At 44.6% G+C, this 57,671-nt stretch carries 42 protein-coding genes (1 of these 42 running past the window's edge); 17 read left to right on the plus strand and 25 right to left on the minus strand.

Annotated features, from left to right (window positions below):
• Nucleotides 1–321 precede the first annotated feature (321 nt).
• Nucleotides 322–1,587, minus strand: coding sequence for an O-acetylhomoserine aminocarboxypropyltransferase/cysteine synthase family protein (locus KQI32_RS01130; protein WP_177692116.1), 1,266 nt, complete (start codon nt 1,585–1,587; stop codon nt 322–324).
• A 393-nt stretch (nt 1,588–1,980) separates the two neighbouring features.
• Here KQI32_RS01130 and KQI32_RS01135 point away from each other — a divergent pair, with 393 nt between their 5' ends.
• Nucleotides 1,981–4,164, plus strand: coding sequence for a M3 family metallopeptidase (locus KQI32_RS01135; RefSeq protein WP_216423608.1), 2,184 nt, complete (start codon nt 1,981–1,983; stop codon nt 4,162–4,164).
• 93 nt (nt 4,165–4,257) lie between these two features.
• On the opposite strand, the gene KQI32_RS01140 is transcribed toward KQI32_RS01135, so the two are convergent.
• The 4 genes from KQI32_RS01140 to recJ form a co-directional block, all read right to left on the minus strand.
• The gene (locus KQI32_RS01140; RefSeq protein WP_216423609.1) at nt 4,258–4,758 is read right to left on the minus strand and encodes a GNAT family N-acetyltransferase; all 501 of its coding nucleotides are present in this window, start codon (nt 4,756–4,758) and stop codon (nt 4,258–4,260) included.
• An 87-nt stretch (nt 4,759–4,845) separates the two neighbouring features.
• Complete coding sequence (dtd, locus tag KQI32_RS01145) at nt 4,846–5,298, minus strand: D-aminoacyl-tRNA deacylase (protein WP_177692109.1); 453 nt, start codon at nt 5,296–5,298, stop codon at nt 4,846–4,848.
• Between the two features lie 11 nt (nt 5,299–5,309).
• Complete coding sequence (locus KQI32_RS01150) at nt 5,310–7,478, minus strand: bifunctional (p)ppGpp synthetase/guanosine-3',5'-bis(diphosphate) 3'-pyrophosphohydrolase (RefSeq protein WP_216423610.1); 2,169 nt, start codon at nt 7,476–7,478, stop codon at nt 5,310–5,312.
• A 25-nt stretch (nt 7,479–7,503) separates the two neighbouring features.
• The gene (recJ, locus tag KQI32_RS01155) at nt 7,504–9,201 is read right to left on the minus strand and encodes a single-stranded-DNA-specific exonuclease RecJ (RefSeq protein ID WP_216423611.1); all 1,698 of its coding nucleotides are present in this window, start codon (nt 9,199–9,201) and stop codon (nt 7,504–7,506) included.
• Nucleotides 9,202–9,655: 454 nt separating this feature from the next.
• On the opposite strand from recJ, the gene murQ reads away from it, so the two are divergent.
• The 5 genes from murQ to KQI32_RS01180 all read left to right on the plus strand — a co-directional run bounded on the left by murQ (nt 9,656) and on the right by KQI32_RS01180 (nt 16,955).
• On the plus strand, nt 9,656–10,564 hold the full coding sequence (murQ, locus tag KQI32_RS01160; RefSeq protein ID WP_216423612.1) for an N-acetylmuramic acid 6-phosphate etherase: 909 nt from the start codon (nt 9,656–9,658) through the stop codon (nt 10,562–10,564).
• Entirely contained in the window at nt 10,542–11,468 is a 927-nt protein-coding gene (locus KQI32_RS01165) for a BadF/BadG/BcrA/BcrD ATPase family protein (RefSeq protein WP_216423613.1), read from the plus strand. The genes murQ and KQI32_RS01165 overlap by 23 nt, the downstream gene beginning before the upstream one ends.
• 400 nt (nt 11,469–11,868) lie before the next feature.
• Entirely contained in the window at nt 11,869–12,444 is a 576-nt protein-coding gene (locus KQI32_RS01170; RefSeq protein WP_216423614.1) for a helix-turn-helix domain-containing protein, read from the plus strand.
• A 19-nt stretch (nt 12,445–12,463) separates the two neighbouring features.
• Entirely contained in the window at nt 12,464–14,119 is a 1,656-nt protein-coding gene (locus KQI32_RS01175) for an AMP-binding protein (protein ID WP_216423615.1), read from the plus strand.
• A 622-nt stretch (nt 14,120–14,741) separates the two neighbouring features.
• Nucleotides 14,742–16,955, plus strand: a complete 2,214-nt coding sequence (locus KQI32_RS01180; RefSeq protein ID WP_216423616.1) for an S-layer homology domain-containing protein — start codon at nt 14,742–14,744, stop codon at nt 16,953–16,955.
• A 348-nt stretch (nt 16,956–17,303) separates the two neighbouring features.
• On the opposite strand, the gene KQI32_RS01185 is transcribed toward KQI32_RS01180, so the two are convergent.
• Nucleotides 17,304–18,170 carry a LysR family transcriptional regulator gene (locus KQI32_RS01185; protein WP_216423617.1) on the minus strand — a complete coding sequence of 289 codons (867 nt, stop codon included), beginning with the start codon at nt 18,168–18,170 and terminating at the stop codon, nt 17,304–17,306.
• A 146-nt stretch (nt 18,171–18,316) separates the two neighbouring features.
• On the opposite strand from KQI32_RS01185, the gene KQI32_RS01190 reads away from it, so the two are divergent.
• The 3 genes from KQI32_RS01190 (at nt 18,317) to abc-f (ending at nt 23,570) form a co-directional block, all read left to right on the plus strand.
• Complete coding sequence (locus KQI32_RS01190; RefSeq protein ID WP_216423618.1) at nt 18,317–20,056, plus strand: ABC transporter ATP-binding protein; 1,740 nt, start codon at nt 18,317–18,319, stop codon at nt 20,054–20,056.
• Nucleotides 20,053–21,801: an ABC transporter ATP-binding protein gene (locus KQI32_RS01195; protein ID WP_216423619.1), complete on the plus strand. Its 1,749-nt coding sequence runs from the start codon at nt 20,053–20,055 to the stop codon at nt 21,799–21,801. The genes KQI32_RS01190 and KQI32_RS01195 overlap by 4 nt, the downstream gene beginning before the upstream one ends.
• 290 nt (nt 21,802–22,091) lie before the next feature.
• The gene (abc-f, locus tag KQI32_RS01200) at nt 22,092–23,570 is read left to right on the plus strand and encodes a ribosomal protection-like ABC-F family protein (protein ID WP_216423620.1); all 1,479 of its coding nucleotides are present in this window, start codon (nt 22,092–22,094) and stop codon (nt 23,568–23,570) included.
• 123 nt (nt 23,571–23,693) lie between these two features.
• On the opposite strand, the gene KQI32_RS01205 is transcribed toward abc-f, so the two are convergent.
• Nucleotides 23,694–23,927, minus strand: a complete 234-nt coding sequence (locus KQI32_RS01205) for a helix-turn-helix domain-containing protein (protein WP_177691694.1) — start codon at nt 23,925–23,927, stop codon at nt 23,694–23,696.
• 91 nt (nt 23,928–24,018) lie between these two features.
• Here KQI32_RS01205 and KQI32_RS01210 point away from each other — a divergent pair, with 91 nt between their 5' ends.
• Nucleotides 24,019–24,246 carry a helix-turn-helix domain-containing protein gene (locus tag KQI32_RS01210; RefSeq protein ID WP_216423621.1) on the plus strand — a complete coding sequence of 76 codons (228 nt, stop codon included), beginning with the start codon at nt 24,019–24,021 and terminating at the stop codon, nt 24,244–24,246.
• 320 nt (nt 24,247–24,566) lie between these two features.
• On the opposite strand, the gene KQI32_RS01215 is transcribed toward KQI32_RS01210, so the two are convergent.
• From KQI32_RS01215 to KQI32_RS01240, 6 genes are all read right to left on the minus strand, one after another.
• Nucleotides 24,567–26,288 (minus strand): ABC transporter ATP-binding protein, encoded by a 1,722-nt coding sequence (locus KQI32_RS01215; protein WP_216423622.1) that lies wholly within the window; start codon nt 26,286–26,288, stop codon nt 24,567–24,569.
• Nucleotides 26,289–26,363: 75 nt separating this feature from the next.
• On the minus strand, nt 26,364–26,993 hold the full coding sequence (upp, locus tag KQI32_RS01220) for a uracil phosphoribosyltransferase (RefSeq protein ID WP_177691697.1): 630 nt from the start codon (nt 26,991–26,993) through the stop codon (nt 26,364–26,366).
• A gap of 202 nt (nt 26,994–27,195) precedes the next feature.
• The gene (rpiB, locus tag KQI32_RS01225) at nt 27,196–27,630 is read right to left on the minus strand and encodes a ribose 5-phosphate isomerase B (protein ID WP_177691698.1); all 435 of its coding nucleotides are present in this window, start codon (nt 27,628–27,630) and stop codon (nt 27,196–27,198) included.
• A complete protein-coding gene (tsaB, locus tag KQI32_RS01230) occupies nt 27,627–28,328 on the minus strand; it encodes a tRNA (adenosine(37)-N6)-threonylcarbamoyltransferase complex dimerization subunit type 1 TsaB (protein ID WP_216423623.1) in 702 nt (233 codons plus the stop codon). Before tsaB ends, rpiB begins: the two co-directional genes overlap by 4 nt.
• 9 nt (nt 28,329–28,337) lie before the next feature.
• Nucleotides 28,338–28,763, minus strand: coding sequence for a tRNA (adenosine(37)-N6)-threonylcarbamoyltransferase complex ATPase subunit type 1 TsaE (tsaE, locus tag KQI32_RS01235; RefSeq protein WP_177691700.1), 426 nt, complete (start codon nt 28,761–28,763; stop codon nt 28,338–28,340).
• Nucleotides 28,764–30,434, minus strand: coding sequence for a formate--tetrahydrofolate ligase (locus KQI32_RS01240; protein ID WP_216423624.1), 1,671 nt, complete (start codon nt 30,432–30,434; stop codon nt 28,764–28,766).
• A gap of 934 nt (nt 30,435–31,368) precedes the next feature.
• Between KQI32_RS01240 and KQI32_RS01245 the strand changes: the two genes are divergently transcribed.
• The 3 genes from KQI32_RS01245 (at nt 31,369) to KQI32_RS01255 (ending at nt 32,750) form a co-directional block, all read left to right on the plus strand.
• Nucleotides 31,369–31,971, plus strand: coding sequence for an accessory gene regulator ArgB-like protein (locus tag KQI32_RS01245; RefSeq protein ID WP_216423625.1), 603 nt, complete (start codon nt 31,369–31,371; stop codon nt 31,969–31,971).
• Nucleotides 31,972–32,246: 275 nt separating this feature from the next.
• Complete coding sequence (locus KQI32_RS01250) at nt 32,247–32,540, plus strand: DUF6514 family protein (RefSeq protein WP_177691703.1); 294 nt, start codon at nt 32,247–32,249, stop codon at nt 32,538–32,540.
• Between the two features lie 75 nt (nt 32,541–32,615).
• Nucleotides 32,616–32,750 (plus strand): cyclic lactone autoinducer peptide, encoded by a 135-nt coding sequence (locus KQI32_RS01255; protein ID WP_177691704.1) that lies wholly within the window; start codon nt 32,616–32,618, stop codon nt 32,748–32,750.
• Between the two features lie 341 nt (nt 32,751–33,091).
• Here KQI32_RS01255 and KQI32_RS01260 read toward each other — a convergent pair whose 3' ends face one another.
• The 6 genes from KQI32_RS01260 to KQI32_RS01285 form a co-directional block, all read right to left on the minus strand.
• Complete coding sequence (locus KQI32_RS01260) at nt 33,092–33,775, minus strand: sensor histidine kinase (protein ID WP_216423626.1); 684 nt, start codon at nt 33,773–33,775, stop codon at nt 33,092–33,094.
• A 986-nt stretch (nt 33,776–34,761) separates the two neighbouring features.
• Nucleotides 34,762–35,559, minus strand: a complete 798-nt coding sequence (gene spo0A, locus KQI32_RS01265) for a sporulation transcription factor Spo0A (RefSeq protein WP_177691706.1) — start codon at nt 35,557–35,559, stop codon at nt 34,762–34,764.
• Between the two features lie 149 nt (nt 35,560–35,708).
• Nucleotides 35,709–36,650 carry a transketolase family protein gene (locus tag KQI32_RS01270; protein WP_177691707.1) on the minus strand — a complete coding sequence of 314 codons (942 nt, stop codon included), beginning with the start codon at nt 36,648–36,650 and terminating at the stop codon, nt 35,709–35,711.
• A complete protein-coding gene (locus KQI32_RS01275; RefSeq protein ID WP_177691708.1) occupies nt 36,650–37,498 on the minus strand; it encodes a transketolase in 849 nt (282 codons plus the stop codon). The genes KQI32_RS01270 and KQI32_RS01275 overlap by 1 nt, the downstream gene beginning before the upstream one ends.
• Before the next feature lie 227 nt (nt 37,499–37,725).
• Nucleotides 37,726–38,580, minus strand: a complete 855-nt coding sequence (locus KQI32_RS01280) for an AraC family transcriptional regulator (RefSeq protein ID WP_216423627.1) — start codon at nt 38,578–38,580, stop codon at nt 37,726–37,728.
• A 4-nt stretch (nt 38,581–38,584) separates the two neighbouring features.
• Nucleotides 38,585–39,406: a metallophosphoesterase gene (locus tag KQI32_RS01285; RefSeq protein WP_177691710.1), complete on the minus strand. Its 822-nt coding sequence runs from the start codon at nt 39,404–39,406 to the stop codon at nt 38,585–38,587.
• A gap of 313 nt (nt 39,407–39,719) precedes the next feature.
• On the opposite strand from KQI32_RS01285, the gene KQI32_RS01290 reads away from it, so the two are divergent.
• From KQI32_RS01290 to KQI32_RS01300, 3 genes are all read left to right on the plus strand, one after another.
• Nucleotides 39,720–40,112 carry a transcriptional repressor gene (locus tag KQI32_RS01290; RefSeq protein ID WP_177691711.1) on the plus strand — a complete coding sequence of 131 codons (393 nt, stop codon included), beginning with the start codon at nt 39,720–39,722 and terminating at the stop codon, nt 40,110–40,112.
• A 231-nt stretch (nt 40,113–40,343) separates the two neighbouring features.
• Nucleotides 40,344–40,880 carry a rubrerythrin gene (gene rbr / locus KQI32_RS01295; RefSeq protein ID WP_177691712.1) on the plus strand — a complete coding sequence of 179 codons (537 nt, stop codon included), beginning with the start codon at nt 40,344–40,346 and terminating at the stop codon, nt 40,878–40,880.
• An 83-nt stretch (nt 40,881–40,963) separates the two neighbouring features.
• Nucleotides 40,964–41,611, plus strand: coding sequence for an HAD family hydrolase (locus tag KQI32_RS01300; RefSeq protein WP_216423628.1), 648 nt, complete (start codon nt 40,964–40,966; stop codon nt 41,609–41,611).
• 40 nt (nt 41,612–41,651) lie between these two features.
• Here KQI32_RS01300 and KQI32_RS01305 read toward each other — a convergent pair whose 3' ends face one another.
• The 6 genes from KQI32_RS01305 to KQI32_RS01330 form a co-directional block, all read right to left on the minus strand.
• Nucleotides 41,652–42,287: a cysteine hydrolase family protein gene (locus KQI32_RS01305; RefSeq protein WP_216423629.1), complete on the minus strand. Its 636-nt coding sequence runs from the start codon at nt 42,285–42,287 to the stop codon at nt 41,652–41,654.
• Nucleotides 42,288–42,405: 118 nt separating this feature from the next.
• The gene (locus KQI32_RS01310) at nt 42,406–43,659 is read right to left on the minus strand and encodes a copper amine oxidase N-terminal domain-containing protein (RefSeq protein ID WP_177691715.1); all 1,254 of its coding nucleotides are present in this window, start codon (nt 43,657–43,659) and stop codon (nt 42,406–42,408) included.
• An 18-nt stretch (nt 43,660–43,677) separates the two neighbouring features.
• On the minus strand, nt 43,678–50,970 hold the full coding sequence (locus KQI32_RS01315; protein WP_216423630.1) for a hypothetical protein: 7,293 nt from the start codon (nt 50,968–50,970) through the stop codon (nt 43,678–43,680).
• A 442-nt stretch (nt 50,971–51,412) separates the two neighbouring features.
• Nucleotides 51,413–52,762: a patatin-like phospholipase family protein gene (locus tag KQI32_RS01320; protein WP_216423631.1), complete on the minus strand. Its 1,350-nt coding sequence runs from the start codon at nt 52,760–52,762 to the stop codon at nt 51,413–51,415.
• 17 nt (nt 52,763–52,779) lie between these two features.
• A complete protein-coding gene (locus KQI32_RS01325) occupies nt 52,780–53,988 on the minus strand; it encodes a polysaccharide deacetylase family protein (RefSeq protein ID WP_216423632.1) in 1,209 nt (402 codons plus the stop codon).
• A gap of 130 nt (nt 53,989–54,118) precedes the next feature.
• The gene (locus KQI32_RS01330) at nt 54,119–56,890 is read right to left on the minus strand and encodes a phosphodiester glycosidase family protein (RefSeq protein ID WP_216423633.1); all 2,772 of its coding nucleotides are present in this window, start codon (nt 56,888–56,890) and stop codon (nt 54,119–54,121) included.
• A 447-nt stretch (nt 56,891–57,337) separates the two neighbouring features.
• Between KQI32_RS01330 and KQI32_RS01335 the strand changes: the two genes are divergently transcribed.
• Nucleotides 57,338–57,671: the 5' end (the start) of a glycosyltransferase gene (locus KQI32_RS01335; RefSeq protein WP_177691720.1), read on the plus strand. 794 nt of this gene lie beyond the right edge of the window; the window shows 334 of its 1,128 coding nt (coding positions 1–334); it begins with the start codon at nt 57,338–57,340; the stop codon falls past the right edge of the window.

The following is a 57,671-nucleotide window of genomic DNA, read 5'->3' on the forward strand; positions in this document are numbered from 1 at the left end:
GCTGGCCATGTGGAAGTGGCGGGATGGGAACCATGGCACGCTGCATCGGATACTCATGTTTTTATTCCCAATAGACACAAAAACGCGTGGATTCGCTTGATGGAATCCATGCGTTTTTCGACAGGCTGAAATGTCCTCCTTAAGCAGGAGGACATTTTTTCATATTTCAATAAGGGCTTGTCCCGTCATTCAGCGTGGAAAAGGGCACTGCACAGCAGTGCCCAAAGAGGCAGAGGACACTTTGCCGCCAGTTATAACGTTTCATAAAGGGCTCACACCAGAACTTCATCGCTTTCCGAGCAGCTCGGCATAGAAACAAGACTATATTTTCTGAAATGCCTGCTCCAAATCATCTATAATATCCTGAATATTTTCCAGTCCCACGGACAGCCGTATCAGTCCCGGAGTGATGCCCGCCGCCTTCAGCTGTTCATCCGTCAGCTGCCTGTGGGTTGAGCTTGCTGGATGCAGCACACAGGTTCGTATATCGGCAACGTGAACCACGTTGGATGCAAGCTTCAGGTTGTCAAGAAACCGAACCGCATTCTCCCGGCTTCCCCTTAAAGAGAAAGAGATGACGCCGCTGCAGCCCTTAGGCACATATTTCTGATATAAAGTATGATATTTGTTATCCTTCAGAGCGGGGTAATTCACAAATTCAATTTTCTCCTGGGCAGCCAAATATTGCGCCACTTTCAGAGCATTTTCACAATGTCTCTCCATTCGAACCGCCAAAGTTTCCAGTCCAAGATTGAGCAGGAATGCGGCATTTGCAGAAGGATATGTGCCAAAATCACGCGTAAGCTGTACCCGTGCCTTGGTAATATATGCGGCTTTCCCGAAATCCCTGGTGTATATCACACCATGGTAACTCTCATCGGGTTCTGTATATTCAGGAAATTTCCCGTTTGTCCAGTCAAAATTTCCGCTGTCGACGATAACTCCGCCGACCTGAACTGCATGACCATCCATATATTTTGTGGTGGAATGAATCACAATGTCCGCACCAAATGCAATTGGGCGGCATAGAATTGGCGTCGCAAACGTATTGTCTACGATGAGAGGCACATTGTTTTTATGGGCGATTTTCGCGAATTTCTCAATATCAAAAATAGCAATTGCCGGATTTGCGATCGTTTCCCCAAACACTGCTTTGGTATTTTCACGGAATGCTTTCTGGATTTCTTCCTCGTCCGCATCCGGATCTACAAAGGTACATTCAATCCCAAATTTTTTTAAAGTGACTGCAAACAGGTTGATGGTTCCCCCGTATATCGTCGCGGCGCTGATAAAATGATCACCTGCTTTCATAATATTCAAAATGGAAAGCAGAGAGGCCGCTTGCCCTGAGGTTGTACACAAAGCCCCAACACCGCCCTCCAAAGCGGCAATTTTCTTCTCTACCGCTTCAACCGTTGGATTGGAGATTCTTGAATACATATGTCCTTCTACGGATAAGTCAAACAATTTTCCAATATGTTCTGTGGAATCATATTTGTAAGTTGTGCTCTGGTAAATAGGCAGAACTCTAGTCTCCCCGTTTTTTGGTTCATAGCCTTCATGAAGACATTGGGTTTCTATTCTCATCGTCATCGATCCCTTCTTTATTCTAAGTTATTTCATAAGAAACATTGCTCTGAAATAAAGCCATTCAGCATAAAACGCATTCCCGCTGAAAAAATGATTCCCACCGTGTGAACAGGCAGGTGAGCATCTTGCTTTTATTACCATGATACCACATATGAAATCCCAAGTCAATAAACCGACTCTTCCTGTTTTGAAACCAAACTGTAATGAAAAATCAGTTTACATTATTTATCAATTGTTGTATAATGGAATCAAGATTATCCCCGCATCAAAAAGAATGGATTTCCCCCAATATTTCCAGATGGTGCTTTTAACGCCGGAAAATTAGCTCTTTACACAGATGGAAAATCTTTTTTGTTTTGTTTTACCAATCGATGAAAAGGAGATGGATTTATGAAAAAGCAAACACTCGCTTTACTACTTTGCCTTATCCTGATACTATGCCCGTTTTCTTTTGTAAATGCGGAGACCGGCGAACAGGATTGGAGCAAATACACTTGGGATTTAACCGAGTTTTTTTCTTCTAATGAAGCGTTTCTCCAGACCTGTAGCAGTATGCAGGAAGGGATTGTATTTTTGAACAGCTGCAAAGGCAAGCTACATAATCCGGACGTTTTTATTCAATTCAACAATACGCTTGACGAAGTATACGAGAAGCTTTTAGATGTATACTACTATGCATCTCTTTCCTTCCAAAAAAATTATACTTCCAGCGAGGCCACCGCATCTTACGTAAAAGCCAATGATATATATAATAGTTTTTTTGCCGCTTACCGGATGTTCAACAATGAAATCGCGACGATGGATGATGCAAAGTTTTCCAGTCTGCTGTCCGACCGCCGTTTTGCCATGATGGCTTCCACTCTGAAATCCATTCGGGAAGATCCGGAAAATGCGGATTATAATGATGATAAAAAATTAATTTCCGAGTTAAACACAATCAGCGATTTTGAAAGCGTATACAGCACACTAAAAGATGGAGAACTAGGCGCTGCTTCCATTTTGGACGAGGAGGGAACCCTCGTTCCCTCAAGTGAAAAATATCTGTTCAGTTCAGTGGAATCCGTCCGCAGGGATGCGGTGGATGCCCTCAATTATCCCTATCTATCTAAGCAGAATACGTTTGCCTCCCTGTACGATAAACATGTGCGGCAGAGTCTGACGAACAATAAGTATGAAGGCTATGATTCTACTCTAAGCGCACAGCTTGAAAATTATCAGGTTTCCCGCAAAGCTTATGACCTGCTCATGTCAAATACAATGAATAATCTCACTGTTATCAACGAGAAATATGACATACAGCGGAAAGCTCTGGGATACGAAAAGCTGGAGTCGTACAATATGTATCAGAATTATCTCCCCTCCTCCCAAAAAATTTATACGATGGAGGAAGCCAGACGCGATATCATCGCCGCGGCACAGCCTTTGGGAGAGGAGTATATCTCCGTGCTGAACAAGGCTTTTGATGAACACTGGATCGACGCCAAGCCGGGCAACGGAAAGTACAGCGGCGGCTTTACTATGCCTACCACCAAGCATCCTTTTATTTTAGTCAACTTTACCGGAACACTGAGCGATGTAGGAGATTTAGCCCACGAGCTCGGGCATGCTGTACATATGTACCTGTCCGCCCAAAACCAGCCTCCCCAATATCAGAATGCCCCCTATGTGTCTTCGGAAATCGCCTCCACCACCAATGAGACTTTATATTATCAATATAAACTGAAACAGGCAAAGGACGACGACGAAATTTTATATTATACCGCACAGATGGAAAGTTATATGTTCGGCTATGGCATCGAAGTGATGAAACAGGCAAAGATCGAGGAAATCGCACAGGATGCTGTTTTGAACGGAGAAGTACTGACCGCTGACTTTATGAACAAAACAACAATGGATGTGTTAAAACAATTTTATGGTCCGGCTGTTAACGTAGCCGAAAGCTCCAAGATATATTGGGCGAAAATCCCCCATTATTACAGTGATTTTTATGTGTTCAACTATGCAATGTCCTATACCGCGACAAATATGGTGGTAAAGGATATCAACGCAGGCAAAGCCTCCCGGTTTCTCAGTTTCCTAAAAGCCGGCTCCTCCAAAGACGCTTTGGAGCTGATTAAAGAAATGGGAATCGATATGGAGAGCGAAACGCCATATAAAACACTGTATCAGGATTACCGCAGTTATCTGGAAAAGGAGAGAGAATTGCTTTGCAAAAACGGTCAGCAGATGAGCGATGACGGCAGCATTCAGGTCGTTTACAAAGGAAATCTGATAAATTTTGAAAACAAACCGATTTCCATCGATTATGTTACCTTGGTCGATGCGGAAGCGCTGCTCCGGCAGATAGGACTTGCCGTTTCAATGGAGAACGGTCTTACCGCGTCCGCTGATGGCACGGAGCTTCGCTTTCAGGAAGGCCAGCAGAACGCGTCAGTAAACGGCGTAAACGTACCCATGCAGCTTGCAGCGCAGACAGTAAATAACAAATTGTTTGTTCCCATTCGTTTTATCGCGGATCAGCTAGGTCTCTCGATTTCCTATAATGAACGGACAAAAACAGTGGTCTTAAAATAATTCTGAATAATGGATTGAAGAGAGAAAGCTCTTTCGCATCATTTTTATGCGGAAGAGCTTTTCTGTTTCTGTTAGACATTAGAGACTCAATTTTTAAATCTCCTGCTCCATAATATAATCATCCATAAAAAATCCATCGCCGATATCTGCTTTCACTTCGTCCACCTTGCGGAAGCCCATCTTCTCATAGACTGCAATGGAATTTTTATTGTTTTTGTTGACCGTCAAGTAAATGCTTTTTAACCCTGCCTCCTCCGCAATATCCAAAATGTCCCGCAGCATCACTGTGGCGATACCTTTCCCGCGGTGTTCCTTGTCTATATATACTTTGCTCAGAAAAATTTTGCTCTTCTCCGGTTCTTTTTTCACAGCATAGTATCCCACGGGCTTTTCATTCCATAAAGCAATTTTATAGATGGTCCCCTGCTCTATTTGCTCAGAAATTGCATCCTGGCTCTGAAACTTATTGACCATATAATGAACCTGCTTGGCCCCAATCAGCCTGTCATAATGTCTATGCCATATCTCCTTTGCCAACGCTGCAACCGTCACAATATCTTCCTGGGTTTCCGCCTGTTTTAATAAAACTGCCATTTTGAGTCCTCCTCGTTTTCCTATGAAACAATAACGCTGTATTGTTCTTTTCAATTTCCTGAGATACAAAATTTTTGGTTCCGCCATTCACATTATTTCATCAGAGTCAAGAACAATTGTAACCGGTCCATCATTGACCAGTTCAACCTTCATGTCAGCACCGAACTGTCCGGTCTGTATTTTTCCCGGAAGCAAATGTTCCAAGTACTTTATCATATTTTCATACATCTGTTCTGCAAAAGCAGGAGAACCTGCTTTGATAAAACTGGGCCTGCGGCCTTTTTTGCAGTCGGCATATAACGTAAACTGTGAAATCAGAAGGATTTCACCTCCGACATCCAAAAGAGAACGGTTCATTTTTCCGGCTTCATCCTCAAAAATTCGAAGATTTATCATCTTTTCCGCCATATATTTCAGAATCTCTTCCGTGTCCGTATCCGTAATGCCCACAAGTGCCATATAGCCTTCGCCTATCCGTCCCTTTACTCTTTCCTCAACCGTAACGCTGGCACGGCTGACCCTTTGCAATACTATCTTCACTTCATCACATCCTACAGCTTTTTATTGGTTCTGGTAACACTCAATACATCCTTGATGGTTTTCACTTTGCTGATCGCCCTGGAAAGCTGATCGGAGCTTTTGATTTCCAAAGTCAGCGTAATAAGGCACAGCGCATCCTTTGTGGTTTTTGCGTTCATTGCCCGCAGAGGGATTTTCATCTCATTAAAACAGACCGTCAAATCCACCAAAATACCTGCCCGATCATTCGCGGTTACCAAAAGTTCTGCCTGGTATACAGCTGCCTCCGAAATGGTCCACTCCACTTCGATCAGCCTGTTGGTATCTCCGTCGGCCTTCTCCACATCCCGGATGGACAGACAGTCTGCCCGGTGCACGGAAACCCCCCTTCCGCGGGTGATATAACCGATGATCTCATCCCCTGGAAGAGGGTTGCAACACTTGGCAAATTTCACAAGGCAATTGTCGATTCCCTTCACACGAATTCCTGTTTTGTCCGATTTCGCATGCTTTAATGGGGTTATCATTGCTGTGATATCGGGGGAAAGCTCTTTTTTATTTTTTTTCAGGTAATCACGAACCCGGTAAACCACTTTATCTACCGAAATACCGCCGTACCCGATGGTCGCATAGAAATCGTCCGGATGGCTGAAAGAAAATTTCTTTAACACAAATGCGTTTAGTTCTGGTTCATAGAAATCGTTCATGGTCAGATCCATTTTCTTCAGCTCTTTTTCGATCAATTCCTTCCCTTTTATAATATTAGCATCCCTGTTTTCTTTTTTAAACCAAGCGTTTATTTTGTTTTTGGCCTGGGAGGTCTTAGCGATTTTCAGCCAATCCAGACTGGGGCCGGCAGAGGTTTTTGAAGTCATAACCTCCACAATGTCCCCATTGTTCAGCTTGGTATCCAGCGTAACAATTTTACCGTTTACCTTGGCTCCAATCATCTTCCATCCCACCGCTGTGTGGATGCTAAATGCAAAATCAATCGGAGTAGAACCAAGCGGCAGACTGATAACATCTCCTTTCGGAGTGAAGACAAACACTTCATCCGAAAAAAGATCGATCTTCAAATTGCTGATGAACTCATATGGGCTTTCCGTATCCTTCTCCACCTCCAGCAGCTGCCGGATCCAGGCGAGCTTCGAATCCCAGTCGGTCGCCGCAGTCTTTCCCTCTTTGTATTTCCAGTGGGCAGCAATACCATATTCAGCCGTCTTATGCATCTCATGCGTTCTTATCTGAATCTCAAAAGGCGATCCGTTGGTACCAATTAGCGTGGAGTGCAGAGACTGATACATGTTCTTCTTTGGCATTCCGATATAGTCCTTGAACCGTCCCGGCATCGGCTTATACAGTTCATGGGCAATCCCCAAAGCGGTATAGCAGTCCTTGAGGTCATCCACAATCACTCTCACGGCAAACAAGTCATATATCTCGTCCATCGTCTTATTTTTTGAATACAGCTTCCGGTAAATACTATAGAAATGTTTTACCCTGCCTTCCACCTGTGCCTTTAAGCCGACTTCGTCAAATTTCCTTTTCAGCGTATTTTTAATCTCTTCCAATACCTCTAAACGCTCTTCCCGCTTCTGCGCAATCGCGCTGGATATCTCTTTGTACGCCACAGGATCCAGATACATCAAGGACAAGTCCTCGATCTCCCATTTAATACTGTTCATGCCCAGACGATGGGCGATGGGCGCATAAATCTCCATCGTTTCCAGCGCTTTTTCTCTTCTCTTCTCCTCCGGCATGCTCTTTATAGTGCGCAGGTTATGCAGACGGTCGGCAAGTTTGATGATGATGACGCGGATATCCTTAGCCATCGCCATAAGCATTTTGCGCAGGTTCTCCGCCTGCTGTTCTTCCTTGGAACTGTATGGAATCTGTCCCAGCTTTGTAACCCCTTCCACCAAAATGGCAACCTCTTCGCCGAATTCTTTTTTAATATCTTCAAAGGTGTACTGGGTATCCTCGATGGTGTCATGCAGCATTGCCGCCGCAATGGCAGCATCATCCATCCCCAGATCGCTCAAAATCAAGGCAACCTCGACGGGATGGGTAAAGAAGGGTTCCCCGGATTTCCGAAATTGCCCCTCATGTGCCTTTTTGGAAAAGTAAAACGCCTTCGTGATCAGCGCTTTGTTTATTTTTTTGTTATATTTTTCCATGTTGGAGAAAAGCTCATCCAGCATTTTTTTATCTTCCGAAAACCCCTCACTATGAGAGCCGGATATCCTTGATTCTGATTGAAAAATATTTCTCACCTCGAAACTCGTTGATATAGATATTTCCTGCGACCGAAACTTGATCCCCTTTTTTCAGCACGGTGCTGTATCTTCCCATAGAGAATCCGACCGCATCGATATATTTATCACGCTGACAGAGGGATAGTTTTAGATGCTTGCCCTCCTTAAACGCAAAATTCTTTACAATTTTCGCTTTCCGAACCAAAAAATTAGGCTGTGCATTTCCCATTCCAAAAGGCTCCAGCATTTTCAGTTCCTCCACCAGCTGCTGTGTCATGTCGCTGTCATGAATTTCTCCATCCAGCGGAACCTGCTGTATCAGTACTTCAGCGGAAACATGCTCTTTGCAGTAAGCCTCCAAAGCCTGCTGAAACGCTTCAAATTTTTCACTCTGAAGGGTAAGGCCCGCGGCCAGCTCGTGTCCTCCAAACCGCTCAATATAGGGACTGACCGCATAGAGTGCATCATAGATGTTAAACCCTTTCACACTCCGGGCGGATCCCTTTAAAGTGCCATTTTCCTCGGTAAACAGGATGCACGGTTTATAGTATTCCTCCGTCAGCCTGGATGCGACAATGCCGATTACTCCATGATGCCAGCCACTGTGACTCAGTATAATTATGTTGTGCGATAAAATAGATTTGTCGTCTCGAATGATAGCCTGCGCCTCTTCAAAAATCTGCTGTTCAATCTCTTTTCTAAGTTGATTCTGTTCATCCAGCATATCCGCGATATCCTTTGCTTCCTGTATATCGCCGGAGGTAAACAGTCTCACCCCCATATCGGCATTTCCTATCCTTCCCGCCGCATTGATTCTAGGCGCCAGCTGAAACCCCAGTGTCCCGGAAGTGATTTCTTTCTCCGCAAACCCGGCTACCTGCAAAAGTGCCTGAATCCCAAGATTTTTCTCCTTCTTCATATTCTTGATTCCATAGAACACCGTAACCCTGTTTTCATCTTTTAGCGGCACAATATCCGCCACTGTCCCCAAAGCTGCCAGTGCCCCATACTGTTCCATCAAAACGGGGAGATTTTCCATTCCCATAAGCGCCTGAACCAATTTAAATGCTACACCGACACCTGCCAAATCCTGAAATGGGTAGGAACAGCCTGGTTGTTTGGGATTGATTACAGCCAGCGCCGCCGGAATTTTGCCGGGACATTTATGGTGATCCGTTATGATTGTGTCAATCCCAAGTTCTTTTCCCAAGCGAACCTCGTCGATTGCCGTAATTCCGCAATCTACCGTAATAATCAAAGAAACTCCCTGCTCCCCTAATCGCCGGACTGCATCTGCATTGACCCCATATCCCTCTTTGCTCCGATCCGGGATAAAATAAATGACATCCGCTTTCATCTCTTTTAACGCCAGATATAACACGGAAACACTGGTAATGCCGTCCACATCATAATCGCCGTATACAGCCACTGTTTCTTTCTGCTCTATGGCCTTCCGAATCCGGCGCACTGCCTTATCCATATCCTTCAAAAGATAAGGATCGTGAAAACGGCAAATGTCCGGACGGATAAACGCGTTCATTTCCTCTTTCGACTTCAGTCCTCTGTTCATCATCACCTTAACGACTAACGGGTTTAAGGACAATTCTCTGGACAGATATTCAATTGTCTCTTTGTCCTGGTTTTTCAAAATCCAGCGCTTTTTGTTCATAACTGTTCCACCAAATTTATTTTCTTAATTTTATTATAACAAGATAAAAACGCTTTTGCAAGGAAAAAGCCCCCTGAAAAAGCGTTTCAACCTTGCGAAGAAGAGAATATTTTTCTTCTGTCTGCTCATAAATTGGCACCAGACCACTATATAGCAATACCAAGACGCATTGTTTCAAGGGTGTCAAGGGTTTTAGCTGGAGATTTGCATACGAATTTACTGCCCGTCCCTTGACAGGTTCTTGCGGAGGCAGGAGGACATTTCTAGCGAGGTTATAACAAAATAGAGGCACTTTTACAAGAAGTTATTTTGTAGGGCAAATAATCACGGATGGCTTGTTTTTGTTAAAACGTTGTGCTATATTAATGTCAACTGGACGATTTCTATTTTCAAATGGCATTTTGGCAAGACCAGGTGTTGCTATTAGCGGCAAACAGGCAGAAAGGAGAGTCCATTGGATATCAATCAACTGACTACCGAACAAAATAACAGGGATACCCTCGGCATTTCAGAGTCCGATACACTTGAAATGCTGCAAATGATCAACCGGGAGGATCAAAAGGTCGCTCTAGCTGTCGAGAAAGAACTTGCTTCCGTTGCGAAAGCGGTGGACAAAGCCGTGCAAAGAATGAAGCGCGGGGGCAGAATGTTCTATTTCGGTGCCGGCACCAGCGGACGGCTGGGGGTTATCGATGCCAGCGAAGTGCGCTGTACCTTTGGGGCCACATCCATAAAAGCCATCATCGCCGGCGGAGAATCGGCTGTCTTTGACGCGGCGCGCGGCGCGGAGGATGACAGAGAGGCAGGGCGACGGGAGATTACGGCGAATGATATCAGTGAAACGGATATTGTTGTGGGCATTGCGGCAAGCGGCCGAACACCTTATGTACTGGGTGCGCTGGAGGCAGGCAAAGACTGCGGAGCCTTCACTATAGGTATCTGTAACAACAAAAATAGTGAAATGTCCCGAATTGCCGATATTTGTATTGATCCACTGACTGGTCCTGAAGCCGTGGAGGGATCCACAAGAATGAAAGCGGGCACTAGCCAGAAAATGATCCTAAATATGCTGTCTACCGGCATTATGATAAAGCTGGGACGTGTTTATCAGAACCGAATGATTTATATGACTCCCAACAACGAAAAGCTGAAAATCCGCTCTGAGAGAATTGTACAGAACTGCACCGGCTGCAATAAAAAGCAAGCGATTCAGGCTTTGGAAGCATCCGGCTATTGTATCAGCCAGGCTATTGTGATGCTTCAGTTTGACTGCTGTGTGGAAAAGGCGGCGCAGCTGCTGGAGGAATTTCAGGGAAATATATCAGAAATGAGGAAAGCTCATGGACTGCTTCATCGGAATTGACGGAGGCGGAACCAAAACGCTTCTTCGAGCCGTAGATTCACAAAAAAATATGCTGTGTGAGATCGTGGGTGGAGGAACCAATATCTATTCTCTAGGAGAAGAAGCCGTCCGAATCAATGTAGATCTTCTGCTCCGGGAATGCCTTTCGAAGCTTCCACCCAACAGTATTATAAAAGGCATCTGCCTCGGTTCGGCAGGCGTGGTTGGAGAAGAAAACCGGAAAGCACTGCACCGCATGATACGAAATATAGCGCACTGTGACTGCATCATTGTCACTAATGACGCTGTTACCGCACTGTATGCTGAATTGAAGGGAATTGCCGGCATTTCTGTCACTTCCGGAACCGGCTCCATTTGCCTTGCCAAGGACAGCGAGGGTAACCTAGCACGCTGCGGAGGCTGGGGACATTTGTTCTCAGATGAGGGAAGCGCCTATTCCATTGCACTTCAAGCCCTTTCCCGGGTCTCGAAAGCTCATGACGGACGCATGCCGCCGACATCATTGACAGAACAGTTTCTATCCTATTTTCAAACTGCTTCCTTTGATGAAATGATTGAGCGAATCTATCGGAATCATCACACCAAAAAGGAGATGGCGTCTTTGGCTGTTTTGGTTGATGCCGCTGCAAGTGATGGCGATCCAGCTGCCCTATCCATTCTCTCAGACGCAGCGGAGGAACTGTATCAGATGTGTGAGACGACGGTAAAACAGCTAAAAATTGAAAATGCTCCCTTGCTTGTTATCATGAATGGCAGTACCCTGCTGAAAAATAAAATGCTGGCTGATTTCTTCATCTCAAAAATGAAAAAGACCTTTCCAAAAAGCAGGATTCAACCGGGAGGAAAGGACGCCGCCTGGGGTGCCCTATATTATCTCGACGAAAAAATTGAGGTTTTCCTGTAAATTGCTGTTTTTTTTAATTCTCAGTAAAAAATAGTCAGAAAAAAATAGAAAACGTATTGTAAATGTAAGAAAATAAGATTATAATATTTAATAATAGATAAAACACGTTTGAGGAGAGACCGGCTGCTTTACATCGTCTTTTTCAGAGAGCGGTGATTGGTGAAAATCCGCAGAGGCATGAAGCAGTGAATCAGCTTTCCAAGTGGATATGGAAAAGCTTCGGCAGAACATATCCGGCTTCCCCCCGTTACAGGCGGAAAATATCAAGTGGGTTTCTTCAACCAATTTGGGTGGTACCGCGTAAAGATTTTCTTTTCGTCCCGATGTTTCTGTCGGGACGTTTTTTGATGGTATGAAAATGGACCGCAGATGCGGTTGAAATAAAAAAGGAGGCGTTTTTATGCAGGACATGTATATTGAAATTGCCGCAAGGCTGAAAGATTTGAGAGAAATTATGGACTACAGCATAGAGGAAATGGCAAAATTGACCGATGTGACTCCGGAGGAATACCAGGTGTTGGAATCTGGAAACTCCGACTTTGGTTTTACCTTCCTCTATAAAGCAGCGAAAGCATTGCGGGTTGACATTACAGATTTGGTTGCCGGTGAGTCTCCCAGGCTTTCTACTTTCACCGTGGTGAGAAACGGCGAAGGGTTTCCGATCAAGAGGCGCTCCGGTTTTAATTATCAGCATCTTGCTTATCTGTTTAAAAACAAGAAAATGGAGCCGTTCGTGGTTCAGGTCCCCTATGAGAAGGAAGCCATGAGCAAGCCGATTCCGCTCTCCACCCATAAAGGCCAAGAATTGGATTATATTCTGGAAGGAGAGCTGAAAACCGTAGTGGACTCCCATGAAACGGTTTTAAAGAAGGGTGACTGTATTTATTACGATTCTTCCAAACCCCATGGTATGATTGCAAACAGCCCGGAAGGAGTCACCTTTTTGGCAATTGTAACCGCTGGAGATGCGGAGTAAAAACTTAAGGAGAGAAACAATGAGTTTATTATGCGAAAAATATGTAAGAGAAGTCTATGACAGTCAGGGAAAGCTGACGGATTATGATATAAAGGTCGACGGAACCTTCAATTTCGGTTTCGACGTGGTTGATAAGCTGGCGGAGGAACAGCCGGACAAGCGGGCCATGCTTTGGATCTCCAAGGACAATGAAGCAAAGGATATTTCCTTTCTGGAGATGAAAGAGAAATCCAACCAGTGCGCAAACTTTTTGAAATCTCTGGGAATTAAAAAAGGGGATAAGGTCATGCTGGTGCTGAAACGGCATTATGAATGGTGGTATCTTATCGTTGCACTGCACAAAATCGGCGCAGTCTGCATCCCCGCCACCAATCAGCTGATGGCAAAAGATTTTGTGTACCGGTTCAATTCCGCCGGTGTCAAAGCAATTGTCTGTACAGCAGAGGGCGAAGTAGCCGATGCGGTAGACGAGGCCCAGAAAAAATCCCCCACGCTGGAATACAAAATCCTTTCCCGCGGTACAAAGGAGGGCTGGATCCCTTTCTTTGAAGAGATGGAAAAGTTCCCGTCAACCTTTGCACGTCCGTCTGGTGATGAGGAAGTAAAAAACGAGGATCCGATTCTGATGTATTTTACCTCCGGCACCACTGGATTTCCCAAAATGGTACAGCACAATGCCCTGTATCCGCTGGGTCATATCTTTACGGCCCGCCACTGGCATAACGTGCAGCAGGACGGTCTTCATCTGACTGTTGCGGAAACCGGATGGGGCAAAGCTGTCTGGGGTAAGCTCTATGGTCAGTGGCTTTGCGAGGCCGCCGTTATGGTCTATGATTTTGACCGGTTTGACGCCCACGATCTGTTAAAGGCAGTTTCAGACTATAAGGTCACAACCTTCTGTGCACCGCCTACCATTTACCGTTTCATGATTCAGGAAGATCTCTCCCACTATGATCTCTCCAGCCTCCGCTATGCAACCATTGCAGGGGAAGCGCTGAATCCCGAAGTATACGAAAAATTTTACGCAGCCACCGGCATTAAACTGATGGAAGCCTTTGGCCAAACCGAAACAACCGTAGTGGTCGTCACCTCGAAGTATATGGATCCAAAGCCCGGCTCCATGGGCAAACCCTCCCCGCAGTTTGATGTCTGTATTGCAGATGAAAATGGAAAGGAAATCAACACCGGAGAAATTGGCGAGATCTGTATCCGCACAGCTGAAAAAACGCCCGTTGGTCTGTTTATGGGATATTATCTGAACGATGAATTGACAAAGAAAGCTTGGCATGACGGCCTGTACCATACAGGCGATCTGGCCTGGAAAGACGAGGACGGTTATCTGTGGTATGTGGGTCGTGACGATGATATCATTAAAAGTTCAGGATACCGTATCGGGCCTTTTGAGGTGGAAAGCGTACTGATGGAGCATCCCTCGGTTGTCGAATGTGCCATCACCGCCGCACCGGATCCGGTAAGAGGCCAGGTAGTCAAAGCAACCATCGTTCTGGCAAAGGGATACGAGCCTTCCGATACGCTGAAAAAGGAACTGCAGAATTATGTGAAACATGCGACCGCCCCTTATAAATATCCTCGTATCGTAGATTTCGTGGAGGAACTTCCCAAAACCATCAGCGGAAAAATCAGGCGGGTGGAGATCCGCGGCGAGTCCAAATAAAAAAGCTTTTCATTCTGAAAATCGCAATCGCGCTTCGCACGCTGTTTCTTGAAACATGCGGATAAGCATTAGGGAGTCGAACACAATATATGGTTTACGCAGGCAAATTTTCCGCAATCCTGCGTCAAAATGCTCGTCAATCCGTCAGGATTATCTGCGCTTTTTCCTTGTCTTACGAAAAAAATCTGCTCTGTGGAAACTCTGCGACCCTGCGCATAGGAAAATTTTCGTTTTTTTGGTGCGTAAGGGTGCAGCAAGGCTGACGCCTTGCAAGACCGACAATCCAAAAGGGCGGAAATTTAACAAGTGCAGGGCATATGGGGTTCGACTCTCTAATGCTTACGCACAAATACATGCCGGTTCCTATGTTATAAAAAAGTTTTTCACGAAAAAGGAGTCTTTCTGCAACGCACTCTCTGCGCTGCAAAAAGGCTCCTTTTCAGCATCATTTCAAATTTGTGAACATTATGTTACCGAATGCTGACAAAGCCGTTACATCGATTTACTTTCCAGAACCAACATAGTATAATTTACACATGATAAGAATAGATTGGAACAATTGGAAACAAATTTGATTGTTCTTGCGTCAAAGAACTGTACAATACGGAAAGGAGACAAAAAGATGAAAAAACTCATATCAATACTTACCATATTATGTCTGACCGCAGGTGTTCTGACATTTCCTGCAACAGCAGCCCCCGACATCACTCCAGGAGTTTATATCCAAATGGGAGCATACAATGAGGAACCAATACTCTGGAGATGTGTAAAGGCAGATGAAACAGGTGTTTTACTGATAAGCGACCGTATTCTTGTACTTCATTCCTTTGATACCTCTGGCGGTATAAAGACAAATGACACAACGGATAGCCAACGTGCACAAAACGGTTCCAACCTTTGGGAGGAATCCGCAGTTCGCTCCTGGCTGAACACAGACTTCCTGGCCGGCTTTACCAAAGAGGAAAAAGCAGGAATCAAATCCGTCACATTAAAAACAATCGTACATGAAAACGACAAAACACTGGACGGCGTCACCGGAACAGAGGCACTGGCCTATGCAGAATCCCTGACTGAGGTGCTTCAGAATTATGAGACAGCCTATGCAAAGGCCGAGACAGAGAAAGTCTTTCTGCCGGACATTAAGCAGCTGAATGAAATCGCTGCAAATACGGTTGTTCTGGGAGAAAACTACCATCTGGCGAAACCCACTGAAAAAGCGGTTGAAAACAGCGATATTGCCGGAGAAAGCGGTTTATCCGCAGAGGAAAACTGGGCTTATTTTCTTCGGACACCAGAAGCGGTTGAACCGCAGCCCTCTGTAACACCGGCACCGGTTCCCTCCTCAACACCTGAATCGGAACCTTCCGAAGAGCCAGTTGAACCAGCGGTTACAGGTACATGCGCCCCATCCGCTACATCCTTGCCCTCTTCCGTTTTGTCTGCTGAAACCACCTCACAGCCGACCGCCTCTCCTTCTGACAGCAGCGGGGCAACCACCTCTATCTATGTGCGTACGGCAGAGACTGACGGTACTGTCAAAAGTGCAGTCGCAAAACAGGATAATATAGGGTTACGCCCCATGTTCTATCTGGACACAGAAAAGGTTGTTTTTTCTTCGGGTGACGGTAAGGCGGAAAGCCCTTATGTTGTGAAAAAAAACTCCTCTTCCATCACAGTGTCTGTCAGCAAGACATCCGTTGCGTGGGATGACACCTTTACTGTCTCCAGCAGTGAAGACGGTACTCTTTATGTCGTTCCAAAGGGCTCCTATCCGGATGCTGCAAGTTTGGAGAAAGCAAAAGGAAAATTAAAATATACCTGTGAAAAGGATAAAAAAATAACGGTTGCCGCTTCTGATTTAAAAATCGGCGATTTTCAGGTTTACGCAGTCGACGCGGACGGCATCCTCTCAGCAGGGGCCGCCATACAGATTACAAAGGCAACTCCTATTGTTGTGAAAGCGCCTGTCTCCTCCAAAATTGAGACTGGTAAAATGCTCTCTTCCTCCAAATTGACCAGCGGAAAAATGGCTAATGCAAAAGGGGATGCCGTGCCCGGAAGTTTCAAATGGGAGCTTTCCGGAAAATATATGCGCAAAGCGGGAACTTCGTATCAAACTGTTATTTTTACACCCCAGGATATTGACCATTATAACACGATTGATCTGACCGTTCGTGTTACCGTTACCAAAATATCTACAGGTGGTTTGACGGTCAACACCGGCGGTGGTGAAAACTATCATGAAGCTTATATGTCCGGTTATGCGGATAATACATTTCATCCGGATGAAGGGATCCTAAGAGCAGAGACAGCAGCTGTCTTAGCACGTTTGTCTAAAAACTACCATGCAGGATACTATTATGAACCCTCTTTCCCTGATCTGGAAAGCCAGGCATGGTATTTAAACTATGTCGGCTTTATGGAACAAGCCGGAATTATGAAGGGAGACGAAAATGGGTTCTTCCATCCAGATGAACCGATCACACGTGCTGAATTTGCGGCTGTGATCGCTGACTTTTCCGATCTTCCCCTCGGTCAGAATGCCTCTTTTACGGACACAAAAGGTCACTGGGCGGAATCGTATATCGCAGCCCTGGCTCAAAGCGGTCTTATCAGTGGCGACGGTGACGGAACTTTCCGTCCGGAAGACCCGATTACCAGAGCGGAAGTGGCAAAGATAGTAAACCGGGTATTGGGCAGGATCCCAAACCGCGTATCCATCTCTGCAAACAGCGGATCCATCCGCAATCCTTTCACGGATGTCAGCGAAACCCATTGGGCATATTATGAAATCTTGGAAGCTGTTGTTGCCCATAACAGTAAATTGTTCCATTAATTATCGCGCTCAATTTCTCTTTTATTATTTATAAAGAAAGCCTCTTTATCCTCTTTGGATAAGGGGCTTTCTTTCGATTGACAAAATCTCTGTCTTCCCGCACAAATAAAATGACAGGCTTTCCCAATATGATAAAAGATGATTCAATAAGGGCTCGCCCCGTCATTCAACGAGGACAAGAACACTGCTTGGCAGTGCCGCCGCCTGAAGAGGCGGGGGACATCTTGCCCACAGTTATAACCTTACTTCGATTTCTCTCGTTTCGCAAGATGGAAGCTTGTATCGCAACTTTGCGCACAGTGTGCGGAAAAGCATTTCATCTTGTTATAAAAATTCATAGAAAATACCTTATTCTTCGCCGAAGAAAAGCAAAAAGGACTGTGCAGCAGAGGAGAGATACTTTTGTTTTCTCCAGATCGCCCCGATTTTTGTGCACAGCTTCGGTTCATCAATCGCCTTACAAATCATATTTTCTCCACGGATAATCTTGGAGGCTGACATGGGTACCATCCCAATACCCAGCCCTTTATTCGCCCACATCAGTGTTGTCCTCGCATCATCATTTTTGCAGAACACTTCCGGTTCAAAGCCTTTCTCTATGCAGCAGGAATGAATCAGATTTTCAAAACGGCGGTATAATATAATCGGCTTTCTTTTCAGTTCTTCCAAACGTATCATCTCTTTATCAAACGAAAAGAAATGACTGTGATACACGGCCGCCATCGGTTCCTGTTCCAGATAAACCGAATCAAAGCCCTCCGCCAGAAAGGGGGTTCTCACAATGCCAACCTCTATGATTCCTGCGTGAAGCAGTTCAATCAGTTCATAGGTATTCCCTTCGTGAATTTCAAAACGTACATTGGGAAAACTGCGGTGAAATTTTGTCATACGTTCGTTCAGCAAAGCAGTTCCCGAGGAGGATATGGTGCCGAGGGACAAGGTGCTGTTTTGTTTGTTCTGTATGTCGCTGACCTCTTTTTTTGCCGTGTCTGCCAGCTCAAGAATATGATTTGCACGTTTGTATAAAATTCTTCCTGCATCCGTTAAAGTTACTTTCCGGGCGCCCCGATCCAGTAATCGAACCTGTAACTCTTCCTCCAACTGTTTCAACTGATGGCTTAAGGGCGGCTGCGCAATATGCAGTTTTTTTGCAGCGGAAGTAATATTCCCCTCCTCGACAATTGTGACAAAATAGGTGAGCTGTTTCAAATCCATTATTTCAACCTCCCATACTTTTTACATATAGAATATATATAAACGAAATATTTTTCATATGGTTTATTTTATGATACAATAGTTAAAAAAGATTTTCAAGTGAAAAAACGGCAGACTTTTTACAGAAATAAAAGGGGACAAGAACCATGTTTGAACTGGCAAAATATCTAAAGCATTTTAAAAAGGAAGTCATCCTGGGCCCGCTTTTCAAGCTGACAGAGGCAATCTTCGAGCTGATTGTACCGCTGATTATGGCAAAAATCATTGATATTGGGATAAAGAACAGCGATCTCTCCTATATCCTGCGGCAAGGCGGTATTTTAGTCCTGTTAGGCATTGTCGGCCTTACCTGTGCGCTTATCTGCCAGTACTTTGCCGCCAAAGCCTCCCAGGGCTTCGGAACGATGGTGCGCAACGATCTGTTTGCAAAAATCAATTCCTTTTCCCATACAGAGATAGACGCGGTCGGGACAGCTTCCATGATCAATCGAATCAACAATGATGTCAATCAGCTGCAGGTAGCGGTAGCAATGCTGATACGCCTTGTCGTGCGGGCGCCTTTTCTTATTATAGGGGCCACGGTAATGTCCATGTTTCTTGACCTGAGGCTCTCCCTTATTTTCTGGATCGCCGCCCCGCTAATCGCTGCAACCCTTTTTCTTGTAATGGGAAAATCGATTCCCTTTTACCGCGTGATTCAAAAAAAGCTGGATAAAATCTCCCTGATCACCCGCGAAAATCTGGAAGGCGTTCGGGTTATTCGGGCATTCTGCAAGCAGGACAGTGAAAAACACCGTTTCGCCGAAGCGGCGGAAGATGTGAGTGACTGTGCCGTACATGTTGCCAAAATTTCAGCCTTTCTGAATCCGGTTACTTACATCATTATGAACCTTGCCATCGTCGCAATTATATGGTTCGGCGGAATGCGGGTGAATTCCGGCGCACTGAGCCAGGGGCAGATCATCGCCTTTGTCAACTACATGACGCAGATCCTTCTGGCGTTGGTGGTTGTAGCAAATCTGGTGGTTATCTTCACCAAGGCTTCCGCCTCTGCGGCAAGAGTGAATGAAATTTTTCATATCCGTCCTTCCCTGGTTGAGACCCCCAAACCGCTTGCCGAAATAAAGCCTATACAGAGCCAGGCCTTGCTGGAATTTAAAAATGTTTCTTTCTCTTACTCCAACAACGGGGAGGATGCGCTTCAAAACATTTCCTTTCAGGTGTGGGAAGGGGAACGCATTGGAATCATCGGGGGAACCGGGTCGGGAAAATCCACTCTTGTTCAGTTGATTCCGCGTTTTTATGATGTCACACAGGGCGAAATTCTTCTGTATGGGATCAATATCAAAAAATATGCCTTTGGAGCACTGCGGCGTTTTATCGGGATGGTCCCCCAGAAAGCCGTTCTGTTTTCCGGCACCATTCGAGAAAACCTTTCCTGGGGAAACGAGACAATCACGGATAAGGAAATATCCGAGGCATTACAGACGGCACAGGCGAGTGAGTTTGTAGAGCAGATGGACCAAAAATACGATGCCGAAGTCCGGCAGGGCGGGAAAAACTTTTCCGGCGGACAGCGGCAGAGGCTCACCATCGCAAGAGCTCTGACTTCCCATCCGAAAATTCTCATTCTGGACGACAGCTCCAGCGCATTGGACTATGCAACCGAGGCGTCGCTCTCCAAAGCGCTCCGGGAAAATCAGCAGAATATGACGGTGATCACCGTATCCCAGAGGGCGCATTCCATTCAGGATTCCGACCGGATCATCGTTCTGGATGACGGCATCCCGGCAGGGATCGGAACCCACGAAAGTCTTCTAAAAACCTGTGAGGTTTATCGGGAAATTGTGCTGTCACAGCAGACGGAAAAGGAGGAGATCGCATGAATCAATCGGTATTAAAGCGGCTCCTTGCCTACACAAAGCCCTATATGGGGTATTTTGCCGGTTCTGTCATAAGCGCTGTGCTGAGCGTTGCGCTGACTCTTCTGGCTCCAGTCCTGATCGGAGACGCCATCGATTTCATCGTTGGGGCAGGTACGGTGGATTTTGAAAGCATTCTGCCGATTTTAGGGTGGCTGGCACTGTCTATTTTTCTGGCAGCACTCTTTCAATGGGTGCTGGCGCTGTGCAACAATACTCTGACGCAAAAAACAGTCAAAAGCATGCGGATCGCAGTGTTCAGCAAGCTGAACAGTGTCCCGCTCAAATATATAGATGCCCATGCCCACGGCGACCTGAACAGCCGTGTGATCAACGATATGGAACAGATAGGGGATGGCCTTTTGCAGGGCTTTACCCAGCTGTTTACCGGAGTCATCACCATTCTGGGCACGCTGATTTTTATGCTGTCTATCAATGTGACCATCGCGGTAACCGTTGTGATTCTGACGCCTATTTCCCTGTTTGTGGCCTCGTTTATCGCAAAGCGCTCCCATAATTCCTTCGCAAAACAATCAAAAACCAGGGGAGAAATCGGCGGATATGCCGAAGAGATGATCAGCAATCAAAAAGTTATCAAAGCTTTTTGCTACGAAAAGCGCTCTCAGGAAACATTTGAAGAGATCAACCACAGGCTTTACGAGTCCGGCGTGAAATCTCAGTTCTACTCTTCTATGACAAACCCATGCACCCGCTTTGTCAACGGCCTCGTCTATGCGGCTGTTGGGATTATCGGGGCAGTCAGCGCGCTGAGCGGACGGCTATCCATTGGACAGATATCCTGTTTTCTGACCTATGCAAACCAGTATACCAAGCCCTTTAACGAAATTTCCGGCGTGATCACCGAACTGCAGACAGCCTTCGCGTCTGCCCGCCGGATCTTTCAGGTGCTGGATGAGCCCTCCGAGTCCATTCGATCCGACGCACTGGAAGCAAAGGATTGCAAGGGAAAAGTCGATATGAAAAATGTCTCTTTCTCATACCAGCAAGGAGTGCCTTTGATTGAACATCTGAATCTGTCGGTTTCCGAGCATCAAAAGATTGCGATCGTGGGTCCCACCGGATGCGGGAAAACCACTGTCATCAACCTGCTGATGCGGTTCTATGATGTGAAGAAAGGAGAAATAGCGGTGGACGGTACCGACATCCGGAAATTATCCCGCAATTCCCTGAGAAGATTCTACGGAATGGTTTTACAGGAGACATGGCTGTTTCACGGTACTGTCCGGGAAAATATCGCTTACGGGAAACCGGACGCACCGGAGGAAGAAATCCTGGCTGCTTCAAAGGCCGCCTATGCGCACAGCTTTATCAAACGGCTGCCCCAAGGCTATGACACGGTGATCTCGGAGGACGGGGGAAACCTGTCCCAAGGACAGAAACAGCTTCTGTGTATCGCCCGGGTGATGCTGACCAAACCGCCCATGCTGATTCTGGACGAAGCGACAAGCAGCATTGATACGCGAACAGAGCTTCGGATTCAAAAAGCCTTTGAAAAAATGATGCAGGGCAGAACCAGCTTTATTGTAGCCCACAGGCTTTCCACCATTGTCAATGCAGACACCATTTTGGTCATGAATCAGGGGAAAATTATCGAACAGGGAAATCATCGGGAACTTTTGAAGAAAAATGGTTTCTATGCAAAGCTCTACAACAGCCAGTTTGCCGGACAGACGGAACCATCCGGTTGACAAAAATACAGACATATGCTAAGATAATTTCACGAAGGGCAGCAAAGAAAAGCGGTTCCCTTCCAATAGATGAGATCTGAGGTGAAAGGATGCGTAACTAATCTTGCCGAAATCAGGCGCAGAAGCAATAAGCGATTCAAATCGCTTGGTTTGCTGTGCCCTCTGCAAGAAAGTTATGTATGCTTTTTATAGTCAGCGGTATATTATTGTACGCTGCTTTACTGTATTTTAAGCTGCAGGAATAACTTTCCTGCAGCTTTTTCATTATTCTTTTGGAGGTGCATCATAGTATGTCACAGATCACAGTCAGCAATCTGACGTTCGCTTATGAAGGCAGCTACGACAATATATTTGAAGGGGTATCCTTCCGTCTCGACACAGACTGGAAACTCGGCTTTACCGGCCGCAACGGAAGAGGAAAAACCACGTTTCTGAACCTTTTGCTTGGGAAACTGGAATACCAGGGCAGGATATCTTCCTCTGTTGATTTTGATTATTTTCCGTTTCCGATTACAAATAAAACACAGCCGGCGATAGAGATTGCCCGAACGCTCAATCCCGCTCTGGAAGACTGGGAACTGCAGAGAGAAGCCTCTGTTTTAGGAGTGGAGGAAGAAGCCCTGTCCCGCCCCTTTGGGACTCTTTCCAACGGGGAACAGACGAAAGTGCTGTTAGCTATCCTATTTTTGAAACAGAACCATTTTCTGCTTATAGACGAACCTACGAATCATTTAGATTCCGAAGCAAGAAAAGCAGTGAGCGCCTATTTAAAATCAAAAAAAGGATTTATTTTGGTGTCCCATGACAGAACCTTTTTGGACGGCTGTATTGACCATATTTTATCCATCAACAAAACCAATATTGAGGTGCAAAAAGGGAATTTTTTCACTTGGTACGCAAACAAACAGCTGCAGGATCAATTTGAACAGGCGGAGAATGAAAAGCTGAAAAACGAAATCAAACGATTGTATCAAGCATCAAAACGAACGGCCGTCTGGTCCGATCAGCTTGAGAAAACGAAAAAAGGAACACGCAGCAGCGGCCTCCGCCCGGATAGAGGCTATATCGGACACAAATCCGCGAAAATGATGAAACGATCCAAGGTTTTGGAACACAGGCAGCGTTCCCATATTGAGGAAAAGACTAAGCTGCTCAAAAACATAGAAAGCGCGGACGATCTAAAAATCTCTCCACTGAATTATTCCAAAGACAAATTATTGTGTTTAAACAATATCTCCATTTGTTACGGAGAAAAAACGGTTTGCCGCGACATCTCTTTCACGGTAAGCCAAGGAGACCGAATTGTCCTTCAAGGAAAAAATGGATGCGGAAAAACCAGTATTCTAAAGCTGATTCAGGGAGAAAACATTGCATATATCGGGGACCTTCAAAAGGGAAGCAATTTAAAGATATCCTATGTTTCTCAGCAAACTTCCCACCTAAGCGGAAGCCTGTCCGGTTACGCCGAACAATACGGTGTTGATGAAAGTCAACTGAAAACCATTCTGCGAAAGCTGGATTTCTCCAGAATCCAGCTCGAAAAGAACATGGAAACCTTCAGTGAAGGACAGAAGAAGAAAGTCCTGATCGCCCGCAGCCTGTGCGAAAAAGCCCATCTCTACATCTGGGATGAGCCTTTGAACTTTATTGACGTCCTCTCCCGCATTCAGATAGAAAATCTGCTGCTTTCAAGTGATCTTACCCTTCTGTTCGTGGAGCACGATAAATTGTTTGCAGAACATGTAGCAACCAAATTTCTCTCTTTTTAAGCCTTGCCGTTTCGGTGTACGGATAAATCTAATTTTCATACGAAAAGAAACCCCTGCCCTATAAGATACAGAGGGCAGGGGCTCATTTCGGATGTCATAAATTAAGCTTTGACTGTATTTCTTTCATTTCAGGTTCATTTTAAATAATTCAGCCAAGGAAACCTCTAAATATTTTGCCGCAAGAAAGATGGAAGAAACGCCCAGTCTCTTCGTCGGTATCCCGCTTTCAAGCAACCGCAATGACTTTTCTGAAATATGCAATTTCTTTGAAAAATCAGACACAGGAATTTTCTTTTCTTCTCTAAGCCTTTTTATATTCTGTCCCAAAATCTTAAACTCATCTTTTTTATTACTCATAAAATCACCTCAAAAATATTATATAGCCACATATGGCTAATGTCAATAGTTTCACATGTGATTAGTGATAATATGATAAAGAGGTGATAAAATGAACATAGTTCTAAAATTAAAAGATTTGCGAGAAGATCACGATCTAACCCAAAAAGATGTTGCTGTAGTAATTGGAACCACTCCACAGTATTATCAGAAATATGAAAAAGGAATTAGACCTCTCCCTATTGAGAGATTATGTTTGTTAGCTGATTTTTATCATACATCAACCGATTATTTGCTAGGTCGCACAAATATAAAAGAACCTTATTCATCTCAGAAATAAAAACAATTGGCTATGTCACAATAAGTGGTTGATTATGAAAAACAATGTCATCCCAAGCCTTCTACTTGAGAAAACACTAATTGCTTAAGGTTCCCAACGATCAATCCTCCCGTCAGCCTTCGGCTGCCCCCCTCCTTTACACAAGGAGAGCTTCTTGCGCGGCTCCCTTGTGCAAAGGGAGCTGTCACGAAGTGACTGAGGGATTGTGAAAAGCAATGAAATCATCATTTATTTGAGAAAAAGCCCGACAAGAAAATTCGCTTAAGTTAACAAAAGCAACTTATACTTGTGACAGAGCCAAACAATTAAACACTGTTCTTTTATTGATTCGCCATAACCAGCTTTCGATAAGGTCCGTCTATCCGCAGCAATTCCTCATGCTTCCCAATCTGTTCAATGCCGTTCTCGGAGAGCACCACGATCCGGTCCGCGTTTTTGATGGTAGAAAGGCGATGGGCGATGATAATGGTGGTTCGGTCTCGGCTGACCTTTTCGATCGCCTCCTGAATCAGCCGCTCCGTCGCCGTATCCACCGCGGCGGTAGCCTCGTCAAGAATCAGGATTTTCCGGTTGCGAAGAATCGCTCTCGCGATGGAAAGCCTTTGCTTCTGCCCGCCGGATAATTTTGTACCCCGCTCACCGATCACTGTGTCATAACCGTTCTCCATTTTGTCGATAAATTCATCCGCATTAGCGATTTTTGCCGCCTGCATGACCGCTTCTCTGGAAGCCTCCTTGCAGCCGTAAGCAATGTTTTCAAGAACCGTACCATTGAACAGGAATACATCCTGCAAAACAATACTAATATTATCCCGCAGGGATTTCAGGGTGATATCCCGCAGATCCTTTCCATCCAGCAGAATTCTTCCGCCGTCCGGATCATAAAAGCGTGTAATCAGATTCACAAAGGTCGTTTTTCCTACTCCCGTGGGTCCAACAAGAGCGATCGTCTCCCCACTTTTGATCCTCAGATTGATATCGCACAGTACCCGAGTCTTTTCCTCATAGGAGAAATCCACATGCTCAAATGTAATCTCACCGCTTACATCCCGAATTGGAAAGGCTCCTTTTCGATCCTGTACCTCGGAATGAGTGTCCAGTACCTCAAAAATCCGGTCGGCGGCCGTCAGCGCATTCTGCATATCCTCCACAATCCTGCCAAGCGTCAGCATCGGCTGGTAAAATAGGGAGGAATACATCATAAAGGCCACGATATCCGAAGCCATCAGCTTGCCCTGAAAGGCCAGAATTCCGCCTGCGACCACGATAACAACACTTCCGAGGTTGTTTACAAACGAGATAAACGGCTGGAATACAGCGCTCTTTTTCAATGCTCCAAGTAGATATTTCACATGTTCCTTTGATTTTTGATCGACATTCGCTCTTTCTTCCCTTTGCTGATTAAAAACCTGGATCTCTTTTATGCCAGAGAGATTATCCTGCAAAACAGCGTTTAACTCCCCCATCTTTACATGCCCGAAACGGAACAAGGGTCTCACCTTTGTGGAATAAATCCAAACCACAAGGGCGGTCAGCGGAAGTGTGAGCAGTGTCAATGCGGCCAGCAACGGATTGATGGAAAACAGAATGACAGCTGCCCCCGCAAAAATAAAAAGATTGACAATGGTGTCAGGAAGCGCATGTCCAATCAGCACCTCAATATTGCTGCTGTCCGCTGTGATCCGGCTCATCAACTGCCCTACCTGCTTATCCTGGAAATAGGACATGGAAAGATACTGAATATGGTCATAGAGTTTAATCCTCAGGTCGCTGATACAATTCCATGCGGCATAATGGGAATAATAACTTTTGAAGTAGGTGCATAAGGATTGCAGGAAATAAACTCCAAGCAGAATTCCGCCCAAGGTAATCGCCTGTTTTGGTAAATCTGGGGACCCGGTTTCAATCAGAGCAACCAGCTTTCTTGTGATCAGAGGAAAATAGAGCTGTGCTGCTGTCAACATCAGCATGGCGAAAAAGGTGATTGCCAGATATCTGTAATACCCTTTCATTTCTTTTAAAATTTTTCGTAACGTATCCATAAGAGATTGCCTTTCTGCAAGAAAGAGGCTGTATCACGGCGATACAGCCTCTTTCCCAAGCATTGTAACTACACTTTATTTCGTACCAAAAATACGGTCACCCGCATCCCCCAGACCGGGAACAATGTATTTGTGGTCGTTCAGCTTTTCGTCCACCGCGCCAATATAGATATCCACATCGGGATGCTCCTTCTGGAGTACTTCGATCCCCTCCGGTGCACCGATCAGGCACATCAGCTTGATATTCACAGCGCCTCGTTCCTTTAAGAAAGAGATAGCCGCACTGGCGGAACCGCCGGTTGCAAGCATGGGATCCAGAACAATAACCTCGCGTTTTTCAATGTCCTTTGGCAGTTTACAATAATACTCCACCGGTTTAAAGGTTTCCGGGTCGCGGTACAGGCCGATATGTCCAACCCGTGCAGAGGGAATCAGGGACAGCATTCCATCAACCATTCCCAAGCCAGCACGCAGAATCGGAATCAGCGCCAAGCGTTTTCCTGCAATCACCTTGGTCTTGGTGGTACAGATTGGGGTTTCTATTTCGACTTCTTTCATGGGAAGCTCTCTGGTCGCTTCATAACACATCAGCATTGCGATTTCTTTAACCAACTCGCGGAACTCTTTACTTCCTGTTTTTGTATCCCGGATCAAAGACAGCTTGTGAATGATCAGGGGATGATCCATTACATGCAACGTACTCATATCAAACTCCATTCCGCCGTTGTGCCGCGGCGTTCTTTTTTTGTTTTTCCCCTTCCCGCATGCACATTTGCGGGAAAACGGCTTGTCCCATTTAAGGATTGGGGAGTTGAACCCAATCCTTCAAGACAGACATCGAAAAAGTCTGAATATTCTTCAGACTTTTTCCTTTTTTCGTACTTTTAACATACTTATTATAATTATTTTACTCCAGACCGTGAATTTTGTCAACTCTCTGTTGATGTCTTCCCCCATCAAAATCTGCGGAGAGAAATGCATCCGTCACTGATTTTGCAACCTCTACCCCCATCACACGCTCGCCCAGGCAAAGAATGTTGGCATCGTTGTGATGGCGGCAGATCCTTCCGCAGTATTCATTGGTGCACAGGGCGGCGCGGACACCTTTTATTTTATTGGCGGCGATGGAGATCCCAATCCCTGTGCCGCAGATCAAAATGCCGAAGTCACTTTTTTTATCGACAACATTGCGGGCAACCACCTGTGCGATATCCGGATAGTCCACGCTCTCGGTGCCATAGGTACCGAAATCCTCGACCTCAACACCCTGTGCCAGTAAGTGATTTTTAATTGCTTCCTTCATGTGTACACCGCCGTGATCGGCGCCGATTGCTATCTTCATTGTACTGTTTCTCCTCTCATTTTTTCCGCCCGCTCCCGTTCTGCCTGAGAGACTCTAAGGTAGCTGGGCTCCACCTGATAATAGGGGAGAGACGCCCCGTCCCGAAACGCCTTTATCCCTACTCTTGCTAAGGATGCAGCGTTTTGATACCGAAACTGTTCCGGCTGAAAAAGAGCGTTTTCTCCGAGTTCCTTTTGAATCGTTTCCCGGTGAACGTCTACGCCGTCACCCAGAAACAGGGTTTTTCTGCCGTTTAAAAATGCCAGCAGTTCCGCAAGCGGAATGGCACAGTCGTTCCGAATCTTTTCTCCGTTCCCGTAAACCGCACAGTACACCTGCGACCGGCGTGCATCCAATATGGGACATACCAGTGTCTGATCCTGCACGAAACAATTCTCCGCCAGAGAGTCCAGTGTTGAGACGACGACAACCGGTTTATTACCCGCATGCGCCAGCGCTTTGACCGTGGCAATCCCTATCCGCAGCCCGGTGAAGGAGCCCGGCCCTTTGGCGACAACAAACAGGTCGATCTCCGCCATGTCCCACAGCGCTGTTTTCAGCATGTGGTCGATCATAGGGAGCAATTTTTCCGAATGGGTACGCTTATGATTCATGGAAAACTGCGCAATTGTTTTTTCATCCTCGGCAATGGCAACGGATGCTGTCATGCCGGAGGTATCGACTGCAAGAATTTTCATGTTTTCTCCTTAGAGGATGATAATTTTTCTTTCCTCATCCTCTTCCGCCTTTTTGATTTGAATGTAGAGCACATTAGGGTACTCTTCCAAAATGCCACGAGCATAGGTACCCCACTCTATAATGGATATGGCGCCGCTGTCCAGGTATTCTGTGAATCCAATGTCATAGAGCTCCTCTTCATCCCCGATGCGGTACACATCGAAATGAAACACTTTTCCGCCCCGGCCGGTATACTCATTGACCAGTGTGTAAGTGGGGCTGTTTACCACATCCTTCACGCCCAAGCCGTCACAGAGGCCCTTGGTGAAAATGGTTTTGCCCGCGCCCAGATCGCCGTCCAGCGAAATGATGTCTCCCGCTTTCAGTCCTTCCGCAAATGATTTTGCAAACGCATAGGTTTCCCTTTCGCTATGTGTTACTATTTCCCGTTTCATCTAAAACAACCCGTCAATGCTTCCATCCGGCAGAATATCAACCTTCTCCGCGGCAGGAATTTTCGGGAGACCGGGCATGGTGAGAATTTTTCCGGTCAGAACGGTGATAAAGCCCGCGCCCCGGTTCACATACAGATCCCGCACGGTCAGAGTGAAGCCCTCCGGCCTTGCCAGCAGGGCTGGATTATCCGAAAGGGAATACTGGTTTTTTGCCATGCACACCGGCATACTGCCGAAGCCATCCCGCGTGAACTCCTCTAGCTTTTTGAGCGCCTGCGGCTCATAATAAACATCCTTACCGCCATATATCTCTCTGACAACGGTTTCTATTTTTTCGCGGATGGGAAGCTCATCCCCATACAGCACGTGAAAATCGGAGGTATCCTTATCCAGAATATCCACGATGGTCCGAGCCAACTTCACTCCGCCCTCGCCGCCTTTGGCGAACATCTGAGACAGCTCGCACTTCGTATGCAGGGAAGCGCAGTATTCCTCCACAAAGGCGATCTCCTTATCGGTATCCGTAGCGAATTGGTTGATGGCAACCACCGGCTCCAATCCATATTTGCGGATATTTTCAATATGCTTTCCAAGATTGGGGATTCCCTTTTTCAAAGCATCCAGATTTTCCGCCGCCAGCTCGGTTTTCTTCACACCGCCGTTATATTTCAACGCCTTAATCGTGGCGACAATCACCACCAAAGACGGCTTTAAGCCGCCAAACCGGCATTTAATGTCCAGAAATTTTTCCGCACCCAGATCCGCGCCGAAGCCAGCCTCCGTAATGGTATAGTCCGCCAGCTTCAGGGCTGTTTTTGTCGCAATCAGACTGTTACAGCCATGAGCGATATTCGCAAAGGGACCGCCGTGCATAATGCAGGGCGTATTTTCCAGAGTCTGTACCAGATTCGGCTTCACGGCATCCTTCAAAAGCACCGCCATGGCACCTTCCGCTTTCAAATCCCGCGCCGTGACCATTTCACCGCTGTAACTGTAACCAACTATGATGTCGCCCAGCCTTTTTTTCAGATCTTCCAGATCACTGCACAGGCAGAGTATGGCCATGACCTCGCAGGCTACGGTTATCATGAAGCTATCCTGCCTCACGACGCCGTCCGCCTTTGCGCCAAGCCCAATGACAACACTGCGCAGAGCGCGGTCATTGATATCCAGCACACGTTTTATGGTTATCCTTTTCGGATCGATGCCCAGCGTATTTCCCTGATGTATATGATTGTCCACCATTGCGCAGAGCAGGTTATTCGCCGCCGTGATGGCATGCATATCACCTGTGAAATGCAGATTGATGTCCTCCATAGGAACCACCTGCGCATAGCCGCCGCCCGCCGCTCCGCCTTTTACGCCAAAGGTTGGTCCAAGAGAGGGTTCCCGAAGGGCAATCACTGCATTTTTGCCAATTTTCGCAAACGATTCCCCCAGCCCTACCGTTATGGTTGTCTTTCCCTCCCCTGCCGGAGTTGGATTGATGGCGGTCACCAGTATCAGTTTGCCGTCTTTCTTTTCTTTTCTCTCCTCCAGGATATCCAGGGACAGCTTGGCCTTGTATTTTCCATAGTGCTCCAGTTTGTCGTCTCCGATTCCCATTTTTTCAGCTATCTGGGAAATTGACAGCATTTTTGCGCTCTGTGCAATTTTGATATCTGACTGCATACAAAGACTCCTTTTTATCTTAAATTGATTGTTATCTTTTTGTGAACAAAGCCCCTGACGGGCAGATAATATCCGGCCCCTACAAAGGGCAGAAAACCGCGGATTGAATTCCATCCATGTCATCTGTCCGCTGTACAAGGACAGGCAAAGCTGGAAGGGCAAAACCGAGCTTTTCTTTTCAAATTTATCAAAGCCCTCTGTCATGGGCGTCCCAACCGTTTAAAATTTGTTTTTCCATATTTTATTCTCTACAGTCTTTTGCTTGACCCCAAAGAAATTCTCTAAATAGTATATCACAAAAGGACATTGAAATAAAGTAAATTTGCCAAATTTTCTTGCTGGAAACGCTTTTTCAACAGACGTTTGTCGATTTTTTCGACATGAATTTTATTAAGCCTTGATTTGTTACAGAGTCCATTTACAAGAATATCAGAGTTTTTCCTATGCTAAATTTAAAATCCAAAGGAAATAAGGTTAAAAACCATATAGCATCCACAAATCTTTCTGAATTTTCTATTCTCACGGCATTTTTTCTTTTTTTCTCTTGATTTTAGTGTCGAAATTGTTCTGTTTTTTTGGGTTGCTTTGTATTGGACAAGCCTGTTATAATGAATTCACGAGACAAGACAAAATCACAAAGATTTCTCAGCGCACCAATAGCTTAACACTTTGTATCCCCTTTGTGGGGGTGCCAACCGCATGCCGATTTTACCGGCATGCCGGAGGCGGCATAGCCGTCCCCTTCTTCTCCGGAAGAAGGCTTTCCTATGATACCCCAACCTTTCTCTTTTGTAGGGGAGGGTCTTCGGACCCTCCTGTACACATAGCAGAGTCAAGGGGAAAGCCAGGCCAAAAAAATATTTTCTGCACATTGTGTGTAAAAGTTCTCATTGAAATCTTGTTATAAAATCAAATTGAAGTTAGGAGTTTCAAAATGTTTCATAAAATGGCCTTAAGTATTTCAGAAGCTATGAAGCAAAATAATCAAAACCTCAGCAAGGAGAAAGCGGAAGAAATTACATACGGTCTGGAGATTCTCCTTTATGAAATTTTTCTCTTCGGTGCTGCATTCCTGTCGGCTTTGCCCTTCGGGTTATTTTTCAACATGCTGTCGGCTGTAATAGGTTATGCTTGTATACGTGGCTTTGCCAGCGGCGCTCATGCCAGAACAAGAGCTATCTGCTTCATTTCCTACTTTATTATGTTATACATCAGTGTGCTCGTGCCTGTTTTTCTTTTGAAATCATACTCTTTCCAATTGATGATGTTGCTTTTCTGCATTGATATGATCCTTTTGCTGAAATACGCACCAGGAGACACGATGGAAAATCCCATGACGGATGAAAAGAAGGTCAAGCAAAAAAAGGTCTTATCCTGCCTCTCGCTGACCGCTATTTTTATTGTATCATTCTTCTTGGGCGATACTATACCGCTTTACGCCAACAGTCTGCTTTTGGCCGCGTCCTTTGGATGTGTTATGACGACTCCCCTTATGTACCAGTTGTTAGGCTGCAAGCGTAAGCTTTCCACTTTATAACCTCGCTGTAGGTTCTCCATTTCTAAAGTGGCGGGTATCTTATTTAAAGAGCAAGCGGCGAGCATAATCTTGCGCTTCGCTCGGTTGAAACGCCATTAAGATAATTTTGCTACGCAAAAGTGTTCAATGAAATCTTGTTATGACCTCGCCAAAATGTCTCCGCTTTTTAGCGGTGGGGAATTCACTTAATATTTTCGGACGAGGCACAAGTTCCCGCCGAACATACTGACAATAGCGGGAAAATCCCTTATTGAAACTGAAAGGAGTTTTTTGGAATGATTACCAAAGAGTTGATGTACGAATTACAGCTGGAGGATCAAAAAAAGGAAGCCTTTCAAATGCGCTATTACCTTGTCACCTGCCTCCGGCAGGACTTATACTTCCGCTCGCAGATAAGCTACGGCGTCCAGCTGGAGAAGCAGTGCGAACAAGGAACGGAAGAAATGTTGCTCCCCTGCGTCTCCCTGAAAAAGGAACGTGCTTCCTCCATTTTGGACGCTCTTTACAAAAACCACGTCACAATCGTGGATTCCGATATGATTGTGGAGGATATCATCGATCTTTATTAAAAGCATCATGCTTTAATGAGATATACACGCAACTTACTAACAACAACTATACTTTTGTCTAAGGAGGTGAACTGAATGAAAAGAATGTTAATGCTGAGCTTAAGTGTTATCGCAGGATTAAGCCTTTTTATCGCACAAATCACAACAGTCGGCGCTTGCCCTCCTTTTGCGGTTTATCAGCCCGAAGTACCCGCTTCCTTAAAGAAATAATCTGATTTACATAAAGCCGGATGCAAATCCGGCTTTTTGCTTGCCCTCAAAAGAAGAAGCCTATATACGGTTTTAAGATGACAAAAAAGCCTCGGAACGCAAATATGTGTCCCGAGGCTTCTACTCATTAACCGAGAAACTCTCCCCTACGATTGCCACAGAATTGCTTTATTCGGAGTGATGCTCTTGCGGATTGCAGCATCTGCTCTGTATGTAGGCACAGTCACTTTTTCCCATCACAGTGCTGCTTCCCCTACTTATTACACGCTTTCTCTGCCACGGGCATCGCCCGCAAACGATCCTCTCGATTAGAGAAGACTTTCTGTCTTTCCAGGCAGAGACTACACTTTCAATGGTTCCATCCTCTTCACATGGGCCAATTCAATGGACAGAATTTGCACAAAGGTTTTCCCAACCCTCCTTGTCTCCAAAGACAATCGATTATTGGTATTCACAATATGATTTACCTCATACAGGCCGATCCCACTATGCCCTTCTTTGCTGGAAAAGCCCCGCTGCACGATCTTCTCACGATCAATTTCCCCCTCATAGGTATTGCTTATACTGATCTTCTGCACATTTTCTTCAACAGAAAATTTGACATCTATCTTTCTGTCCCGGGATTCCGCCGCAGCTTCCAGCGCATTGTCCATCAAGATGCCGAATATCCTGTCTATCTTGGGCAGAGCCAAGGCATTGGTGTTGACCGTCCCCAGCACGGAAAGATTCATCTCGATGTTCTTCGCCTCCGCAATCACGATCTTGGAAAGAAAAACACCATAAAAAGCAGGAGCGTTTTTGAAATGGGAGTCCACAATCGGTGTGGTTTTACAGATGGAATACTCTGCCTGGGCAATCTTTATCTGCTCTTTTAACCCATTCCAGTCTTCCAGATAGACACAGCCGTTGATCGACTGAATAAAATTGGGGAAATCATGCTTGAATTCCCTGAGTTTCTGCAAAGAAATTTCCATAGATTGACCAGTCATTTTTAAGACTTCAACCTCTTTTTCCCGTATTGCCAATTGATTTTGCTTTCTGATATTATAGAGACTATAAAAAATAATCACGAACGCAGAAAAAAAGTTAAAAATAATCATAAAGGCCGAAACTGTATTATGACTATAATCAAAATATAGAATATTCGGAACAACTAGCATCATTGTCAAAATTATTTGTATAATAACAGTATAACTTTTTATATCATAAAATTCTATTTTATATTCTTTGTTTTTCTTTTTAAAAGCATAAACTATCATATTCAGCATAAATAGAAATAAAACTGTAGCAAATCGTAATATTACAATCCCAAAAGAAGCAGTCTCAGCTAATTGCCCCACTGATGCGTTAATCTTTAATAAATTCATGCCTATCATGGCAATAAATTCACAAATCATTGACACAACTAAATGTGAAAAAGTATAAAGAAAAGTTTGAATGGTATTACTCTTTATAATGAATCGATAGCCTATAAACATAGCGGCCATTGTAATGCCAAAAGAAGTCAGTAAAGTATTTTTCACAGGCACAAACATAGGAATTAGATTTACAACTGTCATAAATAACACTGAGACAGCAAGTCTTCCTACAGATACATCCGCACGATTGTTAACCATCAAAACTAAATTGACTGACAAAAATATAATGACAAAAGTGAAGGCTGCCAAAACTGCATCCAGAATAAAACCCTCCATAAAAATCCCTCCAAATCTAAGAATATTTTAATATTTTTCCCCTTATAAGTCAATAAAAAAGTTTTTATTACAGAAAAATACAATTCTCCGAGTTGTGAGCTCGCCGCCTATGTCCCTGCTTAACCGCTGTATTCGGGAGAAAAATAAGATGACAATCCCATCCCCGCGCCATCTTACAGATGAACTTGTTCGCAGCGAGCAGAGCCCTCACAGGTAAAACCTGAATATGCGAAAAAATAACTTTCGACTTTGCATTGGCAGTGTCGAAAGTTATTTTTTTCGCATATATCTGAAAAAATATCTTTCAAAGAACAAACTTAGTGTAATTTCGAAAGATTCTGCATCCGCAGTTTATCCGCGATCATTGCAATAAATTCAGAATTTGTCGGTTTCCCACGGTTGCTTTTCACCGTGTATCCAAAAATGCTGTTCAGAGTTTCCGTATCTCCTCTGTCCCAAGCGACCTCGATCGCATGGCGGATTGCCCTTTCCACTCTGGTCGCCGTTGTGTTAAACTGCTTGGCAACCATCGGATAGAGTTCTTTTGTGACGGAGTTAATAATATCAATATTCAGAAACACTTCCCGGATGGCATGTCTCAAATACTGATATCCCTTAATATGAGCGGGAATCCCAATCTTATGGATAACATTGGTGATCTTCTGCTCGATCAGTTCCTCCGAATTCTTTTCCGTATGTACAGGTATAGAAGGTGCCGGCGTCCCGCCCGTTTGGGGTGCTGACACGATTCCTTTGGCGACATCCATGATATACTCATTGGAACATGGCTTTGCAAGGAAATAATCCGCCCCCATTTCAATCACTTTGCTTATAATCTTCTCTAAAGTAACTGCAGAAACGATAATCACGTTCATATGGTTCAGCAAATTATAGCTGCGCAATCGGTCTAAAACCCATAGCCCATCAGCAAAAGGCATGATAATGTCCAGAAGCAGGAGATCCGGTTTGAGCTTTTCCACCAGTTCCGGAACATTTCTTCCATCTTCTGCGACTCCAACGACTTCAAAAGAGCCGTCCTCCTCCAAATCTCTATATAAGAGATCGGTGTACTTTTTATTGTCATCGACAATGAGGACTTTAATCTTATGATCCATCTGTTCGTGCACTCCTATTCAATTTTACTACAACCATACACTAACAACTTGTTTATTATACTACAAATTTCAAGGAAAATCAATACTTTTCTTGGTTAAATTTGCAATATTTTATCATTTTAACAAATTAAAGTACCGAACAGATAAAATCATCTTATTTTTCTTGACAATACGGTTTTGATTTTACAGATTATGTCGTCTGCTGTGAGATGATATTTCTCCATCAACTCCTGCGGTTTCCCGGAACAGCCGAACACATCCAGCGTGCCGATCCGCTCCATGGGGACGGGTATGTTTTCTACCAGCACCTCACTGACCGCACTTCCAAGCCCACCGTTTATATTATGTTCTTCCGCCGTGACAACCGCACCTGTTTCCCGGGCGGCTTTCACAATGATCTCTTTGTCGATCGGCTTAATGGTGGAGATATTGACAACCCGTACACTGACGCCTTCCCCTTCTAATCTTTGTGCAGCGATCAGGGCTTCATTCACCATGATGCCTGTGGCGATCACAGTGACATCCCTTCCCTCCCGGACGGTGATCCCTTTGCCAATTTGAAAATCATAGGAATCATCGAACAGCACAGGCACAGCAGCTCTTCCCACGCGAATATACACAGGCCCCTGCCAGGAAATTGCCGCCTGAACAGCTTTCTCCGTCTCCACCGCGTCCGCCGGATTAATGACCACCATATTCGGAAGCGTGCGCATCACCCCCAGATCCTCAAGGCACTGATGCGTCGCGCCGTCCTCCCCCACAGTAACTCCCGCATGGGACGCAACGACCTTCACGTTCAGTTTGGGATAGCAGATGGAGTTACGGATCTGCTCAAAGGCACGAAGGGCGGCAAACATGGCAAAGGAACTTGCAAACACTGTCTTTCCACAGGCGGCAAGGCCTGCCGCAACCGCCATCATATTGCCCTCAGCGATGCCGCAGTTAATAAACCGATCCGGATATTCCTTCTTAAACATATCCGTCTTGGTCGACTTTGACAAGTCGGCATCCAAAACAACAATATTTTTATCCCCGCCAAATTTTTTCAGAGCTTGTCCATAGGCCTCTCTTGTCGCGATCTTCTTTTCCATTACTCTGCCACCTCCAAACATTTTATCCGCGCCTGTATCTCACTGACCGCCTGTTCATACTGTTCTCTGCTTGGAGCATTGCCATGCCAGCCAGCCTCGTTTTCCATAAAGGACACGCCCTTGCCCTTGATATTATGGCAGATGATTACCGTAGGTTTGCCCTTGGTCTGCTCCGCTTCGGCAAATGCCTTATCGATCTGCACAAAATCATGACCGTTTATCTGAATCACATGAAATCCAAAGCCCTCAAATTTTTTATCGATGGGGCAGGGGGACATAACATCGGTTATCTTCCCGTCGATCTGCAGGCCATTGAAGTCCACCATAGCCGTGAAGTTATCCAATTTATAATGAGCGGCAAACATCGCCGCCTCCCAGACTTCCCCCTCCTCCAGCTCGCCGTCACCGAGAATCGCATACACACGGTAGGCAAGGCCGTCCAGCTTGGCGTTCAACGCCATACCGCAGGCGGCAGAAATCCCCTGCCCCAGAGAGCCTGTGGACATGTCCACACCGGGCGTACCTTTCATATCGGGATGTCCCTGCAGAAAACTGTCAATTTTCCGAAGTGTTTTACAGGCTTCCTCCGGGAAATACCCTTTCAGCGCCAACGCGCCGTAAAGCGCAGGAGCACAGTGGCCTTTGGAGAGAACAAACCTGTCCCGGTTTGGATCTTTCGGGTTTTTTGGATCGACTTTCATCTTATAAAAATAAAGGTATGAAAGCAAATCCGCAATGGAAAGAGAGCCACCGGGATGACCGGAAGCCGCACCATAAATCCCTTCCAGCGCATGAAGCCTAATTTTTTCAGCATTCCACTGAAGCTGTCTTTTCGTGGTATCGTCCATATTTTGCACACCTTTCTATTCCCTTTGATTTCTTTTCCGACCGCTTTCTATCTTTTTTATTTTAGCAAATGATGGGGAAAAAAGCAATATTCAAGACTACCAATGATTTTTCCTTTTCCGTCATAAAATACACAAAGACAGACAAACAGCCCGAAATATGTACAAGGTACCGTATTCGGGCCGACGATTTTTTGATTCCATTTTCCTGAGAACAGGAAAAATGAGCCTCATGTGTCAAAACGTATGATAAAACCGTCACGAAGGGCGGCTCTGTATTCATAGGGAGTCAACTTTTCCATCTTGGTAAAATAACGACTGAAATAATGGATTCCGTTAAACCCTGCCGCTTCCGACACCTCCGTGATTGTCATTTCGGTTGCCGCAAGCAGCTCTTTCGCCCGTTCCAAACGCAGAAAATTGATATATTTAATCGGGGACATATGAAACTTTTTTGTAAACTTTCTGCACAGATGGGCTTCGCTCAGCATAAAGCGGACGGCAAGATCGTGAAGTGTGATTTTCTCCAGATAATTTTCCTCTATGTACTGCTTCGCCTTTTCAATTGCTGTCGGCTCCTTTCCTGTGTCCTCAAAAACCGGTTTTTTGCCCGGCTTCTGCCGCTTGGACAAACACTCCCCTTTTCTGGCAAGAATATATATCATCTGTGTGACGTAGAGCGTTATAACCGGCTCGTAATAGCTTCTTTTATTGTTTCCTTCGCTGATAACAGACAACAGGATATCTCTCACGGCATTCGTCTCATCCGCAACTTTTACCGGATAGTTTTCCATGATGGTCTCCAAATCAGGGGAAAGAATGTCAAATTTCAGTTCATAGGTCGTCATGGCTCCGGTTTTGCAATAAAATGAATGGCTTACATACGGTTTCAGAAAAAAGACCTCACCCTCTTTGGCTTCGGTATCTTTTCCGTCAATTGAGATGATGCCGCCGCCTGCGACGATATAAACCAGCTGATAAAAATCGTGGAAATGTTCCCGCAGGGCCTTGGGGGGTGTATTCTTATTTTTGTATTTGCACTTGATGACTGCATGAACCTGGATCGCGTTTTCATTCATTATCATAATCTCACATTCCTTTGATTTCAAATATTGTCATCTGGCTTCGATTTAAAAAACGCAGGGGAACACGCGTCGTCCCCAATCCGCTGTCCACATACAGCAATGTTGCACCCAAGCGGTAAAATCCTTTGCTGTATTTGCGCAGAATATCTTTTTCTTTCATAATGTGATCTTTTATGACGGGCAGCCTCACCTGGCCGCCATGCGTATGACCGGAGATCATCAAATCGACTTTGCCTTCCGGCAGTTGATCTGCGGCTGCCGGCGTATGGGATAGCAGAATGGTATACGTCTGGTTGTCTGTTCCTGCCAGAGCGGCGTTCAAATCGTGATATTTAGTATTAAAATCCTCAATCCCACAGATTGTGACAGAAGAGGTGCCTATCTGCACCGTCTCATTTTGGTTGACCAGAACTCTGACTCCCTGCTGTACAGCCTGCCGCTGAAGCGCCTCCCAATCGTCCCATGGCTCGTGGTTTCCAGAGACATAAAAAACCGGTTTTCCAAACCGAAGAAGCCCCTCAAAAAAGGTATAAGAATACGCAAAAATATCTACATCGGCTGTTTTGTCAACCACATCCCCAGTGCAAACAATGATGTCCGGATCCGCTTTGGAAACCAGACCGAAAAGCCTTTCATTATCACCGCCGAACCATTTGCTGTGCAAGTCCGTCAGATGGAGGACGGTGAGCGCTTCCCCCTGCTGTATCTTATCCGTTTCTACCCATTCACGGATCAGCTTGGGATAGTTCAGCTCAATATGTATGTCGGCAGCCGCCGCAACAAAAAGCGCAATCATAATATATAAAATCTTACGATATAATTTCAACAGAAATCCCTCCATTATTATAACAAGATAAAAGCACTTTTGCAAGGCAAAAGCTATCCTAAAAACGTTTCAGCCCCGCTAAGCAAGAATATTTACCCGCCAATTGTATTTTAGGAATACAGAAGCAAGTTTATAAACCAATCCTTTCGTGCTATCTTTAGTATCCGACTATTTTTTTGATTTATGTAATCCGATTTCTCACAGTTTCCTGTATTACAAGAAAGTTTAAAAATACTATTGAAATAACCGAAAGGATATGGTATACTTTTGTTATCAATAATAATTATCAATATTATCTTGAGGAGGATACCGGATGTCTGAACAGAGACGATTCTCAAAACAGAGAAAATTGATCTATGATATGATTGTGGAGAATCCCATTCATCCATCCGCAGATGTCATTTATTCCAGGCTGCGCGCCGACCATCCTGAATTGAGTTTGGGAACGGTTTACCGAAACTTGAATGTTTTATCCGAAATGGGTGCAATTAAAAAAATTGATTCCCGCATGAAATCGGAACGCTATGACGGCCGCACCGATGACCACTATCATATGATATGTGAAAAATGCGGAAAAATGTTTGATGTGGAAACGGAATATCAAACCGATCTGATCCATGAGGCACAGAGAAAGACACCTCATTTATTAAAAGAGCACAATATCATTTTTTACGGAATCTGTGAAAAATGCTGTGATAAAAATTAATCCGGATACTTGAAATTGCTGCAGAATATACGAATTATAACTGCGTGCAAGATGTCCCCCGCCTTTTAAGGCGGCGGGTTCCATATCCGCAATCAGCGGGAGATTGCACTCCCGCTGATTGCGGCACTGCACAGCAGTGCCCTTGTCCTCGTTGAATGACGGGACAAGCCCTTATTGAATGGGGTTTTCCGCGGCAATTTCCGAATATTTATAAAAAATGGAGGTTTTGTTATGAATTTAAAGGGCTCTAAAACAGAAGCAAATTTGCTGGCAGCGTTTGCGGGGGAATCACAGGCAAGAAACAAGTATACCTATTACGCATCCAAGGCAAAAAAGGATGGTTACGTGCAGATTGCGGCTTTATTTGAAGAGACGGCAAACAACGAAAAGGAACACGCAAAAATCTGGTTTAAGCTTCTTCATGACGGGATTGGTTCCACACCAGACAATCTGAAAGACGCCGCTGCAGGTGAAAACTATGAGTGGACTGACATGTATGCAAATTTTGCCAAAGAAGCTAAGGAAGAGGGATTTGACCACATTGCATATCTGTTTGAAGAAGTTGCCAAGATTGAGAAGGAACACGAAGAGAGATATAAGGCTCTTTTGACAAATATTGAAGAGAATAAGGTTTTCAAAAGAGGAGATATCGTCATTTGGAAATGTTCCAACTGCGGCCATATCCACATCGGTATGGAAGCTCCCGAAGTATGTCCTGTATGTGCACATCCCCAGAGTTACTTTGAAATAAAAGCCGAAAATTATTAATACATAATCCATCCCTTATAATGAAAAGAGGCTGCAGTTGGTTTTGCTGCAGTCTTTTTAACGAATTTTAACAGGAGATAGCCATGATAAACTGTTGTATTTTTGACTTGGACGGCACTCTGATTGATTCCCTGACGGATTTAGGAGAAACGGTTAATCAGCTTTTAAAAGAAAAAAATCTTACTCCATATCCCATCGAAGATTACCGTATGATGGTGGGAGATGGAGTAAAAATGCTGCTAAAACGCGCTTTCCCACAGGCGGATGAGACAGAGCTTTGCCAACTGAAAGAAATGTTTGACATGATTTACCCCAAAAACTGTTTTCAAAATACCCGACCATACCATGGGATACCAGAGGTACTGGATAGACTGAAAAAGCAGCATGTCCGGTTAGCCGTCCTGTCGAATAAGCCCGATTTGTTTGCAAAACAGATCTGCTCCCGCTTTTTCGGGAACGATCTGTTTTTTACGATTGCCGGCCAACGGGAGGATTTCCCGAAGAAGCCTTCCCCGGAAGGTGCGGAAGAGATCATACGGCGCTGCGGCTGTAAAAAAGAACAGGTTCTTTTTGTCGGGGATTCCAATGTGGACATTTTCACTGCCAAACATGCAGGGATAAAATCCTGCGGCGTGCTTTGGGGCTTTCGATCCAAAAAAGAACTGTCGGCCGCCGGGGCGGACTATCTGATTGCAGAGCCCTATGAATTATTGGAGTGCCTTTCTATATAACTGTGAGCAAGATGTCACCGTTGAATGACGGGACAGGTCCTTATTGAATATCTTTTACCAGATTGACGCCGTTGTCGAGCATACTGTTCCAGAAAATCAGATTGAACAACTCCGCACTGTGAATACCCAGTTCAAAGGTATCCACCATGGAAAGCGGAACAATGATATCCGTTTTCCGGTTCTTCTGATTGAACCAGCATTTCAAAGCCACTGCGAACTGATAGATACAGATATCGGTGCATACTCCTGTCACGACAAACTGCTGTTTTCCTTCCTTTTCTGACAGCCAGTCCAGAAACCCGGGAGCGAATATTGCGTTGGTTGAATTTTTATGAAACAGAGGATAACCAGAAAGCTCTTTTACCACTGCGCTCTCCTCGCTTCCCTCCAAACAGTGGGGCGGATAGCCTTCAAACTCCGGGGAATCAGAGGGATGGGAATCCGCAAAAGTGATTACTTCGATTCCTTTTTCTTTACAGCGTCCGGCAAAAGAGGCGATTTTAGGAATCAATTTTTCTGTCCGCGGGCTGTATAAAGCGCCTTTTTTAGCAAAACCGCCGATCATATCTACAATGAATACCGCTGTGTTCTCCCTGTCCAACATTTCTGCTGACAGTGATTCCAACTGATCCAGCCTTTGGCTTATGGCTTCGATTTGTTTTGAAAAGTCCTTCATGAAATAGGCCTCCTTACTCTTTTCTCTCTGTCTTTAAGATATCATAAATGATACGGATTATGCAACTCTTTCCCCGATTATCCTATGGAAAAGGCAGGAAACTCTCCTGCCTTTTTCGTTATTCTTTTATCGTTGCCATTCGTGTGGCTTCGTCCCACTCCACGGTATAACCAAGGTTTTCGGATAAGAAGCGCAGGGGAACCATGGTTTTATCATTCACCAGCCGTGCAGGGACATCCATTGCAGCGGGCTGACCATTCACCACCGCATTGTTTTGATCGATGGAAAAGCTGAGTACCGTGTTGGCTTTCTGCGCTGTCGCGGTTTCCGTTTCCTGATCCCAGCTGACCTCCGCCCCCAGCTTCTCAAACAGAAAGCGCATGGGCACCAGCGTCCGATCGCTTTCTGTTATAGGTGGTGTTTCAAAGCCGAGGATTGTGTCATTTAAACAGACATACGGAGCATCTTTTAACCGTTCCAGTTCATCATAAATTGGTTGTTTTGGCGTCCGCAGGCGATAGCTTTCTTCTTGAATTCCACCTCTTCCATACCAATCTATGACAAGTTCTTCTTCATATTCATAGACACGACTTGGTCTTACCCATAGGTTTCTGTTGATTGGATGAACAACATTCACCGAATAAACATAATCATTTGTAAATTCTGCTCTATCATAGTAGCTATCAAATGTATAATCTATGAATCTCGTCTCATTCAATTCTTTCTCGCCGCTTTCGTATTCTACACTGTAAAAATCACTTTCATTGACAGACAATTTCATTTCTGTTCTTCCGCTATTATCCGGTTTCTTCAAACAATGATAAACAATATTGCCCACCTGATCTGCAAACACAAGGTCTGTCTCCGATTTTGTCCAGTTTTGCATATCCGTGCTTTGCCATACCCCGCTCCAATATACGTCGCAATATACGATTCCATTGGAGTAACCAATTTTTTTGACATACCCATCAAATTTTGCCGTATGAATCAATTCAAAATCAGTGTTGTAAATCTTTAAATAGCCAACATGCAATCTGTTAATCCAAGCTGATTGCTCTGCACTGGCATCCCTTATAATATAATATTCTCCAGTGAATATGCAATCGTAATTATAGTCAAACCCCATAAAAAAGTCATAGACCGCCGGATCATATTTCACCGGATGGCAACTGCTTTGTAAGCTTTTCCACATATACCTCACTCCGTTTATTTCGACCGTGTCAGGTATACTGTTTTTGTCATAGCCCAACGGCACCGGTACATTGTTTTCCATTTCTTCTATTGACCCTTGAAACACAGATGCACCAAACGCTGGAACAGCTGACAAAATCATAATCAAAATTGCTATGAAAGTCATCGTTGTTTTTTTCATCGGAGTTTCTCCTTTCAACTAGTCATTTTGGGGATATACTATCGCTTCGCCAGATACGTGGATTGGTTTACTTGGCAAACCATCACTTGGGTTATCATTTGGTCTTTTATATAAAACATGGCCGCCTTTATCTTCAAGCATTTCGTCCGGCACATTAATAGAAAAGGCATTGTGAGCGGTAGGATTTGAACTGTTTAAGATTTCAACCCATATTTTAATTCTGGTTGTCTCATTTGGCGGCAGAGGGATTTCAAACACCTGTTCTGCAGCGACAGAGATATAGTACTGTCCTGTAGGATCCGGTTGGACAAAATCAGATGCAGCACCCTGTATTTGTTCTATAGGAAGATTTTCAATTGGGCCATCGTTCACTTGCCACCTTATATTAAACAAGTTTCCCTCAAACAGATAGCTGAAATACCTTGTTATATTATCTTCACTGCTGTTATAAATTGAAATGTTATACTCATTAATGATACCAAAGCCGGGGTTCAAGCATGGATTATCTTCCCATCTTTTGATCTGCAGCTGCTGCAGCGTCTCATCAAATATATATTCCTGGGTTCTGGAAAGAGTCGTAAATATACTCTGACGGGCTTCAAATTCCGGGTAATTGTTATTCAATAACTCCGCATCATTATAATTCCCCTGACTATCCGTCACCAAGCTGTTTATCCATGCCTTGTCGAATTCCTCGTTTGGTTCAAAGGCTGTCTTGCCGGCATAATATCCTGTTCTGGCGGCTTCCGGAATCTCTTTTCCTCGAATATCGACGCAGTGAGACGGGGCAAAGATCCATGTATCATCCTCCCTAGGGCTAGACACCGGCTCTCCGTTGGGATGCCCTGCCTTCGCGTTTCTTCCGACGATGCCGTCCCCCTGATATGTGTGCCGGACGATGGAGGAATCCACCATATTCCAGCGATTCCCGGGCGACAGGGATGAATTGTGGGTTGAAAAATAGTCCAGTTTCCGGTTTGTAAAAAATTGATTGGTAATCCCAAAGGTCAGGCGGGTTTCCTGATCCAACGGAAAGGTATCGTCAATGACATATTGAAAATCCGCTGAGATGGTTTCCTGTGTTGCCGCTTTCCCTTTGATGGTTTCCAGCGTTTCATATGGAGCGCGCAAATTGCCATTCTCTTTCCACGAATTAAAGGTTTGATCAGACGGCTTTTGATGATAGGCCGCCGTGGCGAAGCTGACTGTTCCGGCTGTCACCTCAAATTCCATCATCAAATCAACGCCCCCCCATTCCCCGTTCTGACAGAACAGCACATCAATAATGTTATGTTGATTCCACAACACATCGGTTATCCATCGCGGTTTTGTACTGCTGAGTTCAGAAAAAGTATAATTATAAACCATACCTATATTTTGAGCTTTATTGTTTACCCACATCTGATTGATTGTTACATTGTTATTAACCGTCGCATCATAAAATACCGCGTCAAAATAGGTATTTCCCTGAACGTGCTCAAAATCAAAATCCAGATAGTCGTCATTGACGCTCCGGGTAGAAAATACCTTATAAATCCCCGGCGTCAAATTGTCAAATTTGGCAAGCATTGTTCCCTGCAGCAGGCCTTCCACGCTTGTATCATCCATCAAATCGCAGGGACGTACATGTTCCGGATGGTCGTCAAAGATGAGATAATGTTCTTTTCCATTTTCATCTGTTTTTCCATGTTTGAACTCCACTTCCACCGGCTGCGCCTTCCCCCCCATATCGGAAACCTGAAGCGCGTGGAACGCGTTGGAGGCAAGTGCCTTTGCATTTTCCCCATTCTCCTCCAGATCCGAGGCTTCAAACAACCGCGCTGTGGTAAGCAATTTCTGATTGTTATTCTGCGCGCTGTTGCTGTACAGAGGAATATCCTCAAACACTTGATCCGCCCCGTCCGTCCCAGCGGGCAGCGTGAAGTTCATTCTCTGTTTTTCATACCCGATTGCGGGCGCTTGGGCATCATTTTCCCATTTCATATACACAATCATGGTATATTCGGTTTTCTTTGTCCGTGCGTTTTTGGACAAACGGAAGGGAATGTCGTTGTACCCCACTTGCAATCCGCTCAGTTCCGCCTGGGAGATTGTTTCCCCGGATTTTACGATGGAGAAGATATAGTTCCCCTGCCAGGGCGCGGTCAAATTCAAATAATAGGTTTGTCCTGCTTCCAGCTGCTGGACGATGCCGTCCCCCGGCTTCATTCCGTTCGTTCTTCCTTCTATCAGTTCCCCTGCGCTGTTATACAGATATGCGTACATCAAAGAGGCATCATTCTCCATTTCATTGGAGATGATATACAGCCCGCTTTCCGGAACAGTAAATTTGACATAATCCTCATCGTTGTCATAGTTGACGCGCCCGGATATATCGTTGGAGATATCAACCAGCGCCGCCTGTGCCATGGTATTCCCGTACGAATCGGCGGTCTGAGAGTTGAGATTCATCTGTGGTATCACATCCTGCCCCTCGCTGTCCCGGTTGTAGAAGATAGCGGAATCAATCGTATTGGTGTCCACATTTGTATACCAGCCGGCCTGCCCTGAAACAGGTATGGTTTTCTTATAACTGCTGCTTTTTACCCATTGTCCCTCTTTGAAGTAATCGTTGATTACCTCCGCGTTGGAAGCTGTCTGGGCATTGTTTATCATATTCCCCGCAACCATCATATCTCTGTCCGGCGCAATATACTGCTCGCAGTATTTTCCATCCATTTTCAGCGCATAACTGTAATCCATATCGTTGGATGACTGGGCTGCCAAACCGCTTGACATGCTGCGGACACTTGCAGAAGCCGGCTGTGTTACCGGACCGGTTGCCAAATCCGTATCGAGCTGAAGTCCCGGCGGCTGGCTTTGGATACCATCCGGCGTTGCGACCAGCGGCGTCATAAGCGGCACCATACTGCCCTCGTACAGGTCGCATCCTTCCAGATAAAATATTTTCATTTGGTATCCGGTTATATTTGCAGGGGTTTTCATCTGAAGCTTCACCGTGCTTACCTCCGACGGCTGAAGCATGGAACTGACAGAGATATAGTCATACAGCATGTTGTCCTCATCATACAGAGCCATCAAAAACATGGCTGTCTGCGCTTCCTTGGAATTGTTTGTGATTTCCGCCTGATAAGCCATGGCGCTGTCTGCTTCCAGAAAGCTGCAGCTATATTTATGAGCGACGGACAGGGGATTGACATCGCCAATCGGATCAGGGTGAATTGCAGAATAACCGAATGCTGACTCTCCGCTTCCATAGCTTACCGATGCGCGGCAGGTTTCTCCGTTTTCTTCCGTGCTTACTAAAACCTGATATAACCCATTCTCCAGCTCCGAAAGGGGGAAGCTCTTACTGTACTCACCCTCTGTTCCGCAAACGATCTGATCCATAGCCAGAAGTCTGTTTGACGGGCTAAAAACTCTGATAAAAATCTTTTTCAAATATCGCATTCTAAGCATGTGATCGTTTATATGCCCGCTGACGGTGATCTGGTTATCTTCCATACTCGCCTCTGCAACCAGGCATCTTGTCTTTTGCAGTTCCAATATGTAACTGCCTGTCTGTGTACTGCTGTTGTGACGCACCACTACATAATAAGTTTCTCCCGGCTTTAAGCTAACCACAAGCTTTTTCTTTTCCATGCTTTCCGTGCCGGTTACGCGATCACGTTCCCCGCCGTTTTCCCGGTAGACAACCGCGTTCATTTCTTGCCCGGAAAGACGAAGAACAAATTCAAATTCTTTATCCTCCTCATTCTTAAGCTTATAATAATGCCCTTCTCCCGGATTGTCAACAGCAACGCTGACTCTTCTTGTAACATTTACAAGCGGCGCGGATTCAAAGCTTGTACCATATCCTACATCCTCTGCTGCCGATGGATTAAACGTCACATTATACAAAACAGCATAATTGTATTGATGAGAGGCGCTGAGATCCCAAACATCTTCAAAATCAAATCCTGTATAATAATTTTGATTTCTTAGCTGGCTTTCTGTTCTTGATTGGTAAGAAGCATTGATGTCACCTTCACTTGTACCTTTATACCAAGGGGTTTCCAAATAGAAATTGTTGGAGCTCTGATCGATATCTTGGTTGATATTTGCACCGTAAACAGCGCATATTCCACCGATTTCCAGATTATTGCTCATCAAAATTCCTACATTGTAGGTACGTTTGATCCACGATGTGGATTCCTCCATCAATGATGTTATTCCACCCACATAATTATTTCCTGTCAATGTTCCACAGTTAAAACAATCTTCCACTTTTGATGTCCGCAGGTATCCTGTGATTCCACCAATAAATTGGTATCCGTCGAGAATTCCATAGTTTAAACATCGTTTCACTAATGTGTTTTGATCGCATGCTCCGGCAATTCCTCCGATATTCACTCTGCCTTGAATATTGCCATTAAAACTACAGGCTTCCAATGTGCTTTGATTGACAAAACCAGCAATTCCACCTACATAGCTATCTCCTTTGATATCGGCGTTGTAAATATGAATATTCTTTAGCGTTGCTTGAGAAACCGAACCAAACAGTCCAACATTGGACATCTCCGACTGATTGATTTGAAAACCGCTTATGGTATATCCTTGCCCATCAAAATGACCTTTAAAGCAGTCGTCAATATAAATTCCTCCAGGTGTGGTAAATACTCCTCCTATTGGCTCAAAACTGTTTCCGTCCGCATCGGTTTCACTAAAAAAGATGCTGTTCATCAGTTTGTAGTGAGAAGTCATATTGTATCTTATATTGCTTAGATCATTTTTGGTATAGATCAGGAATGGCTCCGCAGCAGTTCCTTTTCCTTCCAAAAAGATTCCAGCAGCAGCTGGAACAGAAGAATGCATAAAATATGGGAATTTATAGACATTGTTTTCACTTATAGACCACCAATCATTAAAATCAAATCCTACATAGCTTTCCTGACTCTGCATTTGGGCGTTTGACAGCGGAGTAAACGCTCCCTGTTTGTCCCCATCCTTTGTTCCTTGATAATATGGGCTGGCTAGATAATAGTTATTCTGGCTGGAATCATTCTCAATATTTGTGCTATCGAAATAACCTACAATTCCACCTATCCGATCGGTATCACAGGTAAGAATACCAATGCTATAGCAGGCTTCTACAGGTGCACTTTCAACGATAGAACCTAAAATACCTCCTACCGCATAAGTTCCAATTAGCTTCCCCGTATTGAAGCTATTTGATACAGAACCATATCTGGAATAGGAACTTATTCCTCCTATATCACTTCCGATAATTGTACCATAATTCATACAGCTATCGTAAAATCCACTGTCGTCAATTCCTCCACAGATTCCGCCCGCAATTTCTCCCTCAACCGTTCCGGAAAAACTCAGCATCTCCAAATGGCTGCCATATGCTGCACACCCGACAACACCTCCTGCCCAACTACCTTTTATGTCTCCGTTTCTTATATGCAAATACCAAACTTGTCCTGATGTAATCCCAAAAAGACCTGCTTCATAGTCATCATTCCGGTTAATGTGAAGACTATAAATTGAATGATCTTCGCCATAATATTCCCCTGTAAAAAATTCGTTCATATTACCGATAGGCTCAAATCCTTTTCCGTCATTGTAAAATGCACCGCCCGCAGCAAAATCAGCTTCAGTAAACGTGATGTCCGCCGTCTGATAATAGTGGGCATCTAAGTTCAGCCTAACCTTATCCAGATCTTCCTTAGAAGATACTCTAAATGGATCGGACTCTGTGCCGCTTCCAATCAAGCCATTGGATACATAGGCTTCCGACATGCGTAATTCCGGCAGTTTGCTCTCCGGATTAACTGTCCATATTTTCAGAAAATTGAAATCCCGGTAAAGCTCCGGCAATTCTGCTCTTTTATCAACAGCCTCTTCCGGCGGTATCGTTTCCTGAAGGGGTTCATTGGGTTCCAAAGTCTCTGCCGGCTGCGGTGTTATGACAGGCTCCGCTGTATAATCCGGCAATATAGGTTCCGCAGTATTCTCCGGTTCCAATGTTTCAAGATCAGGTGTCTGCGTCTGAGCAGGATTTTCCGTCTCTTCTTCGGTCATATTTTCAGAGGCAATCGATGCTTCCTCTTTCGTTGTTTCTTCCTCAGATTTTATCGTATCTAACGGCTCCGGCTCTTTTGTCGTTTGCTGCAAGCTTTTCTCAGTTCCTGATGATGAATTGGGAACACCGCCGCTCAGCCTCTCTTTATGTGACAAAGGTTTTTTCTCAATGAACGACGGCTGCGGTTCCTCTGACGGTACCGGAACCTCGATCACAGGAGCGGTATCTGCAGAAAAGACACGCTCCACCGTTCCGCCCTCTATAAGACCGAAATTTGATTCCGACGAGTTTATACCTTCGCCCTGTCCGCTACTATAACAATCTTGAACAAAGCTTCCATCCGAAACGATTCCCACAATGCTGCCGGCCTGACCAGCCGACTGGATATTTACGGCTGAGAAGCTGGTATGAACCTTTCCTTTGTTCAAAAGCTTACCGATTATACCACCAACATTTGTCTCTGCGTCTCCTCCGATCGTCCCATACATTTTACAATTGCGAATCCACCCCTCGGAAACACCTGCAAGCAGTCCTGCATTCTCTTTTCCACTTGTATCTAATATTTCATCCGATTGATACTCCAATGTGAGATTTTCCACTCTGGCATTCACTCCAAGATTCGAAAAAAAGCCCAGATTTGACGTACTGTTTGATGAATATTTGAGGTTCGACAGAGTATGATGCTGTCCATCGAAATATCCATAAAAATATTCTATGGGGCTCCATTCTTCCGATAAAACAATATCATCTTCCAATTGAAAATAAGCGGCATTATTTTCTCTGAGTATCTTTAGCTGTGCTTCATTGGCAATCCGATATGGAGAATCCTTGGTTCCTTCTCCTGCGCAAGGCAGATCATCATCCGAGAGAGAAAAACGGTTTATCGCACTATCCTGATAAAATTCAGCTGATTTAATCGTACCACGCGCAGTCAGATAACGGATCATCTTATCCGCATTTTCCCTTGATTCCAGCCCGATGGTTACTTTTTTTCTATTTTCATCTGTTTCCATGATTTGAAAGGACGCGTTCCTTTTTCGATAACAATCCAATGCATAATCAAAATCACCTTTTTGCCTATAGAGAACAATAATTTTCTGATTTACTTGTATCTCAATCTCTGGAGCATCCTGTATATTTTTTGAAATACGTTCTTGCGTTTGATCAGCAGATACAAAATTATATTGAGAGAAGAGAGCCACAATCAGAATAACTGCTAACTTTCGAATTCTTATTGTTTCCATCCTTTCCTCCTCCGTATTTTCAAAAAGTGAAGTTCTTATTACTTTTTATCTTTCATTAAGAAAAACAAACAAAAAAATAGCTATCCGGTATATCTTTAATATATCGGACAGCTACTTATGAACATTCGGACTGCGTTTTGAAAGATTGAGCGTATAACAGAGTACCTTTTCATAAAAATTACAAAAATGTTGAAATAACATGCTATTCCCTCCAAGGAAACAATCACAACTGTTAAACATCCAATTTATTTTATTTATGTAATTATTATATATGTTTTTGATAATTTTGTAAATATTAACATTTTTATATATACTAATAAAATTAACGGCGCTCAATATTTTAATGATCTATTACAAGATAGTATGTAAAAAAGACCAGCGCAGCTGATCTTTTTATATAGAAAATTATATCATTTTATATATTAAATCCAAATCCGCTTTCTCATTGTCCGCGCAACAGAATTCTGCCCGCAAAGGACTGTCTCAGCCGATCCGTCAGCGCCAAATAAAACATCGCTGAGGTTGTCTCCAGAGGAATACAGATAAAAAATAGGTAAAAAATACCCCGCTCGTTATTTCCGCCCTGCATTTGTTTCAGCATCCGTATCAGATATTTCACGATAACCTTGCGATCAATTTTTGCTATGAGAGCGGTTAAAGAATCTATATTTTCAATAAATTTTTTGGTCCTGCCGATTTCAGCAATCTTCTCTTCCAGGATGTGCGCCGGCGCATCGTCAATTGTTTCATATGAATGTATCAGTTCTTTTACCATACTGTGATAGGTATAAGGAAAAAATCGATCGAATTCAAAAATTTCCATCAGCCCCTCACACATCGCCTGGTATAATTCTTCCCTTTGCAGACGGCGGTTACTATGAAAACGTTTTTTATACAGGGCGTCCGCACTCATCTGCGCCATATGGATCAAAGCGTTATTGGCATCACAGAAAATTTCCTCCTTCCGCTTTTCCATATAGGGATAAACCCGTTGAAAGATTTTCTCCGTTTCCCCTAACCGAAAGCAAAATTTCTTTCCTTCGGATTTGCCGAAAGCTTTCAGTGTGTCAGCATATCCCTGTTTCATGTTACGCTTTGCTTGTTCTCTGTCGAAGATCAGCATTGGTCCCAGAGGCCATTCACTTTTAACAGTAATCACGGATACATCAGGGCGTCTCTTCTCTTTGCGCATTACGCCAACTGCTTCCAAGTCAACAGCAACAATTTCCCTTGCCCCCCGCGCAATTGCCAAATCAATAGGCAAGTTATCATAATACCCGCCGTCAATATATTTTTCACCGTCAATTTCATGTTTTTTCATAGCAGGAAAACAGGCTGCACTGGCAAGAAGATAGTCAATCAGCTTTCCTTCCTCTATCTGGTCAACGAAAAGCTGAACAGGCTGCATAAGGGGATAGCGTACAGTCACTAAACCAAAATCTACCCCGGCAGCCCTTATTTTCTCTTCACTTATAACTTCTGTGAGAAGTTTCTCCAGATTGCGGTAACTCAAGCCTTTCTTTTCAACCAGCAGCTTCCCAAGTTCCTTATAATTTATTTCTTCTGGGGAAAGGTCATCTATATCCAGCACTCTTGTTGTGTCAATATCAAGCCACATTTTTTTCGCTAGTTTCAAGTCTTTTTGTGCAAACAGAGCGCCGTTCAAGCTTCCCACCGAGGTTCCTGTCACAATTTGATAATCAAACCTGAGTTCTATCAGAGCTTCCATTACACCGATTTCATAAGCTCCTTTGGCGCCTCCGCCGCCAAGCACCACTGCTTTTTTTCCCATTGCTGCACCTGCCGTTTCTATTGAAATTTTGAAAGATTTGCCTGAAGACCGGGGATATCCATCCCTCTTGGGATAACAATACGTGCATAGCCAAAAGCACTTCCAGGAATCTCCTGCAGCACGGTAAACGCACTTTTATAGTATTTCTTTGCCTCTTCAATGACTGCGGCAGAAAATTTGCCAAAGGGATAACTAATATCCGTGATTTCTTTTCCAACAGCCTGCTCTAATTTCCGTTTTGATTCCTCAAATTCATATTTCAGTTCCTGCCTGCTTAACAGGGACAAATCCTTATGAGACATAGTATGGCTGCCGATATTCACGATTCTACTCTGTGTCATTTCCCGCAGCTGGACGCTTGACAAATATCCCGGCTTATCAAGATAGTCTCCTACCATATATATCGTTATCTTTGCATTATATTTTTTTGCTATGCGATATGCCCAGTAATAGTTATTGTCATATCCGTCATCAAAAGTCACGATTATCGGCTTATGGCAAGAGTCGGCATAGTAAATTTCGTTCGGAAACAGAAAGGTATAGCCCTGCTGCTTTAAATATTTCATCTGTTGATCGAAAGCTTCCGGACTCACGCAGAGATATCCATAAGGACTTTTTTCACTTGGCGGATTCCCAATGACATGATACATCAGTACCGGAACCTTTCTTTTCGGGAGAACGCCTGGTTTCGCCATGGGCTGGCTATCCCTATTTTCAAAAATTTTTTCGATCATTGCTCGGGCCGTCCCTTCCTCCAATGGCTCCTCCGGATGAAAGGCTCCGTTCGGTATCACATCCGTCATGGACAAAAAAGCGATAGAAGATGCCGCATAGCCTTTTATCTTTTCCCATTCCTTTCCCTTTTTTTCTTTCGCCGTGTCATAGATAAGCTGTGGAGCAATATAATCCTGGAGGCGTTTAAGGATAACCGCCGCATCCTGACTGGAAATTTCCTTTTCAGGATGAAACTCTCCTTTTTCATTGCCTTGAATAATTCCAATTTCATAAGCCTTCTGCACGTTTGGATTATAGGTATCGGAAAAGTGTTGTCTGGCTGAAACAGTGTCATCGATTACAGAGCTTTTCTCCAATGTTTCAATGATAAGATTACAGAATTCCTCTCTGGAAAATGTCATCTCATTCGCAAAAACCGCCGTTATTGTCAGTATTACAATCGCGCTGATAAGAGTGCAGATGGTGACTCTGTATTTTTTTTTGCTGTTCATTTGTTTTGCCTCCCGTAAAATCAATTTTTCTGATGAAAAGTCTCCGGTTCTCCAGCCGCAGATCCCGGAAAAATTCCAACATCTACAAGACGCATAACAGATCTGTTTTGTTATATTTTATTACATCTTTCTATATTAATTTACAAAACTCATAGGAAAGCACATTATCTTTTATATTAAATTTTAGATAAGTCCCCCCCGCAATGCTGTTGGCAAAGCTGAAAATATTTCCGCCGCTTATTCGGCCAATGGTTAGATAGCGGACTCCGTCCTGTACTCTTACACTGTCCTTCTCTCCGCTGGAAACAATGAATAACTTTTTCCCCTGGCGGGTGATATGTTTCTCCAGCAAGTCCTCCACAGCCGCTTTTTCCAAAGCATCTGTAAATTGATCTAGCCCCTTGTTCATGATCAAAATAACATAATCTGTATGGATATTTTCAATATCGCTCGCAAACCATTCAAATTGGGCATAGGTAGGCGATTTGATGCTTCCGCTTTGGGTGTCTACTGTGATCGTGGTCACATTCTCGTTCTCTGTCTTAAAATAATTTTCCGTGTAATGAGATCGTGCGTTCGTCCGCAGATAATCAGTGGATGTCATCATCACATTGATATCACTGTAAATGCCAGATTTTCCAACTACTTTGTTCTCCAGAATGCGGTTGATCATTTGTTTTCCCGTCTGCAATTCTCCAAAAACAGTGATATTAAAGCCCTGTGCCGGATCAAAATCCTTATTGTGCAAAGCATCTTTGTTCAGATACGGTTCATCTGATTTTTGAAGAGTACCGGAATAGCCAATGCTCAAATTGTCAAAATAAACGGTGCCGCTTCCCTTTTGGGAAGGATCATATTGTAAGATATAGAGTTTTCGAATTTTCATAGGCCGTGCAATATCGGAAGATACCGGTGCTTCATAATACTGCCAATCCGTGCTGGAAATTCCTTGCGTCGTAAAATAGGTGCGTTGGATTTCGCCGTTTCCGTCTTGAATTTCACAGCCAAGCCAATGGGGCACTTTCTGATCCGACTTTGCCCAGACTCCAAGTTTCGCTGCGCTGTCCGGAAGCGGAATTCCTCCATTGTCAAAGAGAATGTAGGCTCCTTTTTTATCCGCCGCTTCCGACGAAAAATCATAGGTTAATTTTCCCGCGCTGTTTCCTTCCTTCTTCTCCTCCTTTGATACCGTATAACTGCCGGTCACATAGGAAGGATAACCGGTAAAAGTACCATTGGCTTTCTCAAAATTCAAAATGTCCGGGTCAACCGGAACGGATGCCGTCTCGGAATGAGTGCTTCCCGTTATCCCCTGATAAGATACCTTTATCTCGAAAGACCCGTTCACAAGCGAAACGGCCTTATCTCCTTCCAATCGGATTTTATCTGATTCAAAGGTCACGAAGCGATTCGGGATCATTGCACTCCTTCCGTTTGCGTCAATTCCTTTTACCCAAACATTTAGAGGCTCACCCTTGACGGGATTATCCGTATAGCATTCCACCAGCAATTTTTCCGGTTTATCCAGCACTTCGATTTCACAAGATCCTTGGACATCTCCCAGAGACCCCGTTATTTTCAGCTTTCCTGTCTCCTGCGGATAATATTCTTGTCCTTGAAAATTCCCCTGCACGCCAAAAGCGGACAACGTCACTTGTTGTGCATCGATATCCATAGGCTTTAAATTCGTGTCCTCCGCACGCATGGCAACATTCACTGAAGTTCCCTGAAAAACTGTTTTTTCCGGTTCCAAAATAAGTTTGCTGAGAATATTGGTCGGCTGCGCATTGGATTTTACACCAATCCCGTTAATAACAGCACGGTTTTCCGTAGGTTCATTGACCACCTTAAGTGAACCGTCGCTGTTTTCTTTCGCTACCATCTGTGTGGAACCGCCTCCGTCAAAATTCATGGCGTCATAGGCTCCCAATTCAAACATGAAATCTCTTAACTCCTGCAGAGTCATCCCCACCGATCGCTGAGTCCTTCCGTCTACTGTAACCAGCATCAATATTTTCCCCGTCTGATCAATTCCAACTGCGGTACGGGGATGGACTCCGCTGACATTATGGGTGTTTTTTGCCGCTATCCCGCCGGTTATGAGCATGGTTCCGCCTCCGACAGCAGTCTGAAGCGTTCTGTTCGGTGATAAGCTTACATCTGTTTTCACCGCATCCCCCACCTGGAAATTGTCCAGAAGAAAGCTATTAAACTCAGGAAGAAAGGTAAGGACATATCCGTTTTCGGGGATCAACACCGGCTCCATGTCCCTCCTGATTTCGGTTACCCTATCGTTTTCCACTACCATCTCCACGATGTTGTTTTTCGAGCCCAGAGAAGTGTTTTGAAAGTCCCTCGTATACATTACAATACCGTCTAGACTGTCATATTTATTCAGATGCTTTATCTGAGTGGAACTGCCGTTGGGTGCAGTCACCGTGATCGATGTTCTCACATACTCAATAATCAACTTGCCAAATTCGTCCTGTACCAGAGACGCCATATTATCCGTGGTGTCGCTGGAGGTTAAAAGCTCTCCGTTTTCCACCATCATGCCGATGGATGAGCCATGACCGGCCTGTCCTGTCCGCCAAGCAAAAAAATCCGCGTTTACAGCCGCGTCCACATCACTGTTTTTCGCATGCTGCAATACAGTCTCCAGATTGGAAACACCGTCCGGTGAGCGGAGAAGCTTCATCTGAAGCGTAGGCTCGTTCAGATCCGCTGTTATGACATTGATATTTTGCCATCCCTTATCCGTCAGCCTGACAATATGTTTATGTACCAGGCCTTTTGCAATGATGTTTTCATCTGTCTTTTCATAAGCCACATTGCCGGCGAATACCATTTGACCGGCAATCAAAAATACAATGATAAATATGGAAATAATACGTTTCTTCATCCGTGACCTCCTGTCCGTTGTGTGTTGTTCTTTTTCTATTTGACTTGCTGTCGGTTTGCTTTGTTCCGGATAATATTGTAAAATTGACGTTCTTGATGGGAATCAGCATATCATAAGCTGCGAATCTGCCGCCCATACTTACAACATGTTTCTATTATAATACAAATTGCGTCAATTGTATAGTTCCAATATTCCTCATTTTTGATTGAAATCTGCATTGTTTTAGGGTATAATAAAGACACGCCGTGAGCGGAAGCAAGCTCGCGACGGCTGAGTCCTTATTGAATCACAATACTTCGGCGACATTACGCCGCCTTCGTTATTGTGGTATCATAATATTCAGTATTTGCAAAAGTTCAATAAATTACACTTTGATTTCTGCCAAAAGAAAGATTCAGCCCGCCTTTTTTATAAATCAGGCCGGCTGTAAGGAGAGGAAAAGAAACAATGAATCAAAGCCCCAAAATCCTGCTTGCCCTTATGGGCCTGTCCATCGGCGGCGCGGAAACCCATGTTGTAGAACTGGCAATCGGATTAAAAAACGCCGGCTTTACGCCTATTGTCGCTTCCAACGGGGGTGTCTATGTAAAGGTTCTGGAGGAAAACGGAATCAAACATTACCAGGTTCCCCTGAATAATAAAAATCCGCTGAATATGCTCCGGTCTTACCGGCGCTTAGAGCATATTTTAAAGGACGAGAACATAGATCTAATACATGCTCATGCACGGATTCCCGCTTTTATTTTAGGGTTTCTCCATGAAAAGACAAAGATCCCCTTCG

Source organism: Acetivibrio sp. MSJd-27, from assembly GCF_018918095.1.
In the GTDB taxonomy this organism is placed as follows: domain Bacteria; phylum Bacillota; class Clostridia; order UMGS1840; family HGM11507; genus HGM11507.

Excerpts from the sequence above, each read along its gene's own strand:
- KQI32_RS01250 (WP_177691703.1), top strand. The coding sequence starts at position 32,247 with ATGATTACCAAAGAGTTGATGTACGAATTACAGCTGGAGGATCAAAAA.
- KQI32_RS01215 (WP_216423622.1), bottom strand. The coding sequence starts at position 26,288 with ATGGATACGTTACGAAAAATTTTAAAAGAAATGAAAGGGTATTACAGA.
- KQI32_RS01205 (WP_177691694.1), bottom strand. The coding sequence starts at position 23,927 with ATGAGTAATAAAAAAGATGAGTTTAAGATTTTGGGACAGAATATAAAA.
- KQI32_RS01310 (WP_177691715.1), bottom strand. The coding sequence starts at position 43,659 with ATGAAAAAAACAACGATGACTTTCATAGCAATTTTGATTATGATTTTG.
- KQI32_RS01290 (WP_177691711.1), top strand. The coding sequence starts at position 39,720 with ATGTCTGAACAGAGACGATTCTCAAAACAGAGAAAATTGATCTATGAT.
- KQI32_RS01275 (WP_177691708.1), bottom strand. The coding sequence starts at position 37,498 with ATGGACGATACCACGAAAAGACAGCTTCAGTGGAATGCTGAAAAAATT.
- KQI32_RS01270 (WP_177691707.1), bottom strand. The coding sequence starts at position 36,650 with ATGGAAAAGAAGATCGCGACAAGAGAGGCCTATGGACAAGCTCTGAAA.
- rpiB (WP_177691698.1), bottom strand. The coding sequence starts at position 27,630 with ATGAAGATAGCAATCGGCGCCGATCACGGCGGTGTACACATGAAGGAA.
- tsaB (WP_216423623.1), bottom strand. The coding sequence starts at position 28,328 with ATGAAAATTCTTGCAGTCGATACCTCCGGCATGACAGCATCCGTTGCC.
- KQI32_RS01150 (WP_216423610.1), bottom strand. The coding sequence starts at position 7,478 with ATGCTGGATGAGCTTTTCTCCAACATGGAAAAATATAACAAAAAAATA.
- KQI32_RS01330 (WP_216423633.1), bottom strand. The coding sequence starts at position 56,890 with ATGAAGAAACGTATTATTTCCATATTTATCATTGTATTTTTGATTGCC.
- KQI32_RS01255 (WP_177691704.1), top strand. The coding sequence starts at position 32,616 with ATGAAAAGAATGTTAATGCTGAGCTTAAGTGTTATCGCAGGATTAAGC.
- spo0A (WP_177691706.1), bottom strand. The coding sequence starts at position 35,559 with ATGGATCATAAGATTAAAGTCCTCATTGTCGATGACAATAAAAAGTAC.
- KQI32_RS01185 (WP_216423617.1), bottom strand. The coding sequence starts at position 18,170 with ATGGATTTGAAACAGCTCACCTATTTTGTCACAATTGTCGAGGAGGGG.
- KQI32_RS01180 (WP_216423616.1), top strand. The coding sequence starts at position 14,742 with ATGAAAAAACTCATATCAATACTTACCATATTATGTCTGACCGCAGGT.
- KQI32_RS01280 (WP_216423627.1), bottom strand. The coding sequence starts at position 38,580 with ATGATAATGAATGAAAACGCGATCCAGGTTCATGCAGTCATCAAGTGC.
- KQI32_RS01240 (WP_216423624.1), bottom strand. The coding sequence starts at position 30,434 with ATGCAGTCAGATATCAAAATTGCACAGAGCGCAAAAATGCTGTCAATT.
- KQI32_RS01175 (WP_216423615.1), top strand. The coding sequence starts at position 12,464 with ATGAGTTTATTATGCGAAAAATATGTAAGAGAAGTCTATGACAGTCAG.
- KQI32_RS01300 (WP_216423628.1), top strand. The coding sequence starts at position 40,964 with ATGATAAACTGTTGTATTTTTGACTTGGACGGCACTCTGATTGATTCC.
- recJ (WP_216423611.1), bottom strand. The coding sequence starts at position 9,201 with ATGAACAAAAAGCGCTGGATTTTGAAAAACCAGGACAAAGAGACAATT.
- KQI32_RS01210 (WP_216423621.1), top strand. The coding sequence starts at position 24,019 with ATGAACATAGTTCTAAAATTAAAAGATTTGCGAGAAGATCACGATCTA.
- KQI32_RS01165 (WP_216423613.1), top strand. The coding sequence starts at position 10,542 with ATGGACTGCTTCATCGGAATTGACGGAGGCGGAACCAAAACGCTTCTT.
- KQI32_RS01315 (WP_216423630.1), bottom strand. The coding sequence starts at position 50,970 with ATGGAAACAATAAGAATTCGAAAGTTAGCAGTTATTCTGATTGTGGCT.
- upp (WP_177691697.1), bottom strand. The coding sequence starts at position 26,993 with ATGAGTACGTTGCATGTAATGGATCATCCCCTGATCATTCACAAGCTG.
- abc-f (WP_216423620.1), top strand. The coding sequence starts at position 22,092 with ATGTCACAGATCACAGTCAGCAATCTGACGTTCGCTTATGAAGGCAGC.
- KQI32_RS01325 (WP_216423632.1), bottom strand. The coding sequence starts at position 53,988 with ATGAACAGCAAAAAAAAATACAGAGTCACCATCTGCACTCTTATCAGC.
- KQI32_RS01245 (WP_216423625.1), top strand. The coding sequence starts at position 31,369 with ATGTTTCATAAAATGGCCTTAAGTATTTCAGAAGCTATGAAGCAAAAT.
- KQI32_RS01170 (WP_216423614.1), top strand. The coding sequence starts at position 11,869 with ATGCAGGACATGTATATTGAAATTGCCGCAAGGCTGAAAGATTTGAGA.
- tsaE (WP_177691700.1), bottom strand. The coding sequence starts at position 28,763 with ATGAAACGGGAAATAGTAACACATAGCGAAAGGGAAACCTATGCGTTT.
- KQI32_RS01195 (WP_216423619.1), top strand. The coding sequence starts at position 20,053 with ATGAATCAATCGGTATTAAAGCGGCTCCTTGCCTACACAAAGCCCTAT.
- KQI32_RS01305 (WP_216423629.1), bottom strand. The coding sequence starts at position 42,287 with ATGAAGGACTTTTCAAAACAAATCGAAGCCATAAGCCAAAGGCTGGAT.
- KQI32_RS01130 (WP_177692116.1), bottom strand. The coding sequence starts at position 1,587 with ATGAGAATAGAAACCCAATGTCTTCATGAAGGCTATGAACCAAAAAAC.
- KQI32_RS01135 (WP_216423608.1), top strand. The coding sequence starts at position 1,981 with ATGAAAAAGCAAACACTCGCTTTACTACTTTGCCTTATCCTGATACTA.
- KQI32_RS01140 (WP_216423609.1), bottom strand. The coding sequence starts at position 4,758 with ATGGCAGTTTTATTAAAACAGGCGGAAACCCAGGAAGATATTGTGACG.
- KQI32_RS01190 (WP_216423618.1), top strand. The coding sequence starts at position 18,317 with ATGTTTGAACTGGCAAAATATCTAAAGCATTTTAAAAAGGAAGTCATC.
- KQI32_RS01320 (WP_216423631.1), bottom strand. The coding sequence starts at position 52,762 with ATGGGAAAAAAAGCAGTGGTGCTTGGCGGCGGAGGCGCCAAAGGAGCT.
- rbr (WP_177691712.1), top strand. The coding sequence starts at position 40,344 with ATGAATTTAAAGGGCTCTAAAACAGAAGCAAATTTGCTGGCAGCGTTT.